Origin of the sequence: Terrimonas ginsenosidimutans (genome assembly GCF_022012415.1) — a bacterium.
Taxonomy (GTDB): Bacteria; Bacteroidota; Bacteroidia; order Chitinophagales; family Chitinophagaceae; genus Terrimonas_A; species Terrimonas_A ginsenosidimutans.
The window spans coordinates 1-57,671 of the sequence record NZ_JAKLTR010000007.1; the positions used below are offsets into that span (position 1 = coordinate 1).

47 protein-coding genes (1 of these 47 running past the window's edge) are annotated in these 57,671 nt (G+C 46.3%); 39 read left to right on the forward strand and 8 right to left on the reverse strand.

Annotation, left to right across the window (positions count from 1 at the left end):
• Positions 1–182 precede the first annotated feature (182 nt).
• From LZZ85_RS12040 to LZZ85_RS12055, 4 genes are all read left to right on the forward strand, one after another.
• Positions 183–704 (forward strand): KdsC family phosphatase, encoded by a 522-nt coding sequence (locus LZZ85_RS12040; protein ID WP_237871979.1) that lies wholly within the window; start codon positions 183–185, stop codon positions 702–704.
• 63 nt (positions 705–767) lie between these two features.
• The gene (locus tag LZZ85_RS12045; protein ID WP_237871981.1) at positions 768–1,700 is read left to right on the forward strand and encodes a geranylgeranylglycerol-phosphate geranylgeranyltransferase; all 933 of its coding nucleotides are present in this window, start codon (positions 768–770) and stop codon (positions 1,698–1,700) included.
• Positions 1,697–2,260 (forward strand): Maf family nucleotide pyrophosphatase, encoded by a 564-nt coding sequence (locus tag LZZ85_RS12050; RefSeq protein ID WP_237871983.1) that lies wholly within the window; start codon positions 1,697–1,699, stop codon positions 2,258–2,260. The genes LZZ85_RS12045 and LZZ85_RS12050 overlap by 4 nt, the downstream gene beginning before the upstream one ends.
• A gap of 86 nt (positions 2,261–2,346) precedes the next feature.
• Positions 2,347–3,633, forward strand: coding sequence for a DUF2851 family protein (locus tag LZZ85_RS12055; protein WP_237871985.1), 1,287 nt, complete (start codon positions 2,347–2,349; stop codon positions 3,631–3,633).
• A 123-nt stretch (positions 3,634–3,756) separates the two neighbouring features.
• Here the strand turns inward: LZZ85_RS12055 and LZZ85_RS12060 are convergent, their stop codons facing one another.
• From LZZ85_RS12060 to LZZ85_RS12070, 3 genes are all read right to left on the reverse strand, one after another.
• Positions 3,757–5,121, reverse strand: a complete 1,365-nt coding sequence (locus LZZ85_RS12060) for a T9SS type A sorting domain-containing protein (protein WP_237871987.1) — start codon at positions 5,119–5,121, stop codon at positions 3,757–3,759.
• 362 nt (positions 5,122–5,483) lie between these two features.
• Positions 5,484–6,218: a LytR/AlgR family response regulator transcription factor gene (locus LZZ85_RS12065; RefSeq protein ID WP_237871989.1), complete on the reverse strand. Its 735-nt coding sequence runs from the start codon at positions 6,216–6,218 to the stop codon at positions 5,484–5,486.
• A gap of 394 nt (positions 6,219–6,612) precedes the next feature.
• Positions 6,613–7,026: an OsmC family protein gene (locus tag LZZ85_RS12070; RefSeq protein ID WP_237871991.1), complete on the reverse strand. Its 414-nt coding sequence runs from the start codon at positions 7,024–7,026 to the stop codon at positions 6,613–6,615.
• Positions 7,027–7,088: 62 nt separating this feature from the next.
• Here LZZ85_RS12070 and LZZ85_RS12075 point away from each other — a divergent pair, with 62 nt between their 5' ends.
• Genes LZZ85_RS12075 through LZZ85_RS12085 form a run of 3 tightly spaced genes read left to right on the forward strand, consistent with a single transcriptional unit; the run spans position 7,089 to position 9,902 of the window.
• Positions 7,089–7,898, forward strand: a complete 810-nt coding sequence (locus LZZ85_RS12075) for a hypothetical protein (protein ID WP_237871992.1) — start codon at positions 7,089–7,091, stop codon at positions 7,896–7,898.
• 54 nt (positions 7,899–7,952) lie between these two features.
• A complete protein-coding gene (lipA, locus tag LZZ85_RS12080) occupies positions 7,953–8,885 on the forward strand; it encodes a lipoyl synthase (protein WP_237871994.1) in 933 nt (310 codons plus the stop codon).
• A gap of 18 nt (positions 8,886–8,903) precedes the next feature.
• Complete coding sequence (locus LZZ85_RS12085; RefSeq protein WP_237871996.1) at positions 8,904–9,902, forward strand: phosphodiester glycosidase family protein; 999 nt, start codon at positions 8,904–8,906, stop codon at positions 9,900–9,902.
• Between the two features lie 121 nt (positions 9,903–10,023).
• Here LZZ85_RS12085 and LZZ85_RS12090 read toward each other — a convergent pair whose 3' ends face one another.
• Together LZZ85_RS12090 and LZZ85_RS12095 are read right to left on the reverse strand one after the other, a co-directional pair.
• Positions 10,024–10,992, reverse strand: a complete 969-nt coding sequence (locus LZZ85_RS12090) for an ROK family protein (protein WP_237871998.1) — start codon at positions 10,990–10,992, stop codon at positions 10,024–10,026.
• Between the two features lie 177 nt (positions 10,993–11,169).
• Complete coding sequence (locus LZZ85_RS12095) at positions 11,170–12,633, reverse strand: MFS transporter (RefSeq protein WP_237872000.1); 1,464 nt, start codon at positions 12,631–12,633, stop codon at positions 11,170–11,172.
• A 132-nt stretch (positions 12,634–12,765) separates the two neighbouring features.
• On the opposite strand from LZZ85_RS12095, the gene LZZ85_RS12100 reads away from it, so the two are divergent.
• The 4 genes from LZZ85_RS12100 (at position 12,766) to LZZ85_RS12115 (ending at position 19,754) form a co-directional block, all read left to right on the forward strand.
• A complete protein-coding gene (locus LZZ85_RS12100) occupies positions 12,766–14,202 on the forward strand; it encodes a glycogen synthase (protein ID WP_237872002.1) in 1,437 nt (478 codons plus the stop codon).
• Between the two features lie 141 nt (positions 14,203–14,343).
• Positions 14,344–15,633 (forward strand): glucose-1-phosphate adenylyltransferase, encoded by a 1,290-nt coding sequence (locus LZZ85_RS12105; RefSeq protein ID WP_237872004.1) that lies wholly within the window; start codon positions 14,344–14,346, stop codon positions 15,631–15,633.
• An 841-nt stretch (positions 15,634–16,474) separates the two neighbouring features.
• Positions 16,475–17,845, forward strand: coding sequence for an MFS transporter (locus LZZ85_RS12110; protein WP_237872006.1), 1,371 nt, complete (start codon positions 16,475–16,477; stop codon positions 17,843–17,845).
• Positions 17,846–17,876: 31 nt separating this feature from the next.
• A complete protein-coding gene (locus LZZ85_RS12115; RefSeq protein WP_237872008.1) occupies positions 17,877–19,754 on the forward strand; it encodes an alpha-amylase family glycosyl hydrolase in 1,878 nt (625 codons plus the stop codon).
• A gap of 94 nt (positions 19,755–19,848) precedes the next feature.
• Here the strand turns inward: LZZ85_RS12115 and LZZ85_RS12120 are convergent, their stop codons facing one another.
• A complete protein-coding gene (locus LZZ85_RS12120) occupies positions 19,849–20,178 on the reverse strand; it encodes an MGMT family protein (protein ID WP_237872010.1) in 330 nt (109 codons plus the stop codon).
• 64 nt (positions 20,179–20,242) lie between these two features.
• On the opposite strand from LZZ85_RS12120, the gene LZZ85_RS12125 reads away from it, so the two are divergent.
• Positions 20,243–20,995 carry a DNA-3-methyladenine glycosylase family protein gene (locus tag LZZ85_RS12125; RefSeq protein WP_237872012.1) on the forward strand — a complete coding sequence of 251 codons (753 nt, stop codon included), beginning with the start codon at positions 20,243–20,245 and terminating at the stop codon, positions 20,993–20,995.
• 175 nt (positions 20,996–21,170) lie between these two features.
• Here the strand turns inward: LZZ85_RS12125 and LZZ85_RS12130 are convergent, their stop codons facing one another.
• Entirely contained in the window at positions 21,171–21,818 is a 648-nt protein-coding gene (locus tag LZZ85_RS12130; protein ID WP_237872014.1) for a DinB family protein, read from the reverse strand.
• A gap of 420 nt (positions 21,819–22,238) precedes the next feature.
• Here LZZ85_RS12130 and LZZ85_RS12135 point away from each other — a divergent pair, with 420 nt between their 5' ends.
• The 20 genes from LZZ85_RS12135 to LZZ85_RS12230 all read left to right on the forward strand — a co-directional run bounded on the left by LZZ85_RS12135 (position 22,239) and on the right by LZZ85_RS12230 (position 44,794).
• Entirely contained in the window at positions 22,239–23,588 is a 1,350-nt protein-coding gene (locus LZZ85_RS12135) for a sigma-54-dependent transcriptional regulator (protein ID WP_237872016.1), read from the forward strand.
• A gap of 353 nt (positions 23,589–23,941) precedes the next feature.
• Positions 23,942–24,019 (forward strand): K(+)-transporting ATPase subunit F, encoded by a 78-nt coding sequence (kdpF, locus tag LZZ85_RS28645; protein WP_237872484.1) that lies wholly within the window; start codon positions 23,942–23,944, stop codon positions 24,017–24,019.
• Positions 24,020–24,024: 5 nt separating this feature from the next.
• Complete coding sequence (gene kdpA / locus LZZ85_RS12145) at positions 24,025–25,740, forward strand: potassium-transporting ATPase subunit KdpA (protein WP_237872018.1); 1,716 nt, start codon at positions 24,025–24,027, stop codon at positions 25,738–25,740.
• A gap of 15 nt (positions 25,741–25,755) precedes the next feature.
• The gene (gene kdpB, locus LZZ85_RS12150) at positions 25,756–27,810 is read left to right on the forward strand and encodes a potassium-transporting ATPase subunit KdpB (RefSeq protein WP_237872020.1); all 2,055 of its coding nucleotides are present in this window, start codon (positions 25,756–25,758) and stop codon (positions 27,808–27,810) included.
• 18 nt (positions 27,811–27,828) lie between these two features.
• Entirely contained in the window at positions 27,829–28,386 is a 558-nt protein-coding gene (gene kdpC / locus LZZ85_RS12155; protein WP_237872022.1) for a potassium-transporting ATPase subunit KdpC, read from the forward strand.
• Positions 28,387–28,517: 131 nt separating this feature from the next.
• On the forward strand, positions 28,518–29,852 hold the full coding sequence (locus LZZ85_RS12160; RefSeq protein ID WP_237872024.1) for an outer membrane beta-barrel protein: 1,335 nt from the start codon (positions 28,518–28,520) through the stop codon (positions 29,850–29,852).
• Positions 29,853–30,113: 261 nt separating this feature from the next.
• Entirely contained in the window at positions 30,114–30,473 is a 360-nt protein-coding gene (locus LZZ85_RS12165; protein WP_237872026.1) for a DUF7674 family protein, read from the forward strand.
• 30 nt (positions 30,474–30,503) lie between these two features.
• Entirely contained in the window at positions 30,504–31,052 is a 549-nt protein-coding gene (locus tag LZZ85_RS12170) for a GNAT family N-acetyltransferase (protein ID WP_237872028.1), read from the forward strand.
• A 25-nt stretch (positions 31,053–31,077) separates the two neighbouring features.
• Positions 31,078–32,199: a sensor protein KdpD gene (locus tag LZZ85_RS12175; RefSeq protein ID WP_237872030.1), complete on the forward strand. Its 1,122-nt coding sequence runs from the start codon at positions 31,078–31,080 to the stop codon at positions 32,197–32,199.
• Positions 32,199–33,893, forward strand: a complete 1,695-nt coding sequence (locus tag LZZ85_RS12180; protein WP_237872032.1) for a HAMP domain-containing sensor histidine kinase — start codon at positions 32,199–32,201, stop codon at positions 33,891–33,893. Before LZZ85_RS12175 ends, LZZ85_RS12180 begins: the two co-directional genes overlap by 1 nt.
• A 167-nt stretch (positions 33,894–34,060) precedes the next feature.
• Positions 34,061–35,365, forward strand: a complete 1,305-nt coding sequence (locus LZZ85_RS12185) for a hemolysin family protein (protein WP_237872034.1) — start codon at positions 34,061–34,063, stop codon at positions 35,363–35,365.
• Positions 35,366–35,644: 279 nt separating this feature from the next.
• Positions 35,645–36,283, forward strand: coding sequence for a response regulator (locus LZZ85_RS12190; RefSeq protein WP_237872036.1), 639 nt, complete (start codon positions 35,645–35,647; stop codon positions 36,281–36,283).
• A gap of 33 nt (positions 36,284–36,316) precedes the next feature.
• Positions 36,317–37,159 (forward strand): hypothetical protein, encoded by an 843-nt coding sequence (locus tag LZZ85_RS12195; RefSeq protein ID WP_237872038.1) that lies wholly within the window; start codon positions 36,317–36,319, stop codon positions 37,157–37,159.
• Positions 37,160–37,168: 9 nt separating this feature from the next.
• Entirely contained in the window at positions 37,169–37,810 is a 642-nt protein-coding gene (locus LZZ85_RS12200) for a hypothetical protein (protein ID WP_237872041.1), read from the forward strand.
• The gene (locus LZZ85_RS12205; RefSeq protein ID WP_237872043.1) at positions 37,792–38,547 is read left to right on the forward strand and encodes a sensor histidine kinase; all 756 of its coding nucleotides are present in this window, start codon (positions 37,792–37,794) and stop codon (positions 38,545–38,547) included. Before LZZ85_RS12200 ends, LZZ85_RS12205 begins: the two co-directional genes overlap by 19 nt.
• Before the next feature lie 157 nt (positions 38,548–38,704).
• On the forward strand, positions 38,705–39,949 hold the full coding sequence (locus LZZ85_RS12210; RefSeq protein ID WP_237872045.1) for a hypothetical protein: 1,245 nt from the start codon (positions 38,705–38,707) through the stop codon (positions 39,947–39,949).
• Positions 39,950–39,999: 50 nt separating this feature from the next.
• Positions 40,000–41,106: a hypothetical protein gene (locus LZZ85_RS12215; protein WP_237872047.1), complete on the forward strand. Its 1,107-nt coding sequence runs from the start codon at positions 40,000–40,002 to the stop codon at positions 41,104–41,106.
• A gap of 238 nt (positions 41,107–41,344) precedes the next feature.
• A complete protein-coding gene (locus LZZ85_RS12220) occupies positions 41,345–42,367 on the forward strand; it encodes an LLM class flavin-dependent oxidoreductase (RefSeq protein ID WP_237872049.1) in 1,023 nt (340 codons plus the stop codon).
• Between the two features lie 261 nt (positions 42,368–42,628).
• Positions 42,629–43,717, forward strand: a complete 1,089-nt coding sequence (locus tag LZZ85_RS12225) for an NAD(P)-binding domain-containing protein (protein WP_237872051.1) — start codon at positions 42,629–42,631, stop codon at positions 43,715–43,717.
• 222 nt (positions 43,718–43,939) lie between these two features.
• Positions 43,940–44,794 carry a DUF5995 family protein gene (locus LZZ85_RS12230; RefSeq protein ID WP_237872053.1) on the forward strand — a complete coding sequence of 285 codons (855 nt, stop codon included), beginning with the start codon at positions 43,940–43,942 and terminating at the stop codon, positions 44,792–44,794.
• Positions 44,795–44,990: 196 nt separating this feature from the next.
• Here the strand turns inward: LZZ85_RS12230 and LZZ85_RS12235 are convergent, their stop codons facing one another.
• Positions 44,991–45,362, reverse strand: coding sequence for a hypothetical protein (locus tag LZZ85_RS12235; protein ID WP_237872055.1), 372 nt, complete (start codon positions 45,360–45,362; stop codon positions 44,991–44,993).
• A 335-nt stretch (positions 45,363–45,697) separates the two neighbouring features.
• On the opposite strand from LZZ85_RS12235, the gene LZZ85_RS12240 reads away from it, so the two are divergent.
• From LZZ85_RS12240 to LZZ85_RS12270, 7 genes are all read left to right on the forward strand, one after another.
• Entirely contained in the window at positions 45,698–47,437 is a 1,740-nt protein-coding gene (locus LZZ85_RS12240) for a DUF6377 domain-containing protein (protein WP_237872056.1), read from the forward strand.
• A gap of 256 nt (positions 47,438–47,693) precedes the next feature.
• Positions 47,694–50,618: a SusC/RagA family TonB-linked outer membrane protein gene (locus LZZ85_RS12245; RefSeq protein ID WP_237872058.1), complete on the forward strand. Its 2,925-nt coding sequence runs from the start codon at positions 47,694–47,696 to the stop codon at positions 50,616–50,618.
• Positions 50,619–50,775: 157 nt separating this feature from the next.
• A complete protein-coding gene (locus LZZ85_RS12250; protein ID WP_237872060.1) occupies positions 50,776–52,263 on the forward strand; it encodes a RagB/SusD family nutrient uptake outer membrane protein in 1,488 nt (495 codons plus the stop codon).
• Between the two features lie 31 nt (positions 52,264–52,294).
• On the forward strand, positions 52,295–53,395 hold the full coding sequence (locus tag LZZ85_RS12255; protein WP_237872062.1) for a SusE domain-containing protein: 1,101 nt from the start codon (positions 52,295–52,297) through the stop codon (positions 53,393–53,395).
• A 32-nt stretch (positions 53,396–53,427) separates the two neighbouring features.
• A complete protein-coding gene (locus LZZ85_RS12260) occupies positions 53,428–54,786 on the forward strand; it encodes an alpha-amylase family glycosyl hydrolase (protein WP_237872065.1) in 1,359 nt (452 codons plus the stop codon).
• A 118-nt stretch (positions 54,787–54,904) separates the two neighbouring features.
• A complete protein-coding gene (locus tag LZZ85_RS12265) occupies positions 54,905–56,254 on the forward strand; it encodes an alpha-amylase family glycosyl hydrolase (protein ID WP_237872067.1) in 1,350 nt (449 codons plus the stop codon).
• A gap of 25 nt (positions 56,255–56,279) precedes the next feature.
• On the forward strand, positions 56,280–57,671 hold the 5' portion of the coding sequence (locus LZZ85_RS12270) for a glycoside hydrolase family 97 protein (protein WP_237872068.1). Its footprint extends 726 nt past the window's final position; only the first 1,392 of its 2,118 coding nucleotides appear in the window; the start codon lies at positions 56,280–56,282; the stop codon falls past the right edge of the window.

Here is a 57,671-nt window from a genome sequence, read left to right on the forward strand (position 1 = left end):
AGAGTCTTTCGACCTCCCGTCGAAAAAAAAGCGCCCTTGCCCACCCAGCAAAAAGCAAAACAGCGCCTTGCCCGCCCGGCAAACAATAACAGCATTCCTCAATCATCCCTCAAAATCTCAACATCAAAAAAATCAGCGGTAAGGTTCGCAGAACCTTTATTTTCGTGTGGGGGTCTCATATTATGAACATCAACGATCAGTTAAAAAATATTACAACGTTCATCCTCGATGTGGACGGTGTGCTCACAGACGGTACTATTCTTGTACTGGAAAATGGCGTTCAGGCCCGCCGGATGAGCATCCGTGATGGTTATGCGTTGCAACTGGCAATAAAAAAAGGATATCGCGTACTCGTGATCTCCGGTGCGGCTGCATCACCTGTGCTCGACCGGCTGAATAAACTGGGCATTTATGACATACACATGGGGGCGTCAGATAAACTGAGTATCGTCAGGCACTACATGGTGAAGCATCAGTTATTGCGGGAGAATTTGCTGTTCATGGGAGATGATATGCCCGACCTGGAAGTGATGCAATCCGTAGGAATAGCTGCCTGCCCCGCAGATGCGGTAGATGAAATAAAGCAGATCTCTTCGTATATCAGCCCGGTGAAAGGTGGAGAGGGGTGTGTTCGCGATGTGATGGAAAAAGTAATGAAATTGAAAGGCGACTGGATTCATGTTCAGGCTGTGGCATCCCGCTGATCACAATCCTGTTAAAATGGTTTTATTCCTCAGAACGGTAATGTATCTTGCAAAAAAAGTAAAATGAGTTTGTTTGCAGCTTTCTTGAGATTGGTCCGCCTGCCAAACCTCATTTTTATTGCTCTCACACAGATCCTGTTTCAAATCTGTATTTTCTATCCTCTTTACAAAGGGTCAATAGCGGTGCATGATACCCGGCAATTTGTTCTGCTGGTGATCGCATCTGTCCTGATAGCCGCTGCCGGATATATTATCAATGATTATTTTGATATAAATATTGATGAGGTCAACAAGCCGCGGCGGATGGTTGTAGATAAACTGATCAGCCGGCGCTGGGCGATCGCGTGGCATTTCATCCTTAGCGCACTCGGTGTGTTATTGACAATGGCCGCGTTGCCCATATTGGGTAAGTGGTACCTGATCGCGGCAAATATTTTCTGCATACTGGCGCTGTGGTTTTACTCCACTACTTTCAAAAGAAAGCTGCTGATCGGAAATATCCTGATCTCTGTGCTTACGGCCTGGACCATACTGATCATATTCTTCTCAAAAGTTTCAGTCATTGATGCGTTTGATGCAAGCCATCCTGAACAGACCAAACTGTTCCGTTTTGCTTTCCTGTATGCCGGTTTTGCTTTTATACTGTCACTTGTCCGCGAGGCGATCAAGGATATTGAAGACATGGATGGGGATGCAAAGTACGGATGCCGGACCATGCCGATCGTGTGGGGGGTGAATGCATCCAAAGTGTATATCGCAGTCTGGCTGATCATCCTGATCGTGATCCTTGGAGTTGTGCAGGCGTATGTACTACAGTTCCGTTGGTGGTGGGCAGTCATCTATAGCGTTTTATTGATCATTGTTCCGCTGCTGTACATCCTTTCTGGCTTATTCAAAGCAAAGCAGGTAGCCGATTATCACCGGCTGAGTACACTTACCAAGATCGTAATGCTGACGGGCATTCTTTCGATGATCTTTTTCTATTTTTACTTATGAACCCGATCATACTTGCCTCTCAATCGCCACGCCGTAAGCAATTACTGGAATGGGCAGAAATTCCATTTGACATCATCATAAAGGAAACGGAAGAATCTTTTCCGGCTTCTATGTCGGCAGAGGAAGTGCCGGTTCATATTGCGCGTAACAAAGCATTGGCGGTGCAAAAGGGCGTGGCAAAAGAGAAGATCGTGCTTGCCGCGGATACCGTGGTAGTGCTTGGGCAGCGGATCATCGGAAAGCCACAGAACCGTGAAGATGCGGTTCAGATCCTGAAAGATCTCTCCGGGAATCAGCATCGGGTGATCACAGGTGTAGTGATCCGGCAGGATGAGAGAGAAACGGCGTTTGCAGATATCACAGAAGTATATTTTCATCCTCTTACGGCAACGCAGATCGAATTCTATGTAGACAAATACAAACCTTATGATAAAGCCGGAGCCTATGCCATACAGGAGTGGATCGGAGTGGTTGGTATCAAAAAGGTAAATGGAGATTTCTACAATGTAATGGGGCTTCCTGTAAGCAGGGTGGTACAGGAGTTGAAAAACTTCCTGTAGCTCCGTTTTTTTCCCATAAAAATCTGATGAAAACACATTGGCCCTGACCGGGCAGCTTTCTACATTGGGTGAATAAAATTCATCCGATGACAGAACGGCTTTTACAATATATCTGGCAGGTTCAATATTATAATGCATCTGGTCTGATGACCATTGACGGCGAAAATGTTCTTGTATTTGCCGCCGGCACTCATAATACCAATCAGGGGCCTGATTTTCTTAACGCAAGGATCCGGATCGGGGATTTCACCTGGTCAGGCTCTGTTGAGTTGCATTTGCGTACCTCAGACTGGCAGAGGCACGAACATGAGCAGGACCCTCTTTACAATAATGTGATCCTGCATGTAGTGTGGGATCATGATGCCTTTGTGAATGATCTTCCCGTACTGGAATTAAAAGACCGGATCTCCGGATTGCTATTGCAGCAGTATGAGTTTCTCCTGAATGCGACGGGTTTTATCCCATGTGGCAAGCAGATCATGCAGATAAAAGAGATCGAATGGCAGCGCTGGAAGGACAGGCTCGTAGCCGAGCGCATGTTGCGTAAAGCTGAACAGGCTGATGTGCTGCTGAAGCAGAACAACTATCATTGGGCAGAAACATTCTGGTGGTTACTGGCCCGGAGTTTCGGAAGTCAGGTGAATGCCGATTTCTTCGAATCTGTAGCCCGATCGATTCCTCTTTCACTGCTTTCGCGGCATAAAAATCAGATACATCAGTTGGAAGCCTTATTGCTGGGACAGGCAGGATTGCTGAATGCCTGCATGGGGGAGGATTACCCTGTCTTGCTTCAGCGGGAATATGGCTTTCTTCGTCATAAGTATAGTCTTGATCCGGTGCATGGGCAGGCATTGTTCCTTCGTATGCGGCCGGTAAATTTTCCAACCGTGAGGCTGGCGCAATTAGCCATGCTGATCCATCAGACCACTCATCTTTTTTCAAAAGTCAAAGAAGCGGAAGAGTTGAAGGAGATCTTTCAATGGCTGGAGGTGACTGCTAACGACTACTGGCATTATCATTACAGGCTGGGGGAGGTCAGTGCATTCAAACCGAAAAAGATCGGTGCAGGGATGATCGAATCTATTGTCATTAATACGATCGTTCCACTTCTATTTGCCTATGCGCATTTTCATGGAGAAGAAGTGCTGAAAGCAAAAGCGTTGCGATGGCTGATGCAGCTTTCCGCAGAATCAAATACCGTTATTGATGGTTTTATGGAACTTGGTGTGGGAACATTCAATGCTTTTGACTCTCAGGCGATGCTTGAGCTGAAAAGCCAGTATTGTAATCAAAGGCGGTGCCTGGATTGTGCGGCGGGAAATGTGATCCTGCAGAGAGGCGAAAAGGAGGAAAAAGAGGAAAAAGAGGAGTAGGAAGACAAGGAAAGCACTGTTTAAACAACCCTTTCCCGTCCCACCACCGTTCCGGTAAAATAAACTGGTGAGGAGACGGGAAAGAAGTTGTTTTAGTTGAAGGGTTTACCGCTGAAATGGATGCTACTGTTTGAAGATGGTTCTCGCCATGGTGGTTTTATCCGACTTCAGATGTAGCAGGTATACGCCCGGTGCGATATCTTCCATCAGCTGTATTTCGATCTTGTTGGCAGGCGGTGTGATATTGTATTTGATAGGAATATTACGGCCGGCCATATCTGTGACGATGATCTTTTCAGCATGCAGATCGCTGGATAAGGATACGGAGAAATTCCGGTTGAAGGGCATGGGGCTGATGACGAAACTGTTTGGAGGAAGCGTGGATACCCTTGTGACCTTACTGACGGCAATCGTTTTTCCTTTGATGATATACTTGATCATATAATAATTGAATCCCTGCAGGGGGAATTTATCCAGGTGATAGAAGGTGGTGGTGATATTGGTGGTTTCAGGAAGATCAATGGATGCAACAGGGGAGTAGTTTACGGCATCGGCAGATCTTTCGATCAGGAATTGTCCCGGGCCGGAGATGCCTTTGATCGTCCAGCTAAGCTGGTTGCCCCAACTGCCTGGAATAGCATTCAGATCAATCGAAGAAAAGCCAAGCACACTCAGCGCACTACAGGAGCTGCAGCTGGTTATGGTAGTTGCCGATCCCCAATTGTTGGCCGGGCATCCACCACAACCGGAGTAGGACGTGTGGCCAGACGACAGGCATGCATACAGGTTAGGGTCATTAGTGAGCCGGTTGTGAAAGAATGAATTCTGATTAACCGATACGCATGCGTTCCCGTTGTTCACTTTATAGCTGTTGGCGATCTTGTTGATCAGTATGTTCATTTTCGTAATACTTCCACTGCCCAGGCACATGGAAGATGCAACAGCGTTCTGATCCGTGATCACTCCGCCGAATTCTGCGGTACCATTATTGACAAACCATGAATGGGCATTATTGATCACGAAATAAGTGAAGGGCATCCGCAGGATCGAAGCGGGTGTTGCATTGATGATAATATTGGGCGTTGCCGCGGTGGCGCCTCCTTCCATGGAAAGGTTGCGTTGCACTTCGATGGTGCCATAGTTATAGATAGCGCTGTTACCCGTCAGTATGAGTCCTGCACCGGAACCTGCGGCTAGTACGAGTCTTGCTCCCGGCCTGACGAAGATCATTCCACCGGTCATGCTAAAGTTGTTAATGGTCAGATCAGAGCAAATCACTATTGTGCCGCCATTCAGGGAAACGGTGTTCATCGTGGTAGCTGGGCCATAATACCATTTAGTGGTTCCGGCAGAAACAGTTTCGTTATTTACGAGTAGGGGATCAGTGCCTGTGCATCCTGGCGGCGGAAGCGCAGTAAGGCATTGTGACGATGCGGAAAAAAACGCATGTGAAAAAAGAAGAAGGAAGAGCAGGTGGCTTTTCAGCATAAGACATTTGTTTGGTGTGTGATGCCTGGCAACGCCACAGCAACCTGCTCGCATGATTCCTTCAGCGGTTTTTCAGGATGCAGCCTTATGGACGGTACCGGGCTGGTATTGGATGTTTACAATGTCCAAGCTATACAACGTAAAATAGTGGTGCAACTGAGAGTGCAGCAACTAACCGGATTTGTGTATGAAGTGCTCACGGGGCTGTACCGCTATTTGCTGGCGTAGTAGCAACGCAAAGAATGCAAAGGGAAGCAGAGGACGCAACGAGATGATCTTTAAAGAAAAGTTTTATTTCGCTCATTTCGCTTTTACATTCTTTGCGTTGCTGCTGCGCCAGCAAGATCATGACTGTGCCGAATTTACTTTCCCAACCATTCTTTAAAGTCTGTTACTCTTTTTCTGCTTACGATCACATCTTTATCTGCTGCCGGCGATAAGAATAGTTTAAGGCGGTTCCCGAAGTATGCATGAATTTCTTTTACCGTTTGCATAGAAACAATATGCGAGCGGTTTATCCTGAAGAAAAGATGGGGTGACAGGATCTGTTCGAGTTGTTCGATCCTGTATTCGAGGAGGAATTTTTGATTGTCGAATGTCTTGAAAAAAATAAATCTTTCCTGCGAGAAGAAATAGGCGATCTGGCTGACGTGTATTGATACCAGTTTTTGTCCCTGTTTAACAAGAAAGCGTTCTTTATGATTTCCGTTAGCGAGCGTTTTCCCGTTCTGGCCCCAGTACTGATCAAAGTTGACCACGCGTTCTTCTGTATCCGGCAATTCGGTCAGTATATGCCGGATCGTTTTATACCTGAATGCTTCGAAGTTGTAAGCTTCTTTATTGGTGGAAAATGTGACAACGGCTTTAATATCTCCGCGTCTTTTTTTAGGAATACCGGAGATCACTCCTTCATTTGCCAGTATCAGGTCTGGAATTTTATTTCGCGTTAACCACTCTGCTGCTGCAAACATATTTTCGGTTACGCCAACTACCTGAATGGTCTCATCAATCTCATGAAGTAGATCTTTGATCTTTTGCACCATTCCCGTTTCATATTCAATCACCAGTACGTTCATATCATCCGCGTTATCTGCCAAGAAAAGCAAATTTTCGTATGATCATACTATAAAAGAAAACATATAAGCATCAATTGCCTAAAGAGATGGATGAATTGCCGGGAGGTTTATAATTGTTATAGTACTCTTTCGATTCGTTGTCCGTGATTCGTTGTCCGTGATTCGTTGTCCGTTGTCCGTTGACCGTTGTCCGAAGTGAAAGAGGAACGGATGTGAATTGAATTTTCGTGTAGAAATAAAAAGTGAAGGGCTTTCGTAATTTACGAGAGCCCTTCACTTTTTATTTCTTCGCGGTCAACGGTCAACGGTCAACGGTCAACGGTCAACGGTCAACGGTCAACGGTCAACGGTCAACGGTCAACGGACAACGGTCAACGAATCACGGTCAACGAACCACGGACAACGGTCAACTTCTCTAGGCCCATGCTCCCCAATCCACTTTCACCTCGATATCCGGGTGAATGCTTTTTGCAACCGGGCATGTATCGCCGGTATGTCTGAGAATGGTTTTAGTTTTTTCGTCGAGATTGCTCAGTGATCCTGGTATATGAAATGTTAATTCTATTCCGCCAACGCGGCGCGGATCAGCTTTCATTATCTTTAGAACGTCTACCTGGACGCCATCAAGATCGAAGTCCATGGTACGGGCTTTGATGCCCATTACGGTTAGCATACAGGTGGCAAGGCTGGTTGCCATGAGGTCGGTCGGAGAGAAGCGCTCGCCCTTTCCATTATTGTCAGTTGGGGCGTCCGTTTCAAAATTTGAACCGCTTTTTAAATGGGTACAGGTGGTACGGAGCACGCCGTTGTAAACTACTGTTGAGGTCATTTCAATTTTTGCCCTAAATTTACGTTATAACCGAGAGTTAACCTCTTTGTAATTTTAATCAAATGAACGAATCTGTGAAGAAACTAAGCCTCTCCGTTGTCGTTTTATTGCTTGCAGTTGCAGCTATGTCGCAAGACAGGCGTGAGTCCCGGAATGAGAAAAAGGAAGCGAAAAGACAAAAGATAAACGAGTTGATCCGCCAGGCTGAGGAAGGAGTTCTTGTTTATCATAAACAAAGCGTTTTCGGGATCCAGCTCCGTACAAATGGTTATGGCGCGTTTTACGAATATGGTAAAATGAAAAGCAACCGCAAAACAAACCTGTACCGGATCGATTTTGCGGAGATCAAAGAGAGCAAGGAAGAGAAAGCCGTCCAGATCAGCGCCATATTCGGAAATCCCTTCATATTCGGTAAACGAAACTATTTTTATCCCGTAACGCTCGGGTTTGGGCAGCAATATGTTTTCGGGCAAAAAGGCAATAAGAACGGCGTGGCTGTGACCGGCGTTTACTATGCTGGTGTGGCCCTCGGGCTTCTCCGCCCGTATTATCTGACGGTAGACGATCCGCAGCGGGGGGTTCGTGATATCAAATACAGCACCGAGGACAGCTTGCTGTTCACCGATCCGTCTGCCATCCGGGCCGGTGGCGGTTTCAGCAAAGGCTGGGGCGAGATCAAGATCAAGCCGGGAGCATTCGCGAAAGCGGGTTTACGGTTTGACTGGGGCCGGTTCAATGAAAGCGTTTCAGCCCTGGAAGTAGGTCTGAGCGCCGATTTTTATCCCGGCAAAATCCCCATCATGATCTATCAGAAAGAAAGACAGCTGTTTATGCAGGGATACATCGCGTTCGTGTTTGGAAAGCGAAAGTGAACCTTTGAGGGTTTGTATTCGTTATCTTCCTAAATCCCACGTATTTTTGCAATTATGACCGAACTTCCAGTTGTACCCGCAGTAAATGAAAAAGCCAGGGTTAAAAAACCAGATTGGCTCCGGGTTAAATTACCTATCGGAGAAGAATACAAGCACGTCCGCGGGCTTGTTGATACACATAAATTACATACCATTTGCGAAAGCGGTAACTGCCCGAATATGGGCGAATGCTGGGGTTCCGGCACCGCCACTTTCATGATCCTCGGGAACGTTTGTACCCGCAGCTGCGGCTTCTGTGCCGTTGCAACCGGCAGACCGGAACCTGTGGATTGGGATGAACCACAACGTGTGGCCGAAGCGATCAATCTCATGAAAGTGAAGCATGCCGTTATTACCTCTGTTGACCGCGATGAACTTAAAGATGGCGGCGCAGCCATCTGGTTCAATACTATCCGCGCTGTTAAAACACTCAATCCTGACACTACACTCGAAACGCTGATCGGGGATTTTAAAGGAAATAAGCCCGATATCCAGCGTGTGATCGAAGCAGCGCCTGAAGTGGTTTCCCATAATATCGAAACAGTAGAACGCCTTACCCGCCAGGTGCGGATCCAGGCCAAATACTGGCGCAGTATGGAAGTGATCCGTACGCTGAAAGAGGGTGGACGCCGTACCAAAAGCGGTATCATGCTTGGTCTTGGCGAAACAAAAGAAGAAGTGATCCAGACACTAAGGGATCTTCATGATAACGGCTGCGATGTAGTGACCATCGGCCAGTATTTACAACCTACACAAAAACATTTACCAGTACAGCGCTTTGTTCACCCGGATGAGTTTGCCGAATACCGCGAGATCGGTTACAGTCTTGGCCTGGATTATGTAGAAAGCGGCCCGTTGGTCCGTTCTTCTTATCATAGCGAACGCCATGTGTTCGCGGGTTTGGGACGTAAGCAATGGGAGATGGATAAGAAAGTTCCTGCTTTATAATCATTGCAAAAACTGTTCATGAAACGGATCGGTTTAATCCTGTCAGTTATCATCGTTCTTGTTTGTTCTGTTTCATCCATGGCACAGAATAAAATGAACTGGGTGAATGTTGATTCAGCATTCGGTCCGTTGCCATCATCGGTGCATGTGTTCCGGTCTGCTGATCTGATCGATGGCAAACCGAATATTGCGTATTATGTCATCGCGGCTCTGAAGGATAAGGATCTCCATTTTACAGCAGACACCACTCTTGCAAGAAGATTTACACCCAAACAGTTTTATGAGCGGAATGAGAAGCCGCTTGTTGTGGTGAATACGACCTTCTTTTCTTTTGCAACGAATCAGAATCTGAATACAGTGATCATGGAGGGAAAGCAGGTTGGATTTACTGTTCATTCCATTCCGGGTAAGGGGAAAGATACATTGACTTACTTTCATCCTTTCGGAAGTGCGCTGGGCATATCGAAGAAAAGGAAGGCGGATATCGCATGGCTTTACACCGACTCTCTAAGTCGATGGCCTCTTTCCTGGGATCATCCGGTTGAACCTAAAATTACAACGACAACAGCACTCCGACCTTATATTCCTGAAAAAGAGATTACCCAAATGGTGAAGAACTCTGATCGTGAATTAAGAAGAACGGGAGATAAATGGAAAATGCAAACGGCTGTAGGTGGTGGGCCGGTAGTGGTGAAAGATGGAACGGTAAGTGTTTCCAACAATAGTGAGATGAAGTTTTCAGGGAAGGCTATTGACGATAAACATCCGCGCACAGCGATGGGTTATACCCGCGATAATAAGCTCATCATACTTGTGATTGAAGGAAGAAATCCTGGAGTGGCAGAAGGTGCGTCGCTTACACAGGAAGCGTTGATACTGCAGCAACTCGGTTGCTGGGAGGCGTTGAATCTTGACGGGGGAGGGAGTAGTTGTTTGCTGGTGAATGGAAAGGAAACGATCCGGCCTTCGGATAAGGGGGTGGAGAGACCGGTGCCGGCGGTTTTCATTATTAAATAGATTGGCGTAGGTGTATCGCAAAGAGCGCAAAGAACCGCAAAGTTCGCTAAGATAATTCCGTAGCGAACTTTGCGGTTCTTTGCGCTCTTTGCGATACTTAATAAGCGTTTCGACTAAAAGTTTATTCCCATACCAGGGCACTTGCACCCAGGATCGCTGCATCAGACTCGCGAAGATGGCTGATCAGCAGCTTCACTTTATTCTGGAACACCTGGATCAGGTTTGCTTCCATATGCTCGCGTGTTGGTTTGAGGATGAGATCACCTGCCTTTGTTAATCCTCCAAACAGAATGATGGCTTCCGGACTGGAGAACATCACGCAGTTCGCCATTGCCAGGCCAAGGATACGGCCGGTATATTCATACACATGACGGGCAAGTCCATCGCCCTGTATGGCTGCTTCGTATACTTTTTTGGAATCGATCTCTTCTTTTGGAATATCACGGAGAACGCTTGGCGTATCGGTTGTTTCCAGTAATTCCAGTGTGGTATATTTTACGCCGGTTGCGGACGCATAACTTTCCAGTGAACCTTTTTTACCGGTGCCAGGGTGAATTCTTCCATCGGGGATAATGATGGTATGACCAACTTCGCCGGCAAAACCATCATGACCATAGATCAGTTGTCCATTGGCAACGATACCGCTGCCAACGCCTGTTCCGAGGGTGATCATGATAAAATCTTTCATTCCCTTTGCGGCGCCATACATCATTTCTCCGATCGCGGCTGCATTCGCGTCATTGGTAAGTGTTACCGGCAATTTGAATTTATCTTCGATCAGTTTAGCCAGCGGAATAATGCCTTTCCAGGGAAGATTTGGTGCATATTCGATGGTACCTGTATAATAATTCCCGTTTGGCGCTCCGACACCGATGCCTTTCATACGCCCGATGCCGCCAGCTTTTTCGATCAGCGTTGAAAGGGCGTTATACAATTCGTCAATAAACGAGTGTACATCTGCGTGTTTCTTTGTAGAGATCTCATCAGAAAACAAAAGGTTACCGTCCCGGTCAACAATGCCGAATTTCGTACCTGTTCCTCCAATATCAATGCCGATCGAAAGGGGATGTAAAGCTGTTTTAGACGCCATGTGTTTGTTTTTAATAAAAAGGCCCCGTTACGGGGTAACGGGGCTTAAATGTACGAAGGAAATTAGTTTTGAGGTAGGCGAACGAAGACGAAGTTTAAAAGTTTAAAGGTTTGAAAGTTTAAAAGTTGTTTAAACCCCTAAACTTTCAAACCTTTGAACGGTTAACTTTCCTTCCTGCTAGTGTCCTCCTCCGGTAGTACTCACGTCATCGTAATCGATTCCCTGGGCTTTTAATATTCCTTTAACCTTCCATGCATAGAATGCGAGATAAGCGAAGCACAGTACACCTATTACGTAAGACCACTGGATGCCGAGCAAATCTTTTGAAGCGATCACGCCCTGTAACCAGCTGATAATGCCACCACCCATGATCATCATGATCAGGAAGCTGGCTCCTTCATTGGTACGTTTGCCAAGACCCGCAATTGCCAGGGTGAAAATACATGGCCAGAGTGTGGAACAGAACAAACCTACACTCATGAACGCATAAACACTGATCATTCCATCTGCCAGGATACCTACTACGAGTGCTGCAATACCGAGAAGGCTAAGGATCAGCAATTGTCTCGCTGGGTTGCCTTTACTCAGCAGATCAGCCGCAATGATCAGGAGAACGATCACTGCATACAGGAAGAATGGAGTAATATCATGTTTCGCAATAGCGTTTACAAGAAGGAACACGCCAAAAGCGATGTAGGGCATCAGGAATCGTAAGACCTGTTTGAAACCTTTAGAGATATCAAAAGCGCCTACAGAAGCTGTCCAGCGGCCGATCATCAGACTCGCCCAGTAAAGAGAAACATAAGGGGCGATATCGGCTGTTGCCGTACCCAGATGTTCCTTCATGAACTCAGGAAGATTGGCCGCAGTGCTCACTTCAACACCTACATAAATGAAGATCCCGAGCATGCCCAATACAAGCTGCGGATATTTCAGCGGGCTGCCACGATCAACGATCTTGTTCTTCCCTTCGAAAATGGTTCCTTTTTCTTCTTCTGTGGTGGTTTCTGTATCGATCTTATTAGGAACTGATGAGAAACGGAAGATAATTGCCACAATGACAAATGCAACGCCAAGTATCAAATAGGGGATCTTGATGCTTTGAATGTCTGCCGTTGTGCTTCCGGTAACAGAACCGAAAATTGCAGCGCTGACAATTAATGGTCCTATTGTTGTACCAAAATTGTTAACCCCACCCGCCATACTCAATCGCTGGGCACCTGATCTCGGATTACCCATAATGATCGCAAGAGGATTGGCTGCGGTTTGCTGCAGCGAAAAACCAAGACCCACGATAAAAAGACCTGTGATGAACAGAGGGAAGGAAGCTGTTTGCGCGGCCGGGTAAAAGATCAATGTACCCAAAGCCGAGATGATAAGCCCCAGGGAGATGCCATTACGGTAACCGATCTGGTTCAGAATGTCTCCTCCGCGAGCTTTGCTGATAGCAAAATAAATCAGGGATCCTACTGTATAAGCCACGTAGAACGCAACCGCTACAAGCTGGCTTTGCGCCTGTGAAAGATGAAGGCTTTCTTTGAATACCGGAATGAGGATATCATTACTGGCCGCTACGAAACCCCAGAAAAAGAAAACAATGATGAGGGTTCCGAACTGCGACCATTTGGTTTGTTGATTCATGCAGTCGTTGTTTAAATTATGAAGGCCCAAAATAGAAATAAATACAGTAGCGAAAAATTTTTAGTTATAAAAAGCCCTTAATGGAAAAAAGCGCTTAATTTGAAAACAATTGTTAGTATTCAAACTTTTAGAATGGAAATCGTACACGTAGCGGCAGAATGTTATCCCGTGGCCAAAGCGGGCGGACTGGGTGATGTGGTTGGTTCACTGCCAAGATACCAGACCGAACTTGGTCATGTTGCCAAGGTGGTGATGCCTATGTACCGCACGAAATTTTTATATGATAATAACTGGGAGCTTGTACACGAAGGCGGTCAAAGCATCGGTTCCCACTGGTTTCACTATAGCGTGATCAAAGAGAAAACGAACAAACTCGGCTTCGATCTTTACCTTATTGACATAAATGGATTGCTTGATCGCGAGAAGATCTACGGATATGATGATGATAACGAAAGATTCGTCGCTTTCCAGATCGCTCTGTGTGACTGGTTGAATCACTGGCGGGATCTGCCGGATGCAGTACACTGCCATGATCACCACACCGGCCTGATCCCTTTCATGTTTAAATATTGTTATGCTTTCCGGGACAGACTTGCCGGCGTTCCCACGGTATTTACCGTACATAATGGTCAGTACCAGGGATGGATCAGCTGGGATCAGTACTATTTCCTTCCGGCATATGACAGCTGGAACTGGGGGATGCTGGACTGGAATAACACGATCAACCCCATGGCCTCTGCGGTGAAATGTGCCTGGAAGGTTACCACGGTTAGTCATAGTTACCTCGACGAGCTCCGCGAATCTGCAAACGGTCTCCAGAACCTATTCGAATACGAAAGAGGCAAGAGTAGCGGCATCCTGAATGGTATCGATACAAAAGTCTGGAATCCGGAAACCGATAGTTACATAATCCGGAATTACGATAAAGAATTGGTTGAAAAAGGTAAAAAGAAAAATAAAAAGGAACTGGCCGGGCAGTTCGGCCTTGATCCAGACAAACCGCTGATCGCATTTATCGGACGTTTGGTGGGAGAGAAGGCTGCTGATCTGCTACCTGATGCGATCAGCCAGTCGATCTATCAGCATCATGGCAAAGCCAATTTCATTGTGTTAGGCTCCGGCGATCCTGAACTGGAAGACCAGCTGGATAACATGCGTCATCGCTTTAATGGGTATTTTAATTCCTATATTGGATATAGCGAGGCATTAAGTCACCTTATCTATGCCGGATCAGACTTTTTGCTGATGCCCAGCCGTGTAGAACCCTGTGGGCTCAACCAGATGTATGCACTTCGCTATGGTACTGTGCCGATGGTGAGGAACGTCGGCGGGTTGCGGGATACGATCACTGATTTCGGGGACTGGCAGGGCTTCGGCATCCGTTTTGATCAGGCATCTGTTAATGATATCACATACTCTGTAGGACGGGCAATCGATCTTTATACCAACAAACCTGACCTTTATTCCTGGATGCGCAGTCACATGATGACGATCGATCACTCCTGGGATTCTTCAGCACAACAGTATATCGATATTTACCAGTCTTTGAAAAAGACGGATGAGAAGTAAAAAGTTGGAATTTAAAAGTAAAAAATAAACAAAACACAGGAAGTCAAAACCGAATAACAAATCAGAATAATTAAAGAAAGACAGAACAGGACGTATTTTGATTTTTTAAATTTTACTTTTGACTTTGAAAAAAGTTTGCCTATGTCGATTACTAAGGAAATCCTGAGCGTGATTCTTGGCGGAGGTGCCGGATCAAGATTGTATCCGTTAACAGCCAGCCGTTCCAAACCAGCTGTTCCTATTGCCGGCAAATACCGGTTAGTTGATATTCCTATCTCCAATTGTATGAACTCCGGCATTAACCGGATGTTCGTGCTGACGCAGTTCAATTCCGCGTCATTAAACCGTCACATAAAGAACACGTATCATTTTAGCGCATTCAGTTCCGCCTTCGTGGATATCCTGGCAGCGGAGCAAACTCCTGACAACCCGACCTGGTACCAGGGAACCGCCGATGCGGTGCGCCAGAGCCTTCGTCATATTGCACCATTCGACAGTGAATATGTCCTGATCCTTTCCGGTGACCAGCTGTACCAGATGGATTTCCAGGACATGCTGGACAATCATAAGAAGAGCGGCGCGGATATCTCCATCGCAACGATCCCGGTAGGAGACCGTGATGCGCCTGAATTTGGGATACTGAAAGAAGAAAATGGATTGATCAGCTCGTTCATTGAAAAGCCGAAGAAAGAATTGCTGGTGGACTGGGTCAGTGATACAGGACCTGAGATGCAGGCCAAAGGGCGAAACTATCTTGCGTCTATGGGTATTTATATCTTCAACCGCGAGTTGTTGTTCGACTACCTGCAGAATGACTACCTGGAAGCAACCGATTTTGGTAAGGAGATCATTCCTCAATCTATCGGTAAATGCAAAGTAGCAAGTTATCAGTATGATGGATACTGGACGGATATCGGAAATATCCATTCCTTTTTCGAAGCGAACCTGGGACTTACCGATGAGATCCCTGAATTCAACCTTTTTGACAATAACCGGTCGATCTATACTCGTGCACGCATGCTGCCGCCCGCAAAAGTGAGCGGGACTACGCTTGACAGAACGGTGATCGCGGAAGGCTCTATTATCAACGCAGCCCGAATGGAGAAATGCGTGGTGGGGATCAGGTCGAGAGTAGGGCATGGTTCAACGGTGACCAATACCTATATTATGGGTAGCGATTACTATGAAACGCTCAGCGATATCGCAGCTGATCAGTCGAACGGCATTCCACTGCTGGGGATCGGGAACAATTGTTTTATCCAGAACGCGATCCTGGATAAGAACTGCCGGATCGGTGACAATGTGACGATCAATGGCGGTCATCATCTTGAAAATACAGACCAGCCTCTCTATACGATCAAAGACGGTATTATCGTGATCAAAAAAGGTGCGATACTGCCAAATGGGTTTGCGATCGGAAGTGAGGGATAGAGGGCTAAAGTTTTATAGTTTAAGGGTTTAAATGTTCAGGCATTTAGACCCTTTTTCTTTGTCCGCCGGCACCCCAGGGGTAAGGTCTTGTAAAGCGCTGCATCTTGCAAGGATCAGCTGGACAAGTTAGGAGATGAGTTCTTCCGCGTATGTGGCCGGTCGTCTATTCATCGCCATACTTCCGTTATTTTCCCGGGAGATCCTGTGTTTTTCCCATGGATTCCCTTTTGCCTAAAGCGATATTTACAACAGAGAAATTTCTTAGTCACCGTCATTTTCAGGACTGGTGGAGGAGGGCAGTCCTGAAAAGGGCGGTGCGTTTTTTTTATTGCATCTATGATCAAAAAAGGAAGAATGAGATAGGAATTGTGGAATGATACAATTGAAAAAGTGGGCGACGACAGTCAAACGCAGCAATGCGATTGCTGTCGTATGCCCATTTCTGGCCGGCGCGCGCGGCGGTGAATGGGTCGTAATGCGCGACGGGTATCTCAACCCGAACCCCGGGATATAGAGCCCCCGGGACTCACTAAACCTTAGTGAGGTGTCAACACCTGAACCCTCCCAAACACATAAAGCTTTTGTAAATATCAACCGGGGAGCCCGTGGGACGTCTGGAATCTCTGGAACATCTGAAACCTATGGAACCTCCCAAACCCATAGCCCTGTTGCTAAATATCAACCTGGGAACTCATGAAACCGCCCTCCCCACAATTCCGAAATTTTCTTCGAAATGTGTACATGTTACATATTTCTGTATCTTGCCCCAGCCTTCACTGAAGCTTTGGCGGCTCTGCCCATTTTAGCTTCAGCAAGTCGGAGCCCAAAAACACGATTGCTTATGTCAACCTCCTTTACAGGCATCAAACCCCGCCTGAGTATCGCTCAGATCATCAACATGAGCGTAGGATTTTTCGGAATTCAGTTCGGCTGGGATCTTCAGCGGGCGAACATGGGCCGGATCTATGAGAACCTTGGCGCCAACCCCGAAGAAGTTCCTTTATTATTTCTCGCAGCACCGCTTACCGGCTTGATCGTTCAGCCGATCATCGGCTATCTCAGTGATCGTACCTGGCATCCGCGCTGGGGGAGAAGGCGGCCTTATTTTATGATAGGTGCCATTCTTAGTTCGATTGCCCTGATATTTATGCCACATAGCAGCGCCCTGTGGATGGCAGCTGGCCTGTTGTGGATCCTGGATACCTGCGGAAACATTGCGATGGAGCCGTTCCGTGCATTTGTGACAGATAAACTGCCGGATTCGCAAGTGAACCGCGGATTTATTATGCAGAGCCTGATGGTTGGAATAGGTGGCAGCATCGCCTCCGCACTACCGTGGATCATGAAGAACGTATTCGACATTTCCAACACTTCGGAAAGAGGTGTGATCCCTGAAAATGTGAAGTGGTCATTTTATATCGGTGCATTCTTTTTCCTGTCTGCCGTTATGTATACGGTATTTACCACAACAGAATATCCGCCATCTGCATCAGAAGAAAAAGAGAAAGATGGGAGAAAAGGAATTGCAGGAGGTGTTTCAGAGATCATGTCAGCCCTGGCGAACATGCCCGGCCAGATGAAACGCGTGGCGCTTGTACAGTTTTTTACGTGGCCTGGTTTGTTCCTGATGTGGTTTTATTATACAACTGCGGTTGCGGTCAATATCTTCCATGGCGTCGACGATAAAGATCCTGCGTATGCTGCCGGTGCAGACTTTGCAGGGCTCACACTTGCATTTTATAATGTGGTCACTTTTGCCTTTGCATTTGTACTTCCTTTTATTGCAGATAAACTTGGCCGGAAACTCACGCATTCACTTTGTTTGCTGGTAGGCGCACTTGGTCTTATCAGTGTAAGCTGGGTGGAGAACAGGTACATGTTGTATGTCTCAATGGCTGGTGTGGGTATTGCGTGGACGAGTATTCTCTCCATGCCTTATGCCATGCTGAGCGGAAGCCTGCCGCGCAATAAGGTTGGGATCTATATGGGGATCTTTAACTTCTTTATAGTATTGCCGGAGATCCTCGCTTCGCTGGGCTTCAAAAGCGTGATGGTGCATGTGTTGAACAATGACCGCATGCTGGCGATCCAGGTGGGAGGTATGCTGTTCGTTGTGGCGGCGATCCTTTGTTATACAGTCGTCAAAGAAAACAAAAAGCCAGATGAAGAAGACCTGGCCCGGCTCGAACTGGAAGAACAACGTCCGATCTGATCTTAATTCTCTCTTACATAAAAATCTGCGCATGAAAAAAACTGCCGCATTCATTTTTGCGATCATCATTTCATTGAATTGCTTTTCGCAGGAAATGCAATTATTCCCGACCAACTGGTTCACGGGTTTTAAGAATACTAAATTGCAACTGATCATCCATCGTCAAGGCGTGGCCAACGATGTGCCGATGTATAAACTGACGCCGGCCGGAATGAAACTGGCCGATGGGATCACCATGAAAATGGTTCATCGTGCGGAGAATCCCAATTACCTGTTCCTTGATCTGGTGATCGACAAAGCGGCGAAACCCGGTGTGAGGAACATCAAACTTGGCCGGTTGAATTTTCAGTATGAACTGAAAGCAAAAAATACGGGAAATAGCAAAACACGCGTCCAGGGAATCAACGCAAAAGACTTTGTATACCTGCTGATCCCTGACCGGTTTGCGAATGGCGATGAGTCGAATGATATCGTGAAAGGTTACAGGGATGAAACGAGTGACCGGAAGAATAAATTTTCCCGCCATGGAGGCGATTTCAAAGGTGTCGAGAATCATCTTGATTATTTCAATACACTGGGTGTAACTGCGATCTGGATGACACCGGTGATCGAAAATAACGTAACGCTGATGCATGAGTGGGGGAATAATGTTGCTGGATATCACGGCTACTGGTTTACTGATCATTACCAGATCGACAAACGACTGGGTGGCAATGATGGCTATCTTCAGCTTTGCGATGCTGCGCATAAGAAAGGCATCAAGATCATCCAGGACGCGGTGTACAATCACGTGAATAAAGAGCATTGGTCAGTACTGGATCCGCCAATGGCTGACTGGTTGAATAACTGGCCTTCATTCACGGCACCCAATCACCGTGAAGAAACGCTGTTTGATCCCTACTCTTCTGCCTATGACAAAAAGAATATGCTCGATGGCTGGTTTACCGATCATCTTCCCGACCTCAACCAGCGCAATCCCTTTGTGGCCAACTTCCTGATACAACATGCGCTCTGGACAACAGAAACTTTCGGGATCGATGGCTGGAGAGTGGATACATATAAATATGCTGATGAACCATTCCTGAACAATGTCAACAACGCCCTGTATGCAGAGTTTCCGGCGATCATGGTATTTGGTGAAGCCTGGGTGAACACTGTGATCGGCAATGCGTATTTTACCAAAAACAATCTGAATGCACCCTTCAGTCATAATGCGAGAGGTGTGATTGACTTTCAGAGTTGTTTTGCAATCCTGTCAGCGATGAATCTTGCGAAAGGGTGGAATGATGGCGTGAGTAAGATCTATATGACACTCGCGCAGGATCTTGTTTACAAAGACCCGATGAACAATTGCATCTTTATGGATAACCACGATATGGATCGTGTGTTCTCTGTGGTAGGAGAAGACTGGGATAAGATGAAAATGGGATATAATTTCCTGATGACACTGCGTGGCATTCCTCAATTATACTATGGAACAGAAGTGCTGATGAAGAATCTCAAAACAACCACCGATGCAATGGTAAGGGAAGATTTTCCGGGTGGCTGGAAAGGTGATTCAGCTAACAAATTTACAGATGCAGGAAGAACGGCTGCGGAGAAAGTTTCCTTTGATCATATCAGTAAACTTGGTCAGTTCCGCAGATCTTCTTCTGCCCTTACAACGGGCAAGACAACGCAGTTTGTGCCCAAGGACGGCGCTTATGTATATTTCAGGTATGATGCGAAGCAGACTGTGATGGTGGTGGCAAATACAGGAGAGAAGGCATTCAAGCCGGACTGGAATGTATATGCTGAAAGAACAAATGGGTTTACGAAAGCAAGAGATGTGGTAACGGGAAAGGAGATCTCCCTTGCTTCAATAGAGGTGAAACCGAAAGACAGTTTTGTATTTGAACTGGTAAAATAATATTCCCGCCAGTGAACAAGCTCGCTATCGTCACGAAACCGATGTATACCCCGGAGGCAATGCATAGGTTTCGTGACGATAAAAAAAGTACCGGTTAAAATGCAATTTCTGTCAGCGGGTCCCAGAACTTCGTTTTGAAGTCGACAACTTTGTCGTTTCGCACTTCAATACCTTCACTGCGTAATTTCTTTTCCCGGTAACCGTTATCATTTACCACGACTCCTGAGCTGTTCACTACGCGGTGAACCGGCACCGGCACTTTCTCGTTCCCAACGAGGGACATCGCCCGGCCAACCATCCGGGCGCCGGATTTTAGTCCTACCGCTTTGGCAACGGCACCGTAACTTGTCACACGTCCTTTGGGTATCAGCCGCACGACTGCAAAAATGGCTTTGTAGATCTCCTGGTTATCTGAATTCATCATTGAATTTACGCAGGTTAAACATGTTTGCCATCTTTTAAACCATGATCGTGGGCAATATGTTTTAATGATCCGGGAACATGCAGGTTTTAACTCAACAGCGCAGGCGTGGGCGCTGACTCTTTTGATCAATAAAATTGACATAGTGAAAAGCGGCATCGAAAAAAAGTCCGGGGTTCCGGAGACATTCAGCAGCGAGAACTTTCAAACGATCTGCGATCGGCTTGGGAGGAAAGACAAAGCATTAAGGCAGGTATTGCAGGCCCATGGTTATCCTCCGATGTGGACGCGGAAAAATAATTTTGAGACGCTTGTGCATATCATACTTGAACAACAGGTATCGCTGGCATCAGCACTTGCGGCATTGAACAAGTTAAAGGAGAAGATCAAGCGAATTACACCCTCAAGAGTACTTGACCTTACTGATGAAGAAATGAGAGCCTGCTATGTAAGCAGGCAAAAGATGGTTTATATCAGGGGTTTAGCTGAATCGATCCGTAAAGGACATACAGATCTTAAAAAGTTAAGCAAGCAGTCAAATGAAAAAGTGCGGGAAGAGCTTATCGTGTTAAAAGGCATCGGCAACTGGACGATAGACGTGTACCTGATGTTCGCGCTTCAGCGAACCGATCTCTTTCCCATCGGAGACCTGGCAGCCGTGAATGCATTGAAACGGGTGAAGAACCTGGCAAAGGATACTTCCAGGGAAGATATGCTGAAGGTCAGTGAAGGTTGGGCTCCTTTCAGAACCGTGGCGACGATGATCTTATGGCATTATTATCTGTCAAATACCGGAAAGAAAATAGCTCCGGTTGAATAGCGATAGCCGATGCAGACAGCCGATGGCCGATGGCCGGTGCCACATTTGGATGGAAGCTATTGCTGCTGATTGGTATAGTGTATAGGGATTAATCGTTGTATTTTCGGCCATCGTCCATCGGCCATCGTTCATCGGCCATCGTCTTTAATAAATCCGTGTACTCCGGATCTTTAACTCAACGCTTCTTCATTGCTTTCGGAAATCGGGGATCATTGATGAGCTGACGGATCTGTTCACTGTGCCGTATACAATGCGAGAGCATCCACAACGCCTGCTGATGCAGGTCACGAATATCCCTTTTACCGGACGCATCTTTCCTGAAAACGTAGTAAGCCCGCATGTTGAGACTGTTATTGCGTACAAAAAAATCTTTCGAGAGGGTTCTTGCTGTGGTAAATACCCTCCAGCATGTTTCTTTATCACAGTAACGTTTGAGAGGGAGATTGGTACCACGCGCATGACCTTTTGCCGGGTCTGTGGCATAAGCGATCGCTTTTTCATCGCCTCCTTTTGTAGAGTCCTGGTAAGATGCGGGCATTTCGGGTTGAGAGGTTGCCCACCAGAATTCGCGGACATACCCTTCTTCGATGAGACCGAGATGTTCAATGATGTCGTTCACCGACCATGTATTGCTATCCGGCCTGTAGAAAAATTGCTTTTCCGTCAATGGGCTGATAAGAGCGCGGATCGTCTCCTGCGTCGAGTCCAGGGATCGCATGATGGATGCTTTTTCCTCACTGGTCCATTGCTTCAAAGGCGTCTGTGCCTGAACGGAGGATAGAAACTGGGTGGAAATAAGTATGCTCAGAATGATTGCCCGCATAAAATAGTTTTCTGGTTAACGCACCGGACGCCAGCAAAGCGCCGGCCCGGAGCGGTGCAATATAGCACGGGTGCAGCGTGCTGGCACAGGGTATTTAGTATTTGGCAGGTTGATGCTGGTAATTTGCGTGGTAGGCACGGGTAGTAGAGTTTCACGAAATCATTCTTCTGAAGGCCCGGGAGTTGACTGAGGCAAAGCAAACGTGTGTCCATTCAGCCGTTCCGGTTGGCAGAAGGGAAGGGAAGGGCTTTGAATGAAACCCAATGTCGTTTAGTTCGAAGAGTTTGTTCCGGCCGGGACAACCGGATAATGGCTTCGCTCAACGACATAGAATTGAAATCGTATGTTTGTATGTTGTAAGCACACAAACCTGCGGCTCATTCATGAACTTTGTGTGGCTTAAACGAGTAAGGTTTAAATATGACAACAGGTAAAATTTTGATCATAGATGATGAAGAGCAGTTGCGTAAACTGCTTTCCCGCATCATTTCACTGGAAGGTTTTACGGTCAGTGAGACGGGGACTCTCAAAGACGGAATGAATTTATTGCACCGGCAATCTGTTGATGTGATACTGTGTGATGTCAGGCTTCCCGATGGCAATGGAGTTGACTTCGTGAAAACGGTCAAAGCATCTTATCCTTCGATTGAGATAATTCTGCTGACGGCTTACGGAAATATTGCGGACGGTGTTAAAGCCATCAAGAATGGTGCTTTTGATTATATCACCAAAGGCGACGATAACGACCGGATCATTCCTTTGCTTCACCAGGCAGTGGATCAGGCGGTTCATTCTAAAAAAACAGCTATTAAGATCAGCCAGGCTTCTGTGGTCGATTTCGGATCAATCATAGGAGAAAGCCCTGCCATAAAGAATGCGGTAAAACTTGCGCAGCGGATAGCTCCCAATGATGCTACCGTTTTGTTGCTGGGAGAAACCGGGTCAGGTAAAGAAGTGTTTGCCTCTGCTATTCATGAGAACAGCCTGCGGAAGGGCAAGGCAATGGTGGCGATCAACTGCAGTGCGTTCAATAAAGAACTGCTGGAAGGGGAATTGTTTGGCCATAAGGCCGGTGCCTATACCGGTGCGATGAAGGACAAGAAAGGGCTTGTGGAAGTTGCAGACGGTGGTACGCTGTTCCTGGATGAGATCGGTGAAATGAATATTGATCTCCAGGCAAAAATGCTACGGGTGCTGGAAAATGGAGAGTATATCAAGCTAGGCGACACCAGGGTTTCCAAAACGAACATCAGGATCATTGCGGCCACCAACAGAAACCTTGAAAAAGAGATCGAACAGGGGCATTTCCGGAGCGATCTGTATTACCGGTTAAATGTATTTACGATAGACCTGCCTTCCTTGCAGGAAAGGAAAGACGATATTCCATTACTTGTTAAGTATTTTCTTGACCGGTTTTCAGAGAAGGCAAATAAGGAACCTGTGCTGGTTAGCAGATCTGCGATGCAACTGCTGCAGAATTATTCCTGGAAAGGAAATATCCGGGAATTAAAGAATGTGCTGGAGCGGGCCGTGATACTGGTAGACGGGTCTGAGATCCTGCCCGAACACTTGCCTTATGATATTCAGAAACAGAATGCGGCACCGCATCCGGAATTGTCTCTCGCTGCTGTGGAGAAACAGCATATCCAAAAGATTCTTGTACATACCAACGGAAATAAAGCAAGGGCCGCCCGGCTTTTGGAGATAGGCCTCGCAACGCTCTACCGCAAAATGGAAGAGTACGCGATCCCTTCCGTCTTATCAAAATGATAACACACCTTCTCAAAATGAGAAGGTGTTTTTGTTTCCGGCATATCCAATTATTTTCCTGTCTCCGGCAAATGCTTGTCCAGCAAGCATTTCAGGATAGCTCTCCACGCCAAGGTTCCCGGTATGGCATTTGGCCATTAGCGGAACGATGAAAAGAAAAAGAAGTATACCTGGAAGTATCGCAATCACCATGATATGGTTGATCGCGCCGGCATTGGTGTACGCTGATCCCTGTCATTTCACCTGCATAAACAATCAACTATGTTATATCTGCTACTGATCGCCTGCGGGCTTATTTGCTTCTGGATATTTTATAAAACAATTGACTGGTTTGAAAAAATCTAATCCACATTATGACATTACTATTCATTTTATCAATCGCCGTATTAGGATACCTCCTTTACGTTTTAATTAAACCCGAAAAATTCTAGTTACTATGACTGGCGAAATAACAGGTGTGATACTGATGTTTCTTATTGCAGTGGTACTCGCATATCCACTGGGAAAGTATATCGCAAAAGTTTTTAAAGGCGAGCGAACGTTCACCGATCTTATGAACCCGGTTGAAAGATTCTTTTACCGGATCTGCGGGATCAACCCCGGCGAGGGCATGAACTGGAAGCAATTTCTCAAAGCAATGCTTACCATTAACATGCTCTGGCTGGTGTATGCATTTGTCTTACTTGTTTTCCAGGATAAATTGCCGCTGAACCCAGATGGAAATCCTGCGCAGACACCGGATCTTGCATTTAATACAGCCATCAGCTTTCTTGTCAACTGTGATCTGCAACACTATTCCGGTGAATCCGGTGTGACTTATCTGACGCAGTTGTTCGTAATGAACTTCCTGATGTTTGTAAGTGCGGCTACGGGCATTGCTGCTTTAATTGGAGTGCTTAACGGACTCAGGGAAAAGACTACACAGAACCTTGGGAACTTCTGGGTCATCTTTACCAAAGCTATTACAAGAGTACTGCTTCCTTTGTGTATAATCGGCGCGGTATTGCTGGCGATCAATGGAACTCCAGCGAGTTATGACGGCAAAGATTCCATTACAACATTGCAGGGGGATAGCGTACAGGTTTCAAGAGGGCCGGCGGCCGGCATGATCGCCATTAAACACATTGGTACTAATGGCGGCGGATGGTTTGGAGCGAACTCTGCGCATCCTCTCGAAAACCCCAACTACTTCACCAATGCGCTGGAGATGATCATGCAGATGATCATCCCGATAGCGATGATCTTTGCACTGGGTTTCTTTCTGAACAAACGCAAATGGTCGGTCGTCATCTTTGGCGTAATGACGATCGGCATGCTTTGCCTGCTGATCCCCACGATGGTCACTGAGGTCAACGGCAATCCCGCCATTGCAAAAATGGGCATTTCCCAGGCAACGGGTGCAATGGAAGGGAAGGAGGTGAGGTTTGGGCCCGCGGCTTCAGCTTACTGGAGCATAATGACGACCATAATCTCCACCGGTTCCGTCAATTCCATGCATGACAGTTCCATGCCGGTATCCGGTCTGATGCAGATGCTCGGTATGATGATCAATGCGTTTTACGGGGGTTGCGGAGTTGGTATCTTGAACTACCTGATCTATATCATCATTGCAGTCTTTATCTCCGGATTGATGGTCGGCCGTACGCCGGAATTCATGGGGCATAAGGTGGAGGCAAGAGAAGTGAAAATAGCAGCGCTGGTTACTTTATTATCGGCCTTTCTTGTTAAAGCATTTACAGCACTTGCAGCTTATATGGTTGCGCGCCATCCTGAAACCGGTTGGGCAGTGCAGCCGGGTAACTGGTTGAATAACCCGTCTTATCATGGCTTCTCTGAGATGCTGTATGAGAACACTTCTGCCAATGCAAATAACGGAAGCGGTTTTGAAGGGCTGGGTGACAACAATATCTTCTGGAATGTCACCACCGGGTTTGTACTGGTGCTTGCAAGATTTATCCCGATCATTGGACCGGTTGCAATTATAGGACTTCTGGCTGCTAAAAAGTTCGTTCCGGAATCTCCGGGAACATTGAAAACTGATTCATGGACATTCGGCATGATGACATTTGCCGTGATCATCGTGATCAATGCACTTTCCTTCTTCCCTGCACTGGCGCTGGGTCCTATCGCAGAGTATTTTTCTTTAAGATAATTGAATACATCAATCATGACACAACGGAAAAGCAACATAAAATTATTTGATCCTTCCCTGGTTGGCACCGCAATTAAACAGGCATTTGTAAAACTTGATCCACGGATGATGGTGAGGAACCCGGTGATGTTCACTGTGGAGATCGGCACTCTTGTAATGTTCGTGGTAATGCTTTATCAACTGATCACCGGTGATCAGACACAGGGTGCATTGTGGTATAATACTGTCATCTTCCTGATCCTTTTGATCACTGTTCTGTTTGCAAATTTCGCGGAAGCTTTAGCAGAAGCAAGAGGTAAGGCGCAGGCTGAAAGTTTACGAAAGACAAGGGAAGATACACCTGCAAAAAAAGTATTTGTTTTAGGAGATATGTATGTGAACGAGGTGAAGGTCGTGCCGTCGTCCCAGCTCAAAAAAGGAGATCTGTTCATCTGTGAGCCGGGGGATATCATTCCGATGGATGGCGAGATCGTGGAGGGCATAGCCACCATTGATGAGTCGGCGATCACCGGTGAATCAGCTCCGGTGATCCGTGAGTCGGGCGGAGACAAGTCATCCGTCACAGGTGGAACCAAAGTATTGAGTGATAAAATAAAAGTAAAGGTCACTACAGAACCCGGGGAATCCTTTCTCGATAAAATGATCGCGCTTGTCGAGGGAGCTTCCAGGCAGAAGACGCCGAATGAGATCGCATTGACCATACTGCTCGCATCTTTCACGCTGATCTTTATTATCGTTTGTGTTACGCTCAAGCCGTTTGCGGATTATGCCAATACACCGATCACGATCGCGGCATTCATTTCCCTGTTCGTTTGCCTGATCCCAACAACTATCGGAGGTCTTTTATCCGCTATTGGGATTGCGGGAATGGATAGAGCGCTTCGCGCAAATGTAATTGCAAAAAGCGGTAAAGCGGTGGAGACTGCCGGTGACGTGGATGTTCTGTTATTGGATAAGACTGGTACCATCACCATCGGCAACCGTAAAGCCACTCATTTCTACGCAACAGAAACCAATGACGAAAAGGAGTTCATTCAATATAGCGCGTTAAGCTCCCTGGCCGATGAAACACCCGAGGGCCGATCTATCGTTGAGCTGGCATTATCCAATGGAGTAAATGCAGCGGTACAGCAAGGCATGCAGTTCATTCAATTCACCGCCGAAACGCGAAGCAGTGGTGTGGATATGCCAGACGGCTTAAAGATCAGGAAAGGAGCATTCGATACGATCCGCACAATGGTGGTCAAAGCGGGTAATAAGGTGCATACGGTTACGGAGCAGAAAGTTAAGTCGATCGCCGCAAATGGCGGTACGCCCCTGGTGGTTTCTGTGAACAATGAGATCAAAGGTGTAATAGAGTTGCAGGATATCATCAAACCGGGGATCCAGGAACGTTTTCAACGCTTGCGCAAAATGGGCGTCAAGACGGTAATGGTTACGGGAGACAACCCTCTTACGGCAAAATACATTGCAGAGAAAGCGGGGGTGGATGATTTTATCGCGGAAGCAAAACCGGAAGATAAAATGAACTATATCCGCAAAGAGCAGGCATCCGGAAAACTGGTAGCAATGATGGGAGATGGCACCAATGATGCACCGGCACTTGCCCAGGCCGATGTCGGCGTTGCAATGAACAGTGGAACACAGGCGGCAAAAGAAGCTGGTAATATGGTCGACCTTGATAACGATCCGACGAAGCTGATCGAAGTGGTGGAGATAGGAAAGCAGTTGCTGATCACAAGGGGAACGTTGACGACCTTTTCGATCGCCAATGACGTGGCGAAATATTTTGCCATCGTTCCTGCACTTTTCATCGCATCCATACCTGCTTTACAGGCGTTGAATATAATGGGTTTGAAGAGTCCTGAATCTGCTATCCTTTCGGCCGTGATCTTTAATGCGATCATTATTCCGATGCTGATCCCGCTGGCGTTGAAGGGCGTTGCTTACAAACCGATCGGAGCGTCTGCATTGCTGCGACGGAACCTTTTCATATATGGTTTAGGAGGCATTGTCGCACCCTTTATCGGGATCAAACTGATCGATCTGCTCCTTGGTTTATTCATGTAATTATTAAAACAATCTGAAATGAAAAAGAACTTATCTATATCTGCGAGATTAACACTGGTAATGATCTTACTGCTTGCGGTGATCTATCCCTTACTGATCGCAGCGGTCGGGAAGTTAACGCCTGGTAAAGGAAAAGGAGAAACGATATCTGTTAACGGGAAGGTGGTTGGTTACGAACGTATCGGTCAGAAATTCACAGCGGATATATATTTCCAGGGTCGTCCTTCCGCTGTAGATTATAACGCCGCAGGTTCCGCCGGTTCCAATAAGGGGCCGTCAAATCCCGGATACCTCCAGCTGGTACAGAACAGGATCGATTCCTTTCTTGCACATAACCCCGGTGTTACGAAAGAACAGATCCCTTCTGATCTTGTAACGGCTTCCGGCAGCGGCCTTGATCCGCATATCTCTCCCGATGCTGCACGTATACAAATAAAGCGGGTTGCATCATCCAGGGGAATTTCAATGCAGAAGGTTACTGAACTGGTACAAGCGCATATTGTGCAGCCGGTGTTCGGCCCTGCTTATGTGCATGTGCTGAAGCTTAATGTGGCTCTCGACGAAATTAAACACTGATCAGTTTTACGGAGTATCCAATTTACTGTATCTATCTCCAGATACATACTCATGGGAACATCCACTGTATCTGTCTTCTTACATTTTTAAACAAAAGCATCTATTCAACCAAGTATCAAAACAGACAAAGAATGAAAAAAGCATTTTTAGCGATCGCGGCAATTGCTCTCGCCGCAGGTTCGCAGGCTCAGGATTCAGCACAGGCAAAGATCCCTTTCGGGGGAATGGACCTTTCCTGGATAAACGGACAGAACCGGCAGAAGAATTTTCCTCTCGTTGTAACAGATAAGAATGGGGAGACCATTCTGACAGGAGTGGTTCTTTTAGACGGCTACTTCAACTATAATTTTGCGCGTCCGAAAGATAACACGCAAACGATCTCTGCCGCAACCGGCCGCAGTAATGAGTTTACACTCAATCAGGCGAGTATTGGTATTGAAAGTAATTATAAGAACATAATCGGACGTCTCTGGTTACAAACCGGCAATAGCCTGAATATTGTTCAGGAGGCTGATGGCTCGGTAGGCCGTGGACGGAATACGAGCACAGGAAACCTGAAATTTATCCGCGAAGCGGCTGCCGGCTATCACTTTAATGTAGATCATGGATTGAATGTGGAAATGGGGATCTTCATGAGCTATATCGGCCTGGAAAGCTATGTGACACAGGAGAACTGGAGCTATCAGCGAAGCCTTGTCTGTGATTTTACGCCTTTTTATTTCCAGGGAGCAAGATTGCAATATTATCCTTCTAAAAAGTTCAAGACAGAGCTATGGTTGCTGAATGGCTGGCAGTCCTACAACAGCTGGAGCAAGAATATCGGATTTGGTAACTCAAACTATTTCCGCCCTTCGGAAAACGTGCAGCTGGTAGCAAATTTCTATTATGGGAATGACAGTAAAAGCGGTACACCCGAGCTGTCCAAAGTAAGAAGATTCCATCATGATAACAGTATCGTGGCACGTTATCATAAAAAGGATCCATCACAGGGAGGGATCACACAGGCTGCTTTCAGTTTGAATACACATTATGGCTTTCAAAGTGGTGAAGGTGTAAAAAGAAAAGATAACTACATGGCGGGGACATCTCTGGCGCACCGCCTCTGGTTCAATCACAATAAACTGGCGTGGACGGTAAGAGGCGGCTGGCTGACAAATCCGGGCGGCTATCTTGCATTTATTCCCGCAGCTGCAGGGAATATTCCGAATGACTATGATATTGCGATCGCTTCCGGGAAGGATCTGAAAGTAGGAGAGCTGAGTACCACCCTGGATATTATGCCAAATGATTTTGTAACCTTCCGTTTTGAATATCTGCACCGCAAGGCAAACATGCCTTATTTCGCCGGCGCGGGTGGAACAACTTCACAAACGGGATTCAATAATGATCCGATCGATCCTGCCTGGAAAGCTGATCTGAGAACTTCAGAGAACAGGGTGATCGTGGGAGTCAACTTCCGGTTATAACAGGCAGAGAGATCCGCACTACGGATCGTGGCATCAGCTGCGATCCGTAGTGCATTTACAGCCTATAGGAAATAATGCTTTCTACTTTTGAGAAGATATTATCAAAATGAGAAGGTCTGCGACCGCCGGCAAGAAAGATTGAAAATGCAAACAGTTGATCCAGTGAAATCTGTAACGGAATGGATGTGGATTTTTTTCAGGAACAGGTTTTGGCACCAATATCATGAAAACAATTTTTCGAAAAAACTGAAACCTGTTACAATGATCACACAATATGAGGCAAGCAATTTGTTGAAAACAAAGATCCCTCAGCTATCTGCCAGATCGTATCCTTCAAAAGTATCGCTGGACGTTTATGCATGTATGAACTATTTTTCAGATTACACAAAAAAGGCGGTTGAAGAACATAATTTCAGCCTGGCTAAAAAATGTTTCATTCTTGCAGAGTCATTATTCCGGGAAGGCGACAATGTTGTAAAAATGCTGATTGAAAATGTGTTCGTGTATGGGTTTTCCTCGATGTTACCCGATACTAAAGAAGAGAGAGCGTTCATTCGCTCCATCATACCGGGGAAACTCTATACCCTTTATACAAGACAGTTATCTCAATCGGGTTGTTAATTGAACATGTACGGAATTAAACATTAAAAGATGAACACTATTATTGTGCGTAATGCTACAGCGCGAGACTCGGTCTTCGCTAAGATGATCTCAGATGAAATGGAAACTTCTGCTATTGCACGTGGATCAGGGATATCAAAACGTTCTCCGGCGTCACTTATAAAGAAAATGAAGGAAGGGAAAGCAGTGATCGCAGTGACAGATGATGATCAATGGGTCGGCTTTTCTTACATAGAGATCTGGTCAAACGGTGAATTTGTTTCGAATTCAGGTCTGATCGTTGCTCCGGCTTACCGTGGAAACGGCGTTGCAAAGCAGATCAAGGCAAAAGTGTTTGAGCTGGCCAGAATATTGTATCCGCAGGCGAAAGTATTCAGTATCACTACAGGTCTTTCGATTATGAAAATGAATGCAGCGCTGGGTTTCGAGCCTGTCACGTTCAATGAGATCACGCATGAACAGAAGTTCTGGAAAGGTTGCAAAAGCTGCGTGAACTATAATATACTGACCGGTAAGAAATGCCGGAACTGTTTGTGTACGGCCATGTTGTATGAGCCGGCTGCTTTAAAGGGTCTTTAAATGGGTCATAACTTTTAATTTGATCATGCCAGAGAATTCAACGGAAGCCAGTATGCATAGTTCTCCATCAGGGAGGAAAGGAAAACTGAAGATTTACATCGGTATGAGTGCCGGCGTTGGTAAGACATTCAGGATGCTCCAGGAAACGCACAGATTGTTGCTTAACGGGGTAAATGTGAAAGTGGCCTATGTTGAAACGCATGGGAGGAGAGAGACGCAGGCGCTTATTGAAGGACTGCCTTTGATTCCCCGGAGAAGGGTATTTTATAAGGGAAAGCAGCTGGATGAACTGGATGTTCAGGCGGTGCTTTTACTTCAGCCTGAGGTGGTGATCGTGGATGAGCTGGCTCATACGAATATACCGGGGAGTAAAAATGAGAAAAGATGGCAGGACGTTATTGAGATACTCGAAGCCGGGATTGATGTCATCTCCGCTGTGAACATTCAGCATATCGAGAGCATCAATGAAGATGTAAAGGCAATCACCGGTGTAGAAGTGAAGGAACGTGTGCCTGATAAATTATTGCAGGTGGCGGACGAGGTAGTAAATATCGACCTTACTGCTGATGAGCTCATCACGCGGCTCAAAGAAGGAAAGATTTATGATAACAGCAAAGTGCAGCAGGCATTGCAGAATTTTTTCAAGCCGGAGAAGATCCTGCAGTTACGGGAACTTGCCTTAAAAGAAGTGGCCGGCCAGGTGGAAAGAAAGGTTGATCACGAAGTGACGGCTAAGGTTAATGCCTGGAAGCATGAGCGGTTTTTAGCCTGTATCTCGTCTAATCATGAAATTGCACAGCATATTATCCGTAAAACTGCAAGGCTTGCATCTTATTACAATAGCAAGTGGTATGTGCTGTATGTTCAAACGCCAAAGGAATCGGTAGAGAAGATCCCGCTGGCGGCGCAGCGTCACCTGATCAATAATTTCAAGAATGCCACCGAGCTGGGGGCGGAAGTGGTACAGAAGAAAGAAGGAGATATTGCCAGTGCGATCATAGCGATGGTAGAAGAGAAAAACATTACCACGGTTTGTATCGGAAAGCCGCATCTTAAACTATGGCAGATCATCTTAAAGACAAGTGTTTTTAACCAATTGCTGAAAACCCTTTCAAAAAATGAAGTTGATCTGGTAATTTTATCATGATGGCAAACTCCGTAAAGAAGAAAATACGACTTGGAACCTTATTCCTGTTCCTGCTGCTCCTGTTATCAGGTGGGGTATGCATATTTCATCTGATACGTTTGAAAAACGATGCAAAGGAGATCTTAAAAGACAACTATGAATCCCTTGATTACGGTCACCGGATGCAGGGCGCGCTTGATAGTGTGTCAATAGCCCCAGTCCGCTTCATGGCTGATTTTGACCGGGTACTAAGGCTCCAGGAGGAAAATCTGACAGAGGCAGGTGAGAGGGATGCGACAGTCAGTATCCGCAAACATTTTGACGTTCTCCGGAACGGCAGTGATTCTTCTCAGACCAGTCAGCAGATCCGCGCCGGTATACAACGCATTCTTTCATTGAATATGGCAGCTATCGAAGCAAAGAATGAAAAGGCTAACAGAACGGCGGACAAGGCCTTAACATATATCTCTTTTCTTGCCGCGATCATCTTCATTATCGGGATCACTTTCTCCTTCAATTTTCCTGAAGTGCTGACAACGCCCATCAATAGCCTTACGGAGGGGATCAGGGAGATCACAAACAAGAATTATCGTTACAGGATCAACCTGGAAAGGAAAGACGAGTTCGGTCAGATGGCGGATGCGTTCAACAACATGGCTGAACGCCTGGAGTATTTTGAGAACAGTAACCTCAATAAGATCATTTTTGAAAAAACAAGGGCTGAAGCAGTGATCAACAGTTTGAAGGAAGCGAGTATCGGCTTTGATAAGCATGGTGTCATCCTGTTTGCCAATGATCAGGCTTTGCAGCTTTTGGGTTTACAGGCAAAAGAGGTCATAGGGAAGCCAGTTGAGGATATAGCCAAAAGAAATGATCTGCTTCGGTTTTTGCTGGAAGAAAAAGGTAGCATGCCTTTTAAGATCGTAGTGGAGAACAGGGAAAATTACTTTACGAAGGAGATCATGGAGATCCCGCAGGATAATTCCAGCAGCAAAGTGATCGTTCTTCGCAATATCACATCTTTTAAAGAGCTGGATGTTGCTAAAACAAATTTTATTGCGACGATCTCGCACGAATTGAAAACTCCGCTTGCGTCTTCAGATTTCAGCCTGAAATTGCTGGATGATGAGCGGATCGGCAAGTTGTCGGCCGACCAGCGGGAGCTTGTTCAGCATTTAAAGGATGATAACCAGCGGATGCTGCGCATCCTGAGCGAGCTGCTGAACATGTCGCAGGTAGAGTCCGGTAAGATCCAGCTGGACATAACCGAGGTCAGACCGGAGATGATCGCTGATAATGCCATTGCGGCAGCCTCTACGACTGCCCGGGAGAAAAATATTATTATTCAAAAGAGGTATGCGGAAAATGCCGGGTTGATCAGGGCAGACGCTGAAAAGACGGGTTGGGTGCTGAATAATTTCCTGATCAATGCCATTAAGCACTCTTACGCGGACAGTACGATCATTGTAAGCATACAAAAAAATGGCTCAGAGATCGAAGTGTCGGTAACTGATCAGGGCGTAGGTATTCCATCTGAGTATTCGGAAAAGATATTTGAACGTTTTTTCAAAGTTCCGGGATCAAAAACAGCGGGGACGGGTCTTGGCCTTTCCATCTCCAAAGAATTTATTGAAGCAGAGGGAGGTCGTATCTGGATGAAAAGTGAGATAGGTCTGGGCAGTACGTTCGGATTCAGCCTGCCTGTCAGCAGGTAAGTTGGGTGCATGTCTGCCAGCAGGAAGGGTCAGAAACCTGCCGGGAAGTATACATGGTGCTGCTTTGCAGCTGTCGGAATCAACGATCTCCAGGGTTGCCGGATAGTCAGGTTGCTACGGTTAGTATGGTTTTTGTTGGTTACCTTCCGGCAAATGCCGACTCAATTATGACATGGGATATTATTCTCACTATTTTACTTGTATTGCTGAATGGCTTTTTTGTTGCGGCTGAGTTTGCGATCGTTAAGGTCCGGGTTTCGCAGATCGAGGTAAGTGAGGGCCATAATAAGACGATTTCTGCCATTGCGAAGAACGTAGTGAACAATCTCGATAGTTATCTGGCGGCTACACAACTCGGGATCACACTGGCCTCGCTTGGGCTTGGCTGGGTAGGGGAAGATGTGATGACGAGTATGATCCTTTCGGTCATAGATGGAATGGGATGGCAGATGCCTCCTGAAACCGCTCATAAGATCGCTTTACCGGTAGCCTTTCTCGTCATTACGATCCTGCATATTGTGTTTGGCGAACTTGCGCCTAAATCGCTGGCGATCCGTAAGCCTGTGCCAACAACGTTTGCGGTGGCAGTGCCGCTAAAGATCTTCTTCTTTATCTTTCGTCCGTTTATCTGGCTGCTGAACGGTTTTGCAAATTTCATTCTGCGCCTGATCGGCATAAAGCCGGCGGGTGAGCATGGCGATATTCATTCGGAAGAAGAATTGCGGGTGATCATTGCGGAAAGTCATGAAGGCGGGGTCCTGGAAGAAACCGAGAGAAGTCTGATCCAGAATGTGTTCAGCCTGGGAGACCGTCAGGTGTCTGCGCTGATGACGCCCCGTAACGAGATCACCTGGCTGGATCTTAATGCTGATCCCGTGATCAATAAAGAAAAGATCCTTTCAACTCGCCATACACTTTATCCTTTAGCAAAAGATTCGCTCGACCAGGTGGTGGGATTTGTATACTCCAAAGATCTGATCAGTGATAACCTGGATGATCAGCTTCTGCGCTTGTCCGGCTTACAACGGAAAATGTTGCTGGTGACACCACATAACAGGGCGTACCAGGTACTGGAGCAATTCCGCAGGGAAAAAGTTTATCAGGCAATGGTCGTCGATGAGTTTGGATCGGTAAAAGGAATTATCACCATCAATGATATTGTAGATGCATTGTTCGGTGATATTTCAGAAAATGATGAATTCGAATATGCGATCCAGCTAAGAGCCGATGGAAGCATGCTGGTTGATGCTCAGATCCCTTTTGACGAGTTTGTCGAACGCCTGCAAATGCAAACCGACCGGGCAAAGGACAACCTCACCGGGTATGTTACGCTGGGTGGTTTCCTGCTGGAGAAATTGGGCAGAATACCCAAGAAAGGCGACCGCGTTAAATGGAGAAATATGCGTATGGAAGTAGCAGAGATGGATCAGTTGCGTATTGCGAAGATCCTGGTTGTTCCGGCTGCGGTATAAATATATCCGGTATAATCGTTTCCGTTTTAAAGTCATAGTATCGAAGTTCAAAAGTTTGAGAATAACATCCCGGTTTCTTAAGCTTTTGAACTTTGTGCATTATTCCACGCTGATATAGCCGCATTTAATATTCTATTTGGTTCAATACACCATAAACCCGGGAGATTTTCATTTTCATAGCATAACTTGAAATCTCAATCCTACTTTCCCTCCCGTCCCTTTTTAAATTCACCCGATTGAGGGTATTGCCACTTCCGCTGATCTTCGCAAATTCACATCATGGATATAAGAGTTACCGTATTCGAAGACAACCCTATTATGCTGGATGCATATAAAGCGGTACTGAATGGAACAGAAGGATTTCATTGTGCAGGTGCTTATAAAGATTGTAATGATTGGAAGTATGTTATTGAGCGGACAACCCCCGACGTTGTGCTGATGGATATCGGGTTGCCGGGGCTGGATGGTATCGATGCCACGAAACTGATACATGAACAATTTCCGGACCTGCGCTTGCTGATCCAAACAGTATTTGATGAAGATGAAAAGATCTTTGCTGCGCTATGTGCCGGAGCTCATGGTTATGTGCTGAAGAAAACCTCACCTGCGCAACTGCTTGATGCGATCACTGAAGTGTACAGGGGAGGCAGTTCATTCAGTCCGGCTATTGCCGCAAAAGTGGTGCAACTGTTCCGCCAGTTTGCTCCACCAGTCATCCCGGTTGCGTACGAATTGACTGCGCGTGAGAAGCAAATTCTCCAATTAATGACAGAAGGGAAAAGCCTTCCGGTTATAGCGAAGGAGATATTCCTGGGTTATGAGACTGTTCGCAGTTATGTAAAGACCATTTATCAGAAGCTGCATGTAGCCAGTGCAACGGAGGCCGTTGGGAAAGCAATCCGGGAGCGACTGGTTTGAAGACCGAACCTTTAACCGTTTAAACATATCATCATGAAAATGCACTTTTTCAGTTTTCTGACTGGAACCTTCGTAGCCTGCGCTACGCTCGCCTTCATTTCCTGGCAGGATAAAAGCAATACGGAGAAAAAGCCGGACAAGGGTAAAGATCCCTGTTTCTGCAGTGCTGTTGCCGACTACGACCGTATTTCCCTCGAAGATGCACTGAAGATCGTGGGAAATTATGGCAACATTGAACGGCTCACTTCTGAACTGGTCGTAAATACTCCCTTATCAGGAAACCTTTTTCCCTGGAATACAGGTTTGGAAAGGACTGAAATCTCCCGGCTGAGGGAAGTTCACAAACGGGACGATGCAAGGGCCATCTGGTTCAGCCTGGACAAATTGAAAGCTTATATCTGCGCCATCGAAAAACAAGTGTCGAAAATAGATACAAGTGCATGCAAGATCCGCAATCTTGGTATAAGGATGTATTACGGCCGCTATACCGGTGAGGTGGACGAAGTGGCCCGGGATTATGTGGACCGTCATACGATATTCATGGTGCCGACTTATGTGTCGGACAGTATGCCTGTTAGATTTGACGGAGATATTTTTTACCGCTATAAACACCAGGATTTCGATCCATGGGCATCATCCCGATGCAAGATCAACACGTTCCGCTATCCACCTGACCAACTTCCCACAAAACCGCTTGATGCGATACTAAGCATTTCGCCAAACTATGGCAGAAGGATCCGTCTTCTCTGGCCGGGCATAGATTCACTGCCACCTGCCAATGGCCCGTTTTCCTTTGAAACATCCCTGTATTTCGATGGCCCGTTGATGAACCAGGGACAATTAACGCCACCTTTTTCCGGCGGAACTTCATTCTAATAAGCTTGTATGACCCTCGAAATTAAAAACATTCTGCTCGTCTGTGAAATCATCGCCGCTGTTGCCGGACTGATCTATTACCGGAAAACCCCGATCAAATTATTCTCCTGGTTCCTGGTGGCAGTGGCGATCATTGAGCTGACGGGATTGTACATGCGTCTTAAGGAATGGTATGGGCCGTTGTTGAAATTTTACACACTGATCGCAATACCCTTGCAGATGATCATGCTGCACGGAGTATTTATCATCTATTTTAGGTTCACCAAAAAGAAAACGGTGCCATGGATCTGCCTGGGGGTATATCTTTTGTCGTTTGTAACGGAAATGTTATTTCTTACCGGTACAAAAAACGTGTATCTCTCTGCCAGTTATTCGACAGGTAATATTTGCCTCCTCGTGCTGATAATGCTGTATTTCCAGCATATTATGAAAACGCCGGAGATATTCTATCTCAGATCCGGTATGATGTTTTATATCTGTACCGGACTGTTGTTATTCTATCTCGGGTCATTTCCTTTTTTTGCTTTGTTCAATTACCTGGTTGAAAACTATTCGGCCTTTCAAAAAAAATATTATTGGGCAATGATGACCCTTAGCTGCCTGATGTACCTAACCTTTACCGCAGGTTTTATATGGAGCAAACAGAAATAAACATCTTCCTTATATTAGCCAATGTAGTGATACTCGTCTTTATAGCGGGTATCATTGTATTTATTTTACAGTATAGAAAAAGAATGCTGATCCACAGGCGTGAGTTGCTGGAAAAAGAGTTTGCCACCCGGAAAGATACACTGTACCAGGTGAGCCGGGATCTGCATGACGATATCGGAGCGGGAATGAGTGGTATCAATATGCTGCTGCAGCTGGCTATTGCTCAAACGAAGAACGGGCAGCAGCAGCCTGCTTCAGACTCTCTTCAGCATATACAGGGCTATACAGAAGATGTAATTGAAAAGATCAGTGACCTGTCCTTTCTTTTGCAACCCAAAGCTGAAACAATGAGTATCGTTTTTGACCGGTTAAAGCAATATGCAGAAACGTTATGCAATGCGAAGAATATACAATTTCATTCTGCCAGCATTGAAGAGGTGAAGCTTTTGCAACTTGATCTGTTGCACCGGCGAAATATTTTCCTCATTTGTAAAGAAGCGATCAATAATGCAATAAAATATAGTAATACCTCAGATCTTTTTTTCAGCATTTCAAAGCAGGATAGCATGTATAAAATAACAATTAAAGACGAAGGGATCGGGTTTTTGATAAACAGATCTCCTTCAGGTAATGGTATTGGAAATATGCAGGCACGATGCAGGGAGATCAACGTGCTGTTTGAGATCTCCACGGAATTGGGAAAGGGTACTGCTATCAGTATCCGCATCCCTTCATAGATCAGGCTTATGATCTGCCATTGAATCTTGAATATTGCAATGACAATGGTCTTTGCTGAATTAAGCACTACGCTCATTCAATTACATCAAACAAATCACCGCCTTAGCTAAATACCCCCAATTGCGGGGGTGGAAATGCATACCACTTGCTTCAACTTTGAAGAAAAAGAATATGCAATCCTTCAACACTCCTTCAACTCCAGCTGGCGATCTGCCTGAGCCGCACAGATTTTCCTTCAGGCATCTTTCCTGGTTGTTGCCGCTGATAACCATGTTCTTTTCCTGCGATACTGCGTTCCGCATTGCAGGTGCGAACGAAGATATAAGTGTAACGGAAGCGGCCAGCGATACGGAGACCCTGCTCCAGGATGCCATCAATACCCTGCAAGACGAATCGCAGAGCTGGCAAACGACGTTAAAGAATCTGGCGGATCAATTGACCGGTGAAACGCAAAGCACCATCAGTAATGAAGTGACAGATCTTATTGCAAGAGCGCAGGCATCAGCCGGCGCCGAGTTGAAATGTTATACAGATTTCTTCAGAACAAGAATGAAGCAGGAACTGACACGATTGATCGATATGGTCCGAGGCCGGAATGACCTGCCTTCATTAGAACCCATCTTCTGTACCGCAGTGCCTTCATCCATAGATATGAACCTTGCTCCAGACAGAAGGAATAAGATTGAACTCTTCGGGTATGATTTTGACAGATATAGTATCTCCGGTGCGAATATAAAAGCAGCCTTGATCAGTACCTCCGGGATGGTAGACGTGACCGAACATCTTACACAGCAATCCATTTATCTGATGACGTTGAACCTGGGAAGCAATGGTATTCAACTCACAGAAAATTCATCAAAGATCAGGTTTACCAGTGGCGGTAAATTGATTGCTGAATTGCCTGTTATCCAGCAGAGGATCGCAAGATGTGCAGTCACTGAAGGAGATCTTAGGCCGATCGAAGACATCCTGGATTTTGTTCCGGGAAAAGTGGGCGCTGGTGACCGCGATTTTGGTGGCTCAGTAAAGATCAGGATGACATTCAAGCTGTCTGTTTCCAGCGATGGACAAAGTGTTTCCGCAAAAATCTTCATGAGGGCAAAAGAATACCAAACAATGGCCAATGATCACAGCCACGCTGAAAAGACCGAAACTTTTACGTTGTACCGGGCGCCTGCCGGCTATCTGATCGAGGACATACTCAGTGAAAAGAACTACGTCTATGAAGGTATCGATAAGGATCATGATGTGGAGATCTTCAATATCGCCGGCGGCTATGCTATAAAAAAACTAAAGGTGTATGGAGACCGCTGGGGAGAGGATATTGGAAGTTACACCAAAGCAAGTTTTTATCTGCAGGATATTAAGGTCAGGCTCCGGCAGTCCCGGAACTGCAGGTAAAGGCGGGGTTCAACCTTGTATTTATTTTTTAACCATTAAATAGTACGATCATGTCAGACTTTCTTATTACCGATCTATCAACGGCACAAATTAATGATGCCCAGGTAAAAAAATTTGTAGACCATGTTGTCGATTACCTCAAGCCACAGATCTATGAGGCTCTATACAACAGGTCGGAGAACAAACCCGCGAATTATGAACCGCTTTCTGCGGGTGTAAAACAAGCGAAGAACTACAAATCGCTTGCGGCCGTGGTTCATGAACGACTGGCTGCTAAAAGTGTTGACCAGGTAAAGTCTATGTTGTTAGACAGGGGGCCAAGACTGGAGCTCGCACGGGCGACCCGGGTAAATTTTGAACCGGAAGCATATAAAGATGCGGTGGTAAAATTTAAAAGAACCGATTTTAAAACCGATTTCCGGTATGTGAATGATAGCCTGTTCACCAGGCGCTTCGCCGGTATATTGGAACTGACAGACGATGCCGCGCCGGAAGAACGGGCCGCAAACGTAGCACTTGCATCCACCATTTCCGTTGCAAGAACATTGAAACTCATGTTGAAGACGGTGAAGTGCGTGGATGAGACCGATCCTGAATGGTGGGGTAAAGATTCGATTTCCGTAGGTGGCGTTGCTGTAGACGACAAGGATGTAACCACGAAGATCGCCGCCTTTTCAGCTGGAACGTTCAATGACGGGAATGTGAAACACTTCAACCCGGACCATGAGTTGAAATCATTCCGTCTCGACAATGTGAATCCCTCCGTATTCACTGCATTTCTTACCATCGCGGAAAAAGACAATGGGGGTTTCAGCGACTTTCTCCAGGAACTGTATGAGTCGATCAAAGCTCACCTCGTAGTTATCCTTACCGCTATCGGTGCAGCAGCGGGAACAGCTATTGGTGCGGCTATTGGCGGAACCGTAGGCACTGCGATAGCGGGACCTTTGGGTACGGTCATCGGTGCTGCAGCTGGCATGATCCTCGGCGCACTGGTTGGCTGGCTCGTTGGCGTGCTCAAAGATGACATCTTCGACCCACGCGTGTATGCGATCAAATTGAAAAGGAACGTGCCTTTTGTGGGACCGGTGAAACGTCTTAACTATCGCGACTTCGGCGGAACCTACTATATGGATGTATACTGGATGGCCTCGTAGGAAAGCAAAGAAGGAATGAGCAGAGCTTAAAAGTCTGGTGTGGCGAACAACTCAACGGTTCGCCCACCTGAACTTTTAAGCTTTGTGTTTACCCACCCTTTCATGACCAACAACTTTTATGCATATGGGTTGTTATAGATAAATATTTTGCCGGGGCGCGTCAAAGCCCGGGCAGTGTTATGGAAATATTGTATTCGCTAAATTTGTGGATACTTATGCAAATCTTATTAAAAAATATATGAAAAAGATCGGGTTTTTATCTTTTGGTCACTGGGCGAATCATCCGGCGTATAGCACGAGAACAGCGGGTGATACATTGCTCCAATCCATTGATCTTGCCGTGGCCGCAGAAGAGATCGGGATCGATGGTGCGTATTTTCGTGTGCATCACTTCGCAAAGCAGCTGGCTTCACCATTTCCGCTATTGTCGGCTATTGGTGCAAAAACAAGCAAGATCGAGATCGGTACCGGTGTGATCGATATGCGGTATGAAAATCCATTGTATATGGTGGAAGAAGCGGGAGCCACGGATCTTATCGCAGGGGGGCGCTTACAGTTAGGGATCAGCAGAGGATCGCCCGAGCAGGTAATTGACGGATGGAAGTATTTTGGGTACAAGCCGGCAGAAGGTGAGAATGACTCCGATATGGGGCGGATCAAGGGCTTGAAATTTTTAGAGCACCTGAACGGCGTTGGCTTTGCGCAGCCAAACCCCAATCCGATGTTTCCAAATCCTCCCGGCCTGCTGCGATTGGAACCTTATTCCGAAGGGTTGCGTGATCGTATCTGGTGGGGTGCTGCTTCCAATGCTACGGCGGTATGGGCCGCGGAAAATGGCATGAATCTTCAAAGTTCAACATTGAAATTTGATGAGAGCGGAAAGCCGTTCCATATACAACAGGCGGAACAGATCAGATTATATAAAGAGGCCTGGAAAAAAGCGGGACATAAACGCGAACCGCGGGTATCTGTGAGCCGGTCGATTTTTGCATTGATTAACGAGCAGGACAGGCAGTATTTCGGGCGTGAAGGCCGCAGTACAGACCAGATCGGTGTACTGGAAGCAGACAGAAGGGCGATCTTCGGCAGAAGTTATGCCGCAGAACCTGATCAGCTGATCAAAGAGCTGGCACAGGATGAAGCGCTGCAGGAGGCTGATACGATCCTTCTGACGATCCCTAATACTCTGGGTGTTGAATATAACGTCCATGTACTTTCTGCTATACTCGATCATGTAGCTCCGGGACTGGGGTGGCGTTAAGTTGATTGGTGCAGGTTCCCCATGGATGAACGCAGATCAAAGGGCGGGGCGCGGATAGTTTTCTGCCGGACAGGTATTGTCTGCGTATCTGCGAGCCTTGATCTGCGTTCATTCCATCTAACAAAAACTTATCTGCCTTACGCAGTGCGGCAGACAAGACAGTTAGCTACCTTACTCTACTTTGACCAATGTCTTATAATCTGCGGCAACCTTACGCAGACGTTTTTAAACTGACTCGAACCTTCAAAAGGAAGTCTCTTCATGGTGAACAAGCTTCGTTACAAGACAAAGATTGCGATAATAGGTGCGGGTCAGGCGGGGCTTTCCGCTGCGTATCATCTGAAAAAACTCGGTTTGGAAATTGGAAAGGATTTCATCATTCTTGATGAAGCGCCCCATCCCGGAGGAGCCTGGCAATTCCGGTGGCCTTCCCTGACATTGAGTACGGTCAACAGGATCCATGATCTGCCGGGTATGTCCTTTGAAGAGACCTTAACACACAATGAGGCAGAGGTTCTGGCCAGTGTTGCGGTACCTCACTATTACGAACTCTATGAAAAGAAGTTTGATCTCCGGGTTTATCGGCCGTTGAAAATTGAAAGAGTCTATTTGCATGATGACCGGTTTTACATCGATTCATCGAAAGCTTTGTTTTCAGCGTCCGGCATTATCAATGCGACGGGTACCTGGGAGAATCCTTACATCCCCGAATATCCCGGTGCACAGCTTTTCGGCGGTGAGCAATTACATACAAAGGATTACAAAACGGCGGATCACTTCAAAGGAAAACATGTGATCATTGTAGGCGGTGGGATTTCTGCTATTCAATTGCTGGACCAGATCTCTAAAGTTACCACTACTACATGGGTGACCAGGCGTCCGCCGGAATTCAGGAATGGACCATTCGATGATGCTGCCGGTCATAAGGCGGTAGCGATGGTGGAGGAGCGCGTGAGAAAGGGCTTGCTGCCTCTGTCGGTTGTATCCGTTACAGGTTTGCCCGTTTCGCCCGCTGTGGAAGATATGGAAAGAAGGGGCGTTCTCAAACGTTTCCCCATGTTCAGTGAGATAACCAAAGATGGTGTGAAATGGGATGACGGAAGGATGGAGAAAGCCGATGTGATCCTTTGGAATACGGGGTTCAAAAGCGCTCTTGCGCATTTGGATCAGGTATTACCGAGAGAGGAGGGTGGCGGGATCCTGATGGCCGGCAGACTGGCGACAATGGTGGCTAAAGAACCAAGGATCCATTTGGTCGGATATGGGCCTTCCGCTTCAACTATTGGTGCGAATCGTGCAGGGGGAGCGGCTGCGCGTGAACTGATGAAAACATTGGGGATTGAAGCCTGATCATTGATCCGCAAACATACTGCATCTGAATAATTGGGCCGCCTGTGCAAGGTGGCCTTTATGATTTACCACCTGAAAAGTCATCCGCAGTCAGAATGTTTCTGATATTAAATGCTATCTTTTGTACCTGATGTGGAATGAACACCGGAAGACCGAAGACCCATTCTCCGGCTGATCGCAACGCTGAACATGGCCGCCTTGTTAAAATGTAAAGTATGATCTATGTCGTATGATGTAACAAATAAATTACCAGTACTCACAGCACCATTACGTCCGATCGATGAAGTGATCGGCCGGATGGAAAAACTGATTGAGAATTGCATACACAACCAAAGCAGGCTCGGCTATTTCGCAAGCCTGTATCATAAGGTGACCGTCAGAGTGAGAGAAGGGATTGATAACAATGAATTCGAAGACAATGAAAGAATGGAGAAATTTGATGTGTTGTTTGCCAGTCGTTATCTCGATGCAATGGATGCAATAGAAAAAGGAGGCAGGATCACCGGTTCATGGCAGGTAGCCATCGATTCTTCCAGGAAACCCTCTGTAGTGATCTTACAACATTTGCTGATGGGAATGAATGCCCATATCAACCTCGACTTAGGGATTGCAGCAGCGGAAGTAACACGGGACGCAGATATCCAGCAGATCCGGAAAGATTTTAACACCATCAATAGCATACTTGGTTCGCTGGTCTTTGAGATACTCAATCAGCTGAACAAAGTTTCTCCGTTATTATCGTTATTCGGGCTGAGCGCCAACAATGACTCATTACTGATACAATTCAGCCTGGTCAACGCGAGAGATGGTGCATGGAATTTCGCTGAAGATCTTCACCTGAAAAAAGCGGATGAGTTTCATGCCTGCATTGCGGCAAGAGATGAAACCATCAGCAAGTTGGGAGCTTCGCTGGTTACATCAAAAGGGTTTTTGCTAAGGGTGACGCGATGGGTTGTCTGGTTGTTCGAATGGAAAAGACCGGCGAAGGTGATCGCCGTGCTATTCCATTCTGAAAAAAAATATGTAACTGAGTCGAATGGAAAACTTATTGCAACAGCAAAATCTAAGCCTTCATAGATCGAAGCAATGATAATACCTGTCATGTAAGAAATAGGTAACATCGATTTACTTTTCCTGGTAGCTATTCTTTATGAACAAAACGATCTGCTCCGCTACCCATGACGTTGCTTCTGATATATACACGAGAAAATCCCGATCGTATATACAACCGGGATGAACCAACTCAAACCTTCACCAACTATTTTCAATTTGTTTAATCTGCTAATTTGATAAACGTACACTCTTCCACTTTGATTGTTTCCTCTCTCTCTTCCCACTCATCAATTTGCTGCCCGTTCTTGATCTGTTTAGCAGACCATGTATGTTTGCCTGCAGGTAATGCAACGTTTATCACATTAATGCCTGTTGGTGTGCCACATTCGGGCTTTTGAATATGGGATAATGTAATAGTGCCGGATTCTTTGCCATCCACAAAGATCTTGATAGCGTCATATTTGCTGCTCTGGAGAAAAGTATAGAACATGAGATTTCCAGTAGGTGTTTTGTCCTTCTTACAGCTATACATCACCGTTATAATGCAGAGTAGTAAAAAAGTTAACGTAGTTGTTTTGAAAAACCTTTTCATGATAAGATGTTTAATTGTTTTTTATTTTAATTGATGACACAAAAATATTTTTGTCCTGTTGTCAGATCAATTATTGTTGGCTAAGGCGGGGATCAGTTCCAACGAAGCGAGGGCAGGGGCCCCGCGAGTCGTTTATTCTAAGTTTAAGAGGAGAATTCAGGGCTGATCCTGATCTCTGAAAGATCAGGGACCTGTAAGCCCGGAATTTTTCGGTAGTCCTGATCCACTCTTATTCATTCTACATCTTTTGGTCTTCCGGGTCTTTCTTTGTTACATTTGTTGTCAGCGATCATTTGTTCTGCATGAATGAGCTGTAAACGATCAAGCGGATAATTATGAAAAAACTCATTATACTGGTTTGCGCTATAAGCTGTATCCAAAGTATATGCCTTGGGTCTCCATTGGATGATAGCCTCATCACTGAGCTGAATACGGCCATTCAACATGCAAGCCAGTACGATGCGGAGAAAATGAGCAAGATCAATACCCTGAAAAAGCTTGCTGCGGAGAATAGTTCGGCAGAATTGTCTGTCCGCTATAATATTGATGTGCAGCTGTATGAAGAGTACAAGTATTTTAATTTCGACTCATCTTTAAAGTATACTTCAAATCTTCAACGGTTTGCCGTACAGAAAGACGACGCTTTCCTGATCACCGATGCAAAACTGAAATATGCATTCATTCTTCTTTCTGCGGGGATGTTCAAGGAAACGTTTGATGCGTTGAACAGTATTGAAGCCCGCAACCTGCGGGAGCCAGGGAAAGCAGAGTTGTACTCGTTGATGGCACGGTATTATTTTAACCTGTCAGAATATACCAATGATTTCATGCACAGTCCGGCTTATAATGCTACAGCGAACTCATACCTGGACTCGGCCCTGGCGCATTATCCTGCCGGCTCGTTTGATCATGACTATTATGAAGCGTTGAAATTTCTGAAAAAGGGGGAGGCGGATAACGCACAGCGTAAACTAAGCGCCCTTATTGCGAGACAGGATCTCTCTTATCATGAGCGCGCACTGGCGACTTCCACCATGGGCGGCATTTTTATCGGACAGGGGCAGGAAGAAAAAGCAAAGCCATTTCTGATCGAGGCATCCATTGCTGATATAAAATCATCCACCAAAGAGACCCTGGCCCTGCAATTTCTCGCGGGTATAATATATAAGGAAGGATTGCTGGAAGACGCCCTGCTATATATAGAAAAAGCCAATGTGGATGCAACATTCTATAACGCCCGTTTGCGAAAAGTGCAGATAGGAGCGGTGCTGCCGTTGATAGAAGGAGATATGATCAGGACGATCCGCTCGCAAAAAAAAGCATTACAGGCCTACCTGATCAGCCTTTCCGTTGTGGTGTTGCTGCTGGCAGGCCTTGCGGTGGTTATTTTTATGCAGGTAAAAAAGCTGCAACTGACCAGGAAGCGCCTGTCCGAGGCGAACCTGAAACAGCAGCAGGCAAACGAGCAACTGTCCGAAGCCAACGCCCTCAAGGAAGCGTATAATAACCAGCTCCGGGAAATGAATGATGAGCTGGTAAAAGTGAACCAGGTAAAGGAAAAGTACAATGAACAGTTGAAAGCGATCAACAGGCAATTGCTGGAGTCCAACAAGATCAAGGAGGAGTATATTGGCTATTACTTTAAAATGGATACCGAGTTCATGGCGAGAATGGAGAAACTCATCGCCCAAATGGATAAAAAGCTGCTGGAGCGAAAGTGGGATGAAATGAAATACCTGCTGAAAAGCGTCGATATGAAGAAAGAAAAGGAGGAACTTCTCCGGAATTTTGACAAAGTATTCATCCGCCTGTTCCCGGATTTCGTTACCCAGTTCAATGCGATGTTCCATCAAGAAGATCAGACCGTGCTGAAAGAAGGCCAGTTGCTGAACCCTGAACTGCGCATCTTCGCACTGATCCGGTTGGGTATTACGGAGAACGAAAAGATTGCTGAGATCCTGGATTATTCCATTAATACGATCTACGCAAAGAAGACAAAGATCCGGTCGAAAGCGATCGTTTCAAAAGATGAATTTGAGCGCAGGATCATTGAAAACACCAATATGAACCTCTAAAACGGGGTCTGATCTTACAAATTACAACTATATGGTTTATAATTTTAATGTTTAATTAAGGAATTGTTTTTTAGTATTTAACATAGGTAACTGATTTTACATATATCTGTTTTTTCCTATTTTTTCGATCTTATTTTTTTCTTTTTAGCTTAACTCTGATTTTTTTGTATCGTCCCAGTCTGCCATCGGGGCTGCTGTGATCCTGTTTCTTTAGAACAGAAATAAACACAAAAAAATGAAGCTAAAACGATTGCTTATGCCAGCTGTGGCATGCTTGCTTTGCCTTGTCATGTCCACCTCAACTTATGCTCAGTCCAGGACCATCCGTGGGACGGTCCTCGATGAAAATGCCAAACCGGTTGCCGGGGCCAACATTACCGCGCAGGTAACCGGAACAGGCACCAGTGCCGACTCGCTCGGTAATTTTACCCTCTCTGTTTCTCCTGATGTTACGATCCTTTCGATCTCGGCTGTCGGTTACACCAGCCAGGATGTGAACATTACCAACCGTACGACCGTATCGGTCACGCTGGTTGGAACGGCGCAGACCCTTACGGATGTGGTGGTGCTTGGATACGGCACTGCGCGCAAGAAGGATCTCACCGGTTCGGTGTCTACTATTTCCAGCAAGGATCTTAACCCGGGGCCTGTTACCAGCCCTTTGCAACAGATCGCAGGTAAAGCTGCCGGAGTGAACGTGGTTCAGATCGGTAGCGAGCCAGGCAGTGCGCCCGGTGTGAGGATCCGCGGCATTACGTCGCTGGTAGGCGGTAGTGATCCTCTTGTTGTGGTTGACGGGATCCAGGGAAATATGGATTTGTTCAGGCAGGTGCCTCCGAACGAGATCGAATCGGTTGATGTACTGAAAGACGCATCAGCGACGGCTATTTACGGATCGCGCGGCGCTCCCGGTGTGATCATCATAACCACGAAAAGAAGCCGGTCCGGCAGAAGCACTATCGAGTTCAACTCTGTTGCCTCTGCAGATTTCATCGGTAAAAAACTGAGAATGCTCAATGCCGGCGAATGGTGGCAGGAAGCACAGAAATGGAATGTTCCTGCTTCCGAAAACCATGCATCCAATACAGATTGGTTTGATATTCTCACAAGAGATGGATTTACACAAAACCATTCCATCGCTCTCGGAGGTGGTACAAAAGATTTCAACTATCGTGCATCTGTTGCTGCCGTCCTGCAAAATGGTATTGTGATCAATTCGAATTTTAAGAATTATATCGGAAGGATCCAGGCTACACAAAAAGCACTTGACGGGCGTTTATCGGTTACCATGAATTTGAATGGCAACGTATCCAACACGCTCGGTAGCCCTGGTAGTGTGGGCCGCGCTGCATTCACGTCCAACCTGATCAGCAATGCGTATGTTTCACGCCCTGCGGATCCTGTGTTCAATGCAGACAGTTCTTACTTCACCGACCCTAACGTGTTCCAGTATATCAACCCTTATGCGGTAGCGCAGGAAGTGGTGAACGAGGGTGGCTCCAATAATTTGTTCGGCTCTCTCAGAACGGATCTTGAGGTGGTGAAGGGTCTGACCGCGAGCTGGTTCGGCAGCTGGAGAAAAACTGACAGCTACTGGGGGTATTATCTTCCGGCGAAGTCTACTGTTTCTATAGCGATGGATAATAAAGGCCTGGCGAGCGTGACCAATAACAGGGCGGATGAACGGTTGATGAATATCAGCCTTGAGTACAAAAAGATGATCCGGCAGCATCGGGTCGAAGTACTGGGGCTGTATGAATATCAAACCCAGGTTTATCAGGGGAATTTTGCACAGGCGAAAGGGTTCATCAATGATATAACTACCTACAACGCATTGCAGAATGGCGATCTCTCGCGGGTCACTCCCGGTGATATCACGTCTTATAAGAACGATCGTAATCTGGTCTCTTTTCTCGGAAGGTTGAATTATTCATTGCATGACCGGTATTTGTTAACGGCAAGCATCCGTCGTGACGGATCTTCGGTGCTTGGGGTGAATAACAAATGGGGTAATTTCCCGTCTGCATCTGTCGCCTGGCGCATCAGCAATGAGTCGTTCATGTCCGGCCAGCATGTATTTGATCAGTTAAAACTTCGTATTGGTTATGGTGTTACCGGTAACCAGCAGGGTTTGTATCCCCAGAACTCCACGCAGCTTGTCGGAGCGTCAGGTGTAACTTATTTCGGTGGTTCACAGATCACCAATTTCCTGATCACACAGAACGCGAATGCTGATCTTCGCTGGGAGACAAGGAGTCAATGGAATGCAGGAGTTGATTTCGCCGTGCTGAATAATAAGCTTACCGGTACCTTGGATCTCTTCAAAGCCACTACAAAGAATCTTCTGTTCAATTATACCGTTCCTCAGCCGCCTTATCCATACGGATCGATCCTTGCAAATGTGGGAAGCCTGATGAATGAAGGGGTGGAGCTTACGCTTAGTTATGAGATGATCAGAACAAAAGATCTCTCCGTAACACTTGCAGGGAACGGTTCCCTGATAAGAAATAAAGTGATCGAATTAAGCGGCAGCATCAACGGCGTGCCGTTGAACACGAACTATGTTCCATGGGGCAATAACGCCTATCTGATCAAAGGCATGCCGATCGGCACTTATAACATCCTGCAACATGAAAGCATCGACGCTGCTGGTGTGGAAAAAGTTGTTGACCAGGATAAGAACGGAATCATCGACCAGGGGAATCAAAGCCCGGACCGGATCATCGCCGGATCTGCTGTTCCTAAATATACGTATGCCTTTACTCCATCTGTATCGTATAAAAATATTGATTTCTCCATGGTATGGCGTGGCTCTGGTGGCAACAAGATCTACAATGGCCTTCGCGGCACCTTGAGCCGGATGGAGAACATCGGAAAGTCGAACGTCCTGTATGATGCGATCCCACTTGGTCTGTTCACTTCGCAATATGGTTCAGATCTATGGCTGGAAGATGGAGGGTTTATCCGGTTTGAAAATTTCTCCATTGGCTATCGTATCAAAAGCAACCTGAAAAACATTGAGGCATTCCGTGTATTCGCTACCGGTAATAACCTTGCTGTGATCACAAAATACAAAGGGATCGATCCTGAGCTGAATGGCGCTTATGGTAGTGCCGGTGACAACGGAATCTATCCACGGACAAGGAACGTTTCCGTGGGCTTTAATGTGATCTTCAAATAAGCGCAAGAGATGTTAAAAGTTTAAATGTTTAGTGGTTTAACGTTGGACTACGCGCTGATCAGCGCATCTGCCAGCTTTTAAATTTTAAAACCTTGAAATTTTTAAACCGTAGTGGAAACTTCAAATTGAAAAACTGTTCTTATAAACTTTTTGTGTGATGAAAAAAATACTTTTCTTTTTACTGCTCACTTTCCAGCTTGTCCAAAGCTGTACTAAAGTGGATGAAAACATATACGACCGCTATTCTGCGGATGATTTCTATAATTCGCCAACGGGCTCTGATGTAGCACTGGCAAGCGTTTACGCCCAGATCGCTGGTAACTGGGGTGGGGTGGGTTATGCCGGTGCGGATAATGGCTGGTATGATCTGAACAGTATGTCGTCTGATGAACAGGTGATCCCTCACCGGAATACGGGTGACTGGCAGCTGGACTTTGTTCAGTTGTATAAGCACGAATGGTTGCCTACACATTTGATCGTTGGCAATACCTGGAACTGGTTGTACAAATCCATTTTTACAGCGAACCTTGCGGTGGAGCAACTGACCAATGCAAAAGCGGAAACAGCCAAGATAGCTGAAGCAAGAGTATTGCGCGCTTTCTTTTATTACTTACTGGTGGACGATTTTGGGAATGTTCCCTTTTATACAGAGAATAATATCACCATTGAAAACCTGCCGCAGAAAAGCAGGGCAGATGTCTACAATTTTATTGTTACAGAGTTATCCGACAACGTTGAAAAACTCAGTGCGGACAAAGGCGGGCAGTATTACGGTCGTTTTAATAAATGGGCAGGGTATGCCTTGCTTGCAAAAGTGTACCTGAATGCAGGAGTGTATACCGGTACGCCGAAATGGGCTGAATGTCTTGCTGCATGCAATAAACTTACAGCGGGAGGATTCAGTCTGCATCCGGCCACGGCCAACGCGGCAAGTCCGCTGGGTAATACCTATTTCGATCTTTTTGGAGATGAGAATCCGCAGGATGAAACGATCCTTTCGATCTATACAAAAACAGATATCGTAGGGCGGAACATCTTTACCATCCGCAGCCTGTTAGGGCCGCATTTTGTAGCACTCTTTAATGCGACCGGTTGGAACGGTACGGTAACGCATGAAAATTATGTAAACAGGTTTGATAATAACGATATCCGCAAACGTCAGTTCATCTCAGGTGCGCAACCAGGCGGCGTGAATTATTCCCCTACGATCTCTTCATTAGATAACCCGGGAGCGGGCAGGGAAGAAGGAACGCGCAATATGAAATTTTATCCGGTTGGTCCGTTGAATGGCGGTGGTGCATCGAATGATTTCCCGATCTACCGCTACGCTGATATCTTGTTGATGAAGGCTGAATGCCATGTGCGTTTGGGTGATGCGGCGTCAGCAAAACCATTTGTTGACCAGGTGAGGACACGTGCCGGTTTACCAGGATTGGCGGCTGATCCGACGCTGGATGACATCTACAACGAAAGAGGATTTGAACTGACATGGGAAGGACATCGCCGCCAGGATATGATCCGCTTCGACAAGTTCCTGCTGGCCCACGATTTCAAACCTGCGTCCGGTGCTTTCAGAAAGCTTTACCCGATCCCGACTTTCGCTCTTGATGCAAATAAGAACCTGACGCAAAATCCCGGTTATTAAACTGATTCAACGCCATTAAATGAAATTATTTATGAGAACGATCTTTCAAAAGTTCTGCCTGATACTTACTGCTGCTATCTTCTTTACCGCCTGTAAGAAAGATGCAGCACTCACTTACCTGGACGTGGTAGACTTTCCGCAAAAGCTTACCTCTTCGGCAACAGAAGTGGTGCTTACGCCGGATAATAACAATACATCTGTTGTTAGCTTCTCCTGGCCATCTGTAACATTCAAGGTCCCCGCACCGGTAAACTATGCGGTACAGTTCACCACTCCCGCAGATACACTGGGGTCAACCGCATGGAGTAAGGTGCATACCATCACTGCCGGTGACGATGTCTTATTGCAGTCTCTTTCCGGAGCTACGCTGAATGATATTGCGCTGAATAAACTTGGTCTGCCTAAAGATACGGCCAATACCATTGTGGCTCGCGTAGTTGCCACGCTTGATCGTAAAGTGTATTCCAACACCGTCAGCTTTAAAGTGACGCCATACCGTGTAACGGTATTAAAAACGCTTTACCTGCCGGGTGATTACCAGGGTTGGAACCCGGGTGGCGCTCCAGTGATCAGGGAAGTGAAAGACAAACCGGAAATGTATGAAGGCTATGTATACATCCCTGACGGCGGAAGCTATCAGTTCAAAATGACTCCTCAGCCAGACTGGACGCCGATGGCATATGGTGATGCCACCGGAACAAGTGGTGATATCATCGAGGCAAACTATGCAGGTGGGAATATGTCAGTTGCATCCGGCGGCTACTATTACCTTACGGCTAACCTCAATACAAAGAAGTGGACAAATACTAAAACTACCTGGAGTATTCTTGGCGATGCCTCACCGGGTGGCTGGGATACAGATACACAGCTGACCTATGATCAAGCTGCAAAGGTTTGGAAAGTTACCTGCAATATGAGCGCCGCAGGTTCATTCAAGTTCCGTGCAAACAATGCATGGCAACTGGACTTCGGCATAGATCCGGTCACAAAAGAATTGAAATATGCAGATAATCCATTCCTTGGGTATACGCCAAACCTGGATAACCTTACGGTTCCAGAATCGGGAAATTATACGATCACCCTTGATCTGCATAATGCAGGTAACTATACCTATATCCTGCATAAGAACTAACCTTATTTTACATTTCGCCTAATCATTTATCGATGAAAAAATATTCAGTCTTTTTCCTTGCTATACTTTTTCTGTCCTGCAGCAAGGATGATGCGCCGGTTGTGACGGGACTGCCTTCGGACCCTGCACAGTACGGAACGCCGTTCAGTAAGGTACCCGTGGTAAAAGATGCGGCAGTTTACCAGGTGAATACCCGTGCATTCAGTGCTGCCGGAAATCTTGCGGGCGTTACGGCGCGGCTTGATTCGATCAAAGCACTTGGTGTAAACGTTGTTTACCTGATGCCCATCTACCCTGTGGGAACGGTCAACAGTATCAATTCTCCTTATTGTGTGAAAGATTTTCAGGCGGTGGCAACGGAATTCGGTACGCTGGATGATCTCCGCAATCTTGTGAACAAGGCTCATGAAAAGGAAATGGCTGTGATACTGGATATTGTTCCCAATCATACGGCCTGGGATCACCCGTGGATCACAGCGCATAAGAGCTGGTATCAGCAGAATGCCGGCGGGAACATCGTTTCCCCTTCCGGTTACAATGATGTAGCCCAGCTTAACTTCAACAATGACACCTTGCAGCAGGCAATGATAGAGGCACTCCGCTACTGGATCTTTACGGCGAATGTCGATGGATACCGTTTTGATTTTGCGGATAATGTGCCGTTTGCTTTCTGGAAAAAAGCGCTGGCTTCACTGAACAGCATTCCCGGCCGCAAGCTGTTCAATATCGCAGAAGGGACAAGGTCCGATCATTTCAGGGCAGGATTCGAGCTGAAATATGGGTTCGGTTGGTTTGCCAACCTGAAAGACGTATTTGGCCAGGCTAAGCCAGCTACGTCCATCACCGGGATGAACACCTCTGAATATGTCAACAGTTATGAAGGATCAATGGTGTTGCGATACATCACCAATCATGATGTAAATAGTTCAGACGGCACACCTCAGCAACTATTTGGCGGCAACGATGGTGCATTAGCCGCACTCATTGTATCAGCGTATATGAAGGGTATTCCGATGATCTATAGTGGAGAAGAAAAAGCCCTGCCCTACCAGCTGAAATTTCCGTTCACTGCAGAGAAGATCAACTGGACCCTGAATCCTGCGGTCACAGCTAACTACAAGAAGATCCTGGGATTCCGGAATGCAAGTGCGGCTATCAGGTATGGCGAACTTTTTACGTATAGTAGCGATGATGTTGTTGCATTCACCAGGAAGAAAGACAATGAAACGGTTTTTGTAATGGTGAATCTCCGCAATCGTCCGGTTGATTATACCCTGCCAGCTTCATTAGCCAGTTCTTCCTGGACGGATGGATTCAGCACAGCCAATGTAACATTGACCACGCAGGTTAATTTGCCGGCTTTCGGCTACCGGGTTCTTCAAAAGAAATAGACCGGAGCAGTAATTTCGCAAAGAACGCGAAGAGTCTTAGCGGCCCTGGCGATCCTTCCATACAGATCTTGCTTTTTCAGGAGCAAGTAATTGTTTAGTCCGAATAATATGAACTCATATGAATGTTCGAATGCTTTTTCTTTTACCGGTTTTATTTGCTTCTGTTAAATGGACGTCAGGTTATTCCCAGCCATCTGAAAAGCCTTTTCAACGCGTACCCAACCGGCAGGATGCGATCATCTACCAGGTGAACATCAGGGCTTTCAGCGAAACAGGCGATCTTAAAGGTGTAATGCCCCGGCTTGATTCTATAAAAGCGCTGGGCGCAAACGTTGTTTACCTGATGCCAACCTATCCGGTCGGGAAGGTTAAGTCGGTCAATTCTCCGTACTGTATCCGTGATTACGTCAGCGTCAACGAAGAGTTTGGTTCGCTGCAAGATCTGCGGGACCTGGTAAATGCAGCGCATGGAAAAGGGCTGGCAGTGATCCTCGACTGGGTGGCTAATCATACGGCGTATGATCATCCATGGACGGCTAATCCATCCTGGTATCTCCAGGACTCAACTGGTAGGATCCTGAGTCCGCCGGGAATGGGATGGAATGATGTTGCGCAGCTGAATTTCAAAAACGCTGATATGCGTTTGGAAATGATCAGCGCAATGAAGTACTGGGTGAATGCCGCGAATATTGATGGTTTTCGTTGTGATTATGCAGACGGCCCGCCGGTGGACTTCTGGAAGCAGGCGATCGATACGTTGCGTAATCTTAAAGATCGCAAGTTGCTCATGCTTGCGGAGGGATCACGCGCTGCACATTTTTCCGCAGGCTTTGATTATAATTTTGGTTTCCGGTTTTTTGAGCGGATGAAAGATATCCATGAACATAAGCGCAGTGTTGTTTCAATCGACAGTTTAAATATTTCCGATTATAAAGGTGTGGTTGATGGAACTCAATCCATGGTCAGATATGTGACAAATCATGATGTAAATGGCAGTGATGGTACGCCACAGGAATTGTTCGGTGGCCAGCGTGGTGCAATGGCGGCTTTTGTGGTCGCGGCTTATATGAAAGGCATCCCGATGATCTACAATGGAGAAGAAGTCGGTACCCCATACCGCCTTGTTTTTCCTTTTACAGGAAGAAATATCGACTGGTCGTTGAACCCACAGGTAACTGCTGAATACAAGAAGATCCTGGCGGCCCGCAACAGCATTAAAGCACTTCGTGCCGGACAACTCACCAGTTTCAGCAATGCCGATGTCTGTGCGTTTACAAAGAAGGAAGGGAAGGAGACAGTGCTGGTGATCGTCAACCTGAGGGCGGAGGAGATGAGCTATGCGTTGCCGTCAGTAGTTGCCAGATCATCATGGAAGGATATTTTCACTGGCGGCAAAGCGAAGCTGCCTGCAAAAATCAAACTGGCTCCGTATTCTTACCGGGTGCTCGTGACACAAACGTCCAAATAAGTTAAGCGTTTCAAATAGTAGAAATATGTCAGCAGGAAAAGTGCAATGGATCTTATTGTTCGTACATCTTTTTGTGATCCCGGCTTCAGCTCAGCAAAATCCCCGTCCGGTTTCGATGAACAAAGTAGAGCTGGGTTTTAAGCTTGATGAAAGAGGAGTGGCCCGTTATGCTGTATCGTTCGATGGCAGGCAGGTGGTCAGCGCATCAAGACTTGGGTTTAAGGTAAAAGAAGGGTTTGTATTAGACAGCAACTTCAAAATATTAAAAACGGAACTGAGCTCAGCAGATGAAACCTGGAAGCCGGTATTGGGCGAAGTGAGTAGTATCAGGAACAACTATAAGCAGTTGAAGGTTTTCCTGCAGCAGAAAGAAGCTCCCTTCCTGTTGATGAATATCGTGTTCAGGGTTTTCGCAGAAGGGGTGGGGTTCAGGTATGAATTTCCGATACAACCTTCATTACGATTCTTTGTGGTGGAAAATGAATTGACAGAATTCAATCTTACGGGAGATCATAAAACGTTCTGGATCCCGGGGGACTATGATTCCAACGAATATCTTTATACTACCTCAAAGCTTAGCGAAATAAACGCATGGAAGTTTCCCATGTTGTCTTTTGGCAGGAAGGAAGAGAATATGCCTGATCAACATGCTGTTCAAACGCCGTTGATGATGAAAACGGCTGAGGGCCTTTACCTGAATATCCATGAGGCTGCGCTGGTGAATTACTCTTCTATGCAACTCCATGTTGATAAAGCGAATTACAGTCTTACCGCATCACTGGTGCCTGATGCCGCCGGGAATAAAGGCTATTTAAGGACACCTGCAAATACGCCATGGCGTACGATCATTGTCAGCGATAAAGCGCCGGATATCCTCAACTCGAAAATGATCCTGAATCTCAATGAGCCTTCGCGTATCGGAGATGTTTCCTGGATCAGGCCGATGAAGTTCATGGGTGTGTGGTGGGAAATGCAGATTGGCAAAACCAGCTGGAATTATACTGATAATATCGACTCTCTTTCAGCCAATGGTACACTGGTCGGTAATGGACGTCATGCCGCGAATACAGCGAATGTTAAGCGATACATAGATTTCGCATCAAAGAATGGCATTGAAGGCCTGCTTGTTGAAGGATGGAATACCGGCTGGGAAGAGTGGACGGGTGTTTATAAAGAAGAGAATTTCGATTATGTAACGCCTTATCCCGATTTTGATCTGGAAGAGATCAATCGTTATGCAAAGCAGAAGAATGTCAAAATGATCATGCATAATGAAACCGGAGCCAGCGCAGCTAATTATGACCGCAGGCTGGACACTGCATTCAGGTTGATGAACCGGTATGGATACCCGGCGGTAAAGACCGGTTATGTTGGCAAGATCACGCCGGTAGGTGAGCATCATGACGGGCAGTGGATG

What these genes read in the sequence shown, in the direction of transcription:
- LZZ85_RS12075 (WP_237871992.1), top strand. Translation starts at nt 7,089, where the DNA reads ATGAACGAATCTGTGAAGAAACTAAGCCTCTCCGTTGTCGTTTTATTG.
- LZZ85_RS12230 (WP_237872053.1), top strand. Translation starts at nt 43,940, where the DNA reads ATGTCGTATGATGTAACAAATAAATTACCAGTACTCACAGCACCATTA.
- kdpB (WP_237872020.1), top strand. Translation starts at nt 25,756, where the DNA reads ATGACACAACGGAAAAGCAACATAAAATTATTTGATCCTTCCCTGGTT.
- LZZ85_RS12185 (WP_237872034.1), top strand. Translation starts at nt 34,061, where the DNA reads ATGACATGGGATATTATTCTCACTATTTTACTTGTATTGCTGAATGGC.
- LZZ85_RS12050 (WP_237871983.1), top strand. Translation starts at nt 1,697, where the DNA reads ATGAACCCGATCATACTTGCCTCTCAATCGCCACGCCGTAAGCAATTA.
- LZZ85_RS12125 (WP_237872012.1), top strand. Translation starts at nt 20,243, where the DNA reads ATGATCCGGGAACATGCAGGTTTTAACTCAACAGCGCAGGCGTGGGCG.
- LZZ85_RS12245 (WP_237872058.1), top strand. Translation starts at nt 47,694, where the DNA reads ATGCCAGCTGTGGCATGCTTGCTTTGCCTTGTCATGTCCACCTCAACT.
- LZZ85_RS12045 (WP_237871981.1), top strand. Translation starts at nt 768, where the DNA reads ATGAGTTTGTTTGCAGCTTTCTTGAGATTGGTCCGCCTGCCAAACCTC.
- LZZ85_RS12195 (WP_237872038.1), top strand. Translation starts at nt 36,317, where the DNA reads ATGAAAATGCACTTTTTCAGTTTTCTGACTGGAACCTTCGTAGCCTGC.
- LZZ85_RS12190 (WP_237872036.1), top strand. Translation starts at nt 35,645, where the DNA reads ATGGATATAAGAGTTACCGTATTCGAAGACAACCCTATTATGCTGGAT.
- LZZ85_RS12060 (WP_237871987.1), bottom strand. Translation starts at nt 5,121, where the DNA reads ATGCTGAAAAGCCACCTGCTCTTCCTTCTTCTTTTTTCACATGCGTTT.
- LZZ85_RS12095 (WP_237872000.1), bottom strand. Translation starts at nt 12,633, where the DNA reads ATGAATCAACAAACCAAATGGTCGCAGTTCGGAACCCTCATCATTGTT.
- kdpC (WP_237872022.1), top strand. Translation starts at nt 27,829, where the DNA reads ATGAAAAAGAACTTATCTATATCTGCGAGATTAACACTGGTAATGATC.
- LZZ85_RS12265 (WP_237872067.1), top strand. Translation starts at nt 54,905, where the DNA reads ATGAATGTTCGAATGCTTTTTCTTTTACCGGTTTTATTTGCTTCTGTT.
- LZZ85_RS12115 (WP_237872008.1), top strand. Translation starts at nt 17,877, where the DNA reads ATGAAAAAAACTGCCGCATTCATTTTTGCGATCATCATTTCATTGAAT.
- LZZ85_RS12200 (WP_237872041.1), top strand. Translation starts at nt 37,169, where the DNA reads ATGACCCTCGAAATTAAAAACATTCTGCTCGTCTGTGAAATCATCGCC.
- LZZ85_RS12130 (WP_237872014.1), bottom strand. Translation starts at nt 21,818, where the DNA reads ATGCGGGCAATCATTCTGAGCATACTTATTTCCACCCAGTTTCTATCC.
- LZZ85_RS12260 (WP_237872065.1), top strand. Translation starts at nt 53,428, where the DNA reads ATGAAAAAATATTCAGTCTTTTTCCTTGCTATACTTTTTCTGTCCTGC.
- LZZ85_RS12070 (WP_237871991.1), bottom strand. Translation starts at nt 7,026, where the DNA reads ATGACCTCAACAGTAGTTTACAACGGCGTGCTCCGTACCACCTGTACC.
- LZZ85_RS12235 (WP_237872055.1), bottom strand. Translation starts at nt 45,362, where the DNA reads ATGAAAAGGTTTTTCAAAACAACTACGTTAACTTTTTTACTACTCTGC.
- LZZ85_RS12180 (WP_237872032.1), top strand. Translation starts at nt 32,199, where the DNA reads ATGGCAAACTCCGTAAAGAAGAAAATACGACTTGGAACCTTATTCCTG.
- LZZ85_RS12175 (WP_237872030.1), top strand. Translation starts at nt 31,078, where the DNA reads ATGCCAGAGAATTCAACGGAAGCCAGTATGCATAGTTCTCCATCAGGG.
- LZZ85_RS12220 (WP_237872049.1), top strand. Translation starts at nt 41,345, where the DNA reads ATGAAAAAGATCGGGTTTTTATCTTTTGGTCACTGGGCGAATCATCCG.
- LZZ85_RS12215 (WP_237872047.1), top strand. Translation starts at nt 40,000, where the DNA reads ATGTCAGACTTTCTTATTACCGATCTATCAACGGCACAAATTAATGAT.
- LZZ85_RS12040 (WP_237871979.1), top strand. Translation starts at nt 183, where the DNA reads ATGAACATCAACGATCAGTTAAAAAATATTACAACGTTCATCCTCGAT.
- LZZ85_RS12135 (WP_237872016.1), top strand. Translation starts at nt 22,239, where the DNA reads ATGACAACAGGTAAAATTTTGATCATAGATGATGAAGAGCAGTTGCGT.
- LZZ85_RS12085 (WP_237871996.1), top strand. Translation starts at nt 8,904, where the DNA reads ATGAAACGGATCGGTTTAATCCTGTCAGTTATCATCGTTCTTGTTTGT.
- LZZ85_RS12240 (WP_237872056.1), top strand. Translation starts at nt 45,698, where the DNA reads ATGAAAAAACTCATTATACTGGTTTGCGCTATAAGCTGTATCCAAAGT.
- LZZ85_RS12105 (WP_237872004.1), top strand. Translation starts at nt 14,344, where the DNA reads ATGTCGATTACTAAGGAAATCCTGAGCGTGATTCTTGGCGGAGGTGCC.
- LZZ85_RS12160 (WP_237872024.1), top strand. Translation starts at nt 28,518, where the DNA reads ATGAAAAAAGCATTTTTAGCGATCGCGGCAATTGCTCTCGCCGCAGGT.
- LZZ85_RS12090 (WP_237871998.1), bottom strand. Translation starts at nt 10,992, where the DNA reads ATGGCGTCTAAAACAGCTTTACATCCCCTTTCGATCGGCATTGATATT.
- LZZ85_RS12255 (WP_237872062.1), top strand. Translation starts at nt 52,295, where the DNA reads ATGAGAACGATCTTTCAAAAGTTCTGCCTGATACTTACTGCTGCTATC.
- LZZ85_RS12165 (WP_237872026.1), top strand. Translation starts at nt 30,114, where the DNA reads ATGATCACACAATATGAGGCAAGCAATTTGTTGAAAACAAAGATCCCT.
- LZZ85_RS12225 (WP_237872051.1), top strand. Translation starts at nt 42,629, where the DNA reads ATGGTGAACAAGCTTCGTTACAAGACAAAGATTGCGATAATAGGTGCG.
- LZZ85_RS12100 (WP_237872002.1), top strand. Translation starts at nt 12,766, where the DNA reads ATGGAAATCGTACACGTAGCGGCAGAATGTTATCCCGTGGCCAAAGCG.
- LZZ85_RS12120 (WP_237872010.1), bottom strand. Translation starts at nt 20,178, where the DNA reads ATGATGAATTCAGATAACCAGGAGATCTACAAAGCCATTTTTGCAGTC.
- LZZ85_RS12205 (WP_237872043.1), top strand. Translation starts at nt 37,792, where the DNA reads ATGGAGCAAACAGAAATAAACATCTTCCTTATATTAGCCAATGTAGTG.
- LZZ85_RS12250 (WP_237872060.1), top strand. Translation starts at nt 50,776, where the DNA reads ATGAAAAAAATACTTTTCTTTTTACTGCTCACTTTCCAGCTTGTCCAA.
- kdpF (WP_237872484.1), top strand. Translation starts at nt 23,942, where the DNA reads ATGACATTACTATTCATTTTATCAATCGCCGTATTAGGATACCTCCTT.
- kdpA (WP_237872018.1), top strand. Translation starts at nt 24,025, where the DNA reads ATGACTGGCGAAATAACAGGTGTGATACTGATGTTTCTTATTGCAGTG.
- lipA (WP_237871994.1), top strand. Translation starts at nt 7,953, where the DNA reads ATGACCGAACTTCCAGTTGTACCCGCAGTAAATGAAAAAGCCAGGGTT.
- LZZ85_RS12055 (WP_237871985.1), top strand. Translation starts at nt 2,347, where the DNA reads ATGACAGAACGGCTTTTACAATATATCTGGCAGGTTCAATATTATAAT.
- LZZ85_RS12170 (WP_237872028.1), top strand. Translation starts at nt 30,504, where the DNA reads ATGAACACTATTATTGTGCGTAATGCTACAGCGCGAGACTCGGTCTTC.
- LZZ85_RS12110 (WP_237872006.1), top strand. Translation starts at nt 16,475, where the DNA reads ATGTCAACCTCCTTTACAGGCATCAAACCCCGCCTGAGTATCGCTCAG.